The following is a 57,157-nucleotide window of genomic DNA, read 5'->3' as shown; positions in this document are numbered from 1 at the left end:
GCCAGCGAATGCGGCATATCAATCCGCACCCGCCCGCTGGGCTGCTGACGCTGGCGGGAAAACAGCGCGTCCGTTTCCTCAATTTCCGCCAGTAACTGCACGCAGCGCTGGTAGTACAGCATGCCTTCGTCCGTCACCTGCACCTGACGGGTGGTGCGTTGCAACAGACGCACTCCCAGCCGCAGCTCCAGCCGTTTCAGCGTCTGGCTGACGGTGGCGCGTGGCAGCCCCAGTTTTTCCGCCGCCCGGCTGAAGCTTTCAGCTTCCACAATGCGCACAAACACCCGCATAGCCTGAACCTGATCCATCGCCGGCTCCATTGTTTGTATTTTACAAACAGTGTTGCATAAAACCGCGAATTTATCTTTTTGATTCAAACAACCACACTGAAAAGCGCGGTTAACAACACGGAGTAATAAACATGCAACAGCGAAAACTAGGCCCACAGGGGCCAACGGTATCGGCACTGGGCCTCGGCTGCATGGGGATGAGCGATTTCTATTCTCCCGGGCAGGATGAAACCGAAGCCATCGCCACCCTGCATCGAGCGCTGGAACTGGGCGTCACCCTGCTGGACACCGCCGACATGTACGGCCCCCACACCAATGAAATGCTGGTGGGAAAGGCGATCAAAGGCAAGCGGGATCAGGTGTTTCTGGCCACCAAATTCGGCATTCTGCGCGACCCGGCCAACCCGAACCTGCGTGGCGTCTGCGGCCGGCCGGATTATATCCGCCAGGCGGTCGAAGGCAGCCTGAAACGACTGGGCGTCGAGGTCATCGATCTTTATTACCAGCACCGCGTCGATCCGGCGGTGCCGATTGAGGACAGCGTCGGCGCGCTGGGCCTGCTGGTTAAAGCCGGCAAGATTCGTTATATCGGCCTGAGCGAAGCCTCCGCCGCCACGCTGGAGCGCGCGCACCGCGTTCACCCTATCACCGCGCTGCAAAGCGAATACTCATTGTGGACGCGGGATGTGGAAGCGGAGATCCTGCCCGCCTGCCGCCGTCTGGGCATCGGCTTTGTGCCTTACAGCCCGCTGGGACGCGGTTTTCTGACCGGCGCCATCAAACAGCGGGACGCCCTGCCCGCGAACGACTTCCGACGCGCCAACCCGCGCTTCAGCGACGAGAACTTCGCTAAAAACCTGCAACTGGTGGACAAAATTACGCAACTGGCGCAGGAAAAAGCGGTAACGCCATCGCAGTTGGCGCTGGCCTGGGTACTGGCACAGGGCGAGCACATCGTGCCGATTCCCGGCACCAAACGTCGTCGCTATCTGGAGGAAAATGTCGGCACGCTGTCGGTATCCCTGACGCCACGCGAGCTGGATGACATTAACGCCATCTTCCCGCCGGAGGCAGCCGCGGGCGCGCGCTACGGACAGGAAGGCATGGCGACGCTTGATAACGCCTGAGTACAGCATCGCGCCCGGTGAAAACCGGGCGACTCGGTTAACGGTGCTTATTACGGCGCAGTATCGCGCGATAAACGCGGAAACGACCGGTCTGGGCGATAACTTCATGGCTACCGAAGGTTTCATCCAGCAGCGCCGGATACGGCAGAAAGGCGTTGGCGACGATACGCAGTTCGCCTTCGATGTTCAGATGAGAGGCGGCGCCGCGAATCATCACTTCCGCTGCGTGCAGGCTAGTCTGCATGCCATCATGGAACGGCGGGTTGGAGATGATGAGATCAAAACGTCCCTGAATATCCGAGTAGGCGTTGCTGGCGATCACCTGCCCTTCCAGGCCGTTGGCCGCCAGCGTCGACCGGCTCGCTTCCAGCGCGGCGGCGCCGACATCGCTTAGCGTCAGGCGGATTTTCGGCGACAGGCGGGCAAACGATGCCGCCAGCACCCCGGCGCCGCAGGCGAGATCCAGCACCTTACCCTTGCGATGCGGTTCCAGCGTCGAAAGCAGCAACTGGCTGCCGGTGTCCAGACCCTCGCGGCTGAATACGCCCGGCAGCGTGTGTACCGGTACGCCATCCACGTCATACTCCAGCCACCAATCCTCCAGCGCAAATGCGGACGGCGCTTCCAGACGACCGTGGTACAGGCCGCAGCGGCGGGCGCTGTCGATCTTGTTGACGGCGGCGATCGGCTCCAGGATACCTTCGGCGCTGCGGACCCCGCTGCGGTTCTCGCCGACGACGAAAATGTCGCACCCAACCGGCAACAGCGACAACAGATTGGACAGCTGGAACTGCGCTTCCTGTTTGCTTTTCGGCCAGTAGTAAATCAGGGTGTCGCACCCGGCTACGGTTTCAGCCTGTGCCAGCAGCGAGAAGTGCACGTTGTCGCCCAGTACGGGCTGCAACTGCTGCCAGTGATGATACTGCGTAGTGTGCACGGTGACGGCGGCTGCATCAAAATTGGCGGGCAGCGTATCTTGCAGATCGCCGGCAAACAGCACCCGACGGGAAACAAATTCATCACTGTGGCGCAGTATCACTTCACTGGCGGGGGTTAATGCTGACATCAGGTCTAGCTCCTCAATAAACTGAGCGAGGATTATAGTGGTTTGTTGGCGCATGTTCAGCGATTTGTTAGCATAGCGCCGCACAATCGTGCACCGCGATCATCATGATCATCGGGCACCACCATCGCACGCAGAGTGAGTAAGGCATGACATCAAGACGGGACTGGCTGTTGCAGCAACTGGGGATCACCCAGTGGACCTTGCGTCGTCCGTCGGTGCTGAAAGGCGAGATCGCCGTCAGCCTGCCGCCTGACGCCCGGCTGCTGATCATCGCCGATCATCCGCTGCCCGCCAGCGACGACCCGCTATTGCAGGACGTCCTGCGCAGCCTGAATCTCTCCCCGCAGCAGATAGTCGGCCTGACGCCGCGTCAGGCGCAGATGCTGCCGGAACACACCCGCTGCCACAGCTGGTGGCTGGGGCAGCCCGTCACCGATGCGCTGGCGTTGGATGGCGTACAATTGACCAGCCCGGCTCTGGCCGAGCTTTCTCACAACGCCGGGGCGAAACGCGCCCTGTGGCAGCAGATTTGTCACCATGAACATGATTTCCACCCTGACCACGGCTGACCTGCCGCGGGCGTTTGAGATTGAATGCCTCAGCCACGCTTTTCCGTGGAGCGAAAAAACCTTCATCAGCAATCAGGGCGAGCGTTACCTCAACCTGAAACTGTGCCACGACCAGCAGTTAGTGGCGTACGCCATTACTCAGGTAGTGCTGGATGAAGCCACGCTGTTCAACATCGCCGTCGACCCGACATATCAGCGCCACGGCTACGGGCGCCAGTTGCTGGAACACCTGATCGCCGAACTGGAGCACCGCGGCATGCTGACGCTGTGGTTGGAAGTGCGCGCGTCCAACACGCGCGCCATCGCGCTGTATCAGAGCATGGGGTTTAACGAGGTGTCGGTACGGCGGGATTATTACCCGACCGCCGGCGGCCGGGAAGACGCGATCATTATGGCGCTGCCGCTGGGGTAACGGCTCTCCTTATCATCTTGCGGCGGTTTCCTTTTCCGGTGGTTTCCTTCTCGTTGCCGATCATGTGAAATGGCGGACTGACCTCGGGTTTGTCTGCCCGGTCGTTGCTTGCAGGCAAAGGCATACGAATCTGTTCGTGGGCGTAAAAGGAACGTGTAACATAGCAGCGATACTAAGCAAGCATTGTTGCCAATCATTCTGAGGCGATAGCTGCCGCATGGCCTGAGCAAATACGCCCGAACAGTCGCGCATGATAAAACAGGGAATACGATGAAATTCACTGAAGATACCCGCGTTAAAATCCCAACCCTCCTTCATTTAATGAAACTGGGTTACCACTACCTGTCGCTTAAAGAGCAAAGCTGGGATAAAGACACCAACATCTTTCCTGATATTTTTACTTCCGCTATCGCCAGAATTAACCCCACCCTTCCCCCTGACGATATTGCTCGCCTGTTTAAAGACATCAGGCTCCTGCTGGATAACGAAGATTTAGGCCGTGCCTTTTTTGAAAAGCTGACTGACCGCGCCAACATAAAATTGATCGACTTCGAAAATTTTAACAACAACAGCTTTCATGTGGTCACCGAGCTCACCTGCGCTAATGGCGATGAAGAATTCCGCCCCGACATCACGTTATTGATCAATGGAATGCCGTTGGTTTTCATTGAAGTGAAGAAGCCCAATAACCGGGAAGGTATTCTGGCGGAACGGGAACGTATCAGTAAACGCTTTCAGAACCCCAAATTCAGACGCTTCGCCAACATCACCCAGTTCATGATCTTCTCCAATAACATGGAATACGATGACAGCGATCCCGAACCGATTCAGGGGGCTTTCTATGCCAGCAGTTCGTACCATGAACCGGTGTTCAATTACTTCCGTGAAGAAGAAACCTTTGATCTGACCGCGCTGCTAAAACCACTAACGGATGACGCGGAACTGAAAGTACTGAAAGACAATAATCTGGAAGTGATTCGTACCAGCCCTGAATTTCAAACCAATAAAGATTATAACCGGCCGACGAATCGCATCTGTACCTCATTGCTGAGCCGGGAACGGCTGGCGTTTATCCTGCGCTATGCGCTGGTGTATGTCACCGAGTCAGACGGCCTGCACAAACACATCATGCGTTATCCGCAGTTGTTCGCCACCAAGGCGATTGCGCGCAAACTGAATGCCGGTATCAACAAAGGCATTATCTGGCATACGCAGGGCAGCGGGAAAACCGCGCTGGCATACTATAACGTGCGCTTCCTGACGGATTACTTTCAGAAAAAGCAGGTGATCCCGAAGTTTTATTTCATTGTCGACAGGCTGGATTTACTCCAGCAGGCACACCGCGAATTCACCGCCCGTGGGTTAATCGTACATCTTATCAACTCACGCAGCGCTTTCGCCCGCGCGATTAAAACCACGCAGGTGATCCACAATCATCAGGGGAAAGCGGAGATTACCGTCGTCAACATCCAGAAATTTAAAGACGACGCGGATGTCATCGCCACCAAAGATTACGATGTGAACATTCAGCGGGTGTACTTCCTTGATGAAGTCCACCGCAGTTACAACCCGGAAGGCAGCTTTCTTGCCAACTTAAGCCAGTCAGACACCCACGCCATCAAAATCGGCCTGACGGGAACGCCGTTACTGGGAACCGACTACAACTCCCGCGACCTGTTTGGCGATTACATCCACAAATACTATTACAACGCCTCCATCGCAGACGGTTATACCTTGCGACTGATCCGCGAAGAGATCGCCACCAATTACCGCATGGTGCTACAACAGGCGTTGAAAGACGTTGAAGTCAGAATGGGGGATGTGGACCGTAAACGGGTGTATGCCCACGTAAGCTTCGTTAAACCTATGCTGGACTACATCATCACCGATTTTGCCAACAGCCGGGGCGCGCACAATGATAACACCATCGGCGCGATGGTGATCTGCGACAGCGCGGAGCAGGCGAAACAGATGTTTGCCCTGTTTAGCGCGAATAACGTGGGCGATGCGCTACCGCCCGCCACACAGCAAGCGCAAAGCGAGACAGCCTCGCCACACGCCGCTGAACCGCACATCGCCTATGTCGTCGCCGCCCGGGAAAAACGCAACATCAAACGGGCGGCGTTGATCCTGCACGATGTGGGAACGAAGCAGCAACGCAAAGACTGGGTGGATGAGTTCAAGGCGGGGAAAATCGATTTACTGTTTGTTTACAACATGTTGCTAACCGGTTTTGACGCAAAGCGCCTGAAAAAGCTCTATCTGGGGCGAGTCATCCGCAGGCACAACCTGCTCCAGGCGCTGACTCGCGTCAACCGCAGATACAAACATTTCCGCTACGGCTACGTGGTGGATTTTGCCGATATTCGTCAGGAATTCGATGCCACCAATAAAGCCTATTTCGAGGAGCTTCAGTCCGAACTGGGCGACGAAATGGCGCACTATTCCCGGCTGTTCAAATCTCAGGAAGAGATCCGCCAGGAAATCGAACAGATCAAAGATGTGTTGTTCCATTTTGATACCGACAATGCGGAAATCTTTACCGACCAAATTAACCAGATTCAGGACCGGCAAACGATGCTGGCGCTGAAAAACGCCTTAGCCAATGCCAAAAGCCTGTATAACCTGATTCGCCTGCAAGGTAATGTCGAATTTCTTCAGGCGCTGGATTTCAGCAAACTTAACCTGTTGTACCGTGAAGCCAGTCATCATCTTGACCTGCTGAATCTACAGGCGGACCTGGAGCAAGGCACCGATACCACAAACCTGCTGAACCGGGCGCTGGAAGAGGTTATCTTCAGGTTCGTTAAAATCGGCGAAGAAGAACTGGTGCTGGCCGACAAGCTGAAAGACACGCTGCGCCGCACCCGCGAAGCGCTGGCCAGCAATTTTGACCAGCAAGACCCGCAGTTCATCACCCTGAGGGAAGAGCTGGAGCGCCTGTTTAAGAAAAAGAAACTCAGCGAAGTCACCCAGGATGAAATGGTTGCGAATATTGGCACACTCAATAAAATCCATGACCGCATCAAAGAGCTGAACCGCCAGAACACCCTGCTGCGCCAGAAGTACCGGGGCGATGCCAAGTATGCACGCACTCACAAACGCTTGCAGGAGCGCGGCGGCTTCGGCGCGACGGAGCGTAAAATCTTTGAAGCCCTGTCTGACGTCAAGCGCGATGCCGATGAAAGAGTGCTGAACAACAGCCAGATCCTGAACAATGAGAGTTACTTTGAACGACAGATGGTGTCATGTGTGCGTAAGTACTTTGAAGAGCGACACCATATCACACTGACAGCGCAGGCAGCGACTGAGATTAACCGCCTGATTGTTAAAGAGTACCTGAATGAATTTAATACCGGAGCACGTACGTGGTAGAGCTGGAATTTAGAGACACAACCAAAACCCTGATCGATAGCCTGAAAAGCGTTTGCGCCAGCTATGGCCTGGGGAACGACGGTAACGAATTCAAGATTATTACTCAGGCCTTTCTGTACAAATTCCTGAACGACAAATTCGCCTATGAAGCGAAAAAGGTGGATAAAACCCTCGCCGGTGCGGAACGTTGGGAAGAAGTGATAAGCCAGATGGATGAAGAACAACTGGCGCAATTACAACAGAATATAAATGCCAATACCGCGTACCTGAAACCACATCACTTTATTACCCGCCTGTTTAACGAGCAGAACAAAGCGGACTTCGCCAACACCTTTGACGACACCCTGATGGATATCGCCGAAACGAACAACGAGGTGTTCGCGGTAAAAACCGACGGCGGCACCAAAGTGGTGCTGTTTGACCGCCTCAGCCAGTTTATTGCCGACAGTTCAAAGCGTGATGATTTCTGCCGCGCCATTATCAACAACCTGGTGAAGTTCAGTTTCGAGCGCATCTTTACCCAGAAATTTGATTTCTACGCCACCATCTTTGAGTACCTGATCAAAGACTACAACAGCAACGCCGGCGGCAAATACGCCGAATACTACACACCGCACGCGGTGGCGCGCATTATGGCCGCCATTCTGGTGCCGGAGGCACAGCGCGGCACCGTGCGTAACGTCACCTGTTACGACCCGTCCGCCGGTTCCGGCACGCTGCTGATGAACGTGGCGCACGCCATTGGTGAAGACCGTTGCAGCATTTTCACGCAGGATATCTCACAAAAATCCTCCAGCCTGCTGCGCCTGAACCTGATCCTGAATAATCTGGTGCATTCCATCCCGTATGTGATTCAGGGCAACACCATTTTGCACCCGTACCACCAGGACGGGCAGGACCTGAAACGCTTTGACTATATCGTCTCCAACCCGCCGTTTAAGATGGATTTCAGCGATTTTCGCAACGCGCTGGATACCAAAGAAAATCAGCCGCGTTTCTTCGCCGGTATTCCGAACATCCCGAAAGCCGCCAAAGACAAAATGGCGATTTATCAGTTGTTCCTGCAACACATTATTTATTCGCTGAAACCGGGCGGAAAAGCGGCGGTGGTGGTGCCGACCGGGTTTATTACCGCGCAGTCCGGCATTGATAAAGCCATTCGTGAGCATCTGGTGAAAAACAAAATGCTGGCGGGGGTGGTATCGATGCCATCCAATATTTTCGCCACCACCGGCACCAACGTCTCGATTCTGTTTATCGACGCCAGCAATAAAGAAAACGTGGTGCTGATTGATGCCTCCGGCCTGGGGGAAAAGGTCAAAGACGGTAAAAACCAGAAAACGGTGCTGACGCCGGAAGAAGAGCAGCGCATCTGTGAAGTATTCAATAACAAATGGAACGAAGAAGACTTCTCGGTGGTGGTGTCTTACGACGAGATTACCGCGAAGAATTACTCGTTCAGCGCCGGGCAGTATTTTGAGGTCAAGATTGAGTATTCGGATATCACACCGGAGCAGTTTGCCGCCAAAATGAAAGGGTTTAGTGACATGCTGGATGAGTTATTCAACCAGTCACACAAGCTGGAAGCGGAAATTAAACAGCAACTGGCGGGGTTGAAGTATGAAGTATAAACAGTGGCCTAGAATTAAAGTATCTGAATTATGCGAGCTTATTGTTGACTGTGTAAACAAAACAGCACCTAGTGTTGATTATGAGACACCATATAAAATGATCCGCACACCAAATATTAAAAGTGGAAGGATAAACTTAACCGGTTGTCGTTACGTTGAAAAAGAAACATTTAAAAAATGGACGCGACGTGCAACTGTTGATAAAGGTGACGTTTTATTAACCCGAGAAGCTCCAATGGGGGAAGTCGGATATGTCAATTTTACGGACACTGTATTTCTTGGGCAGAGAATCATGCAGTATAGATCTAACCCGGAAAAGTTAGATTCAACTTATTTATTATATGTATTTCTTTCACCTGATTTACAGTATCAATTTCGTAAGCATGATAGTACTGGTTCAATTGTCAGTCATATAAGAGTGCCTGATTGCTTAGAGTTTGAAATAAGTACACCAGCGCTGAGTGAACAAAAAAAGATAGCCAGTGTGCTAAGTAATATTGACAAAAAAATCGATCTCAACAACCGCATCAACGCTGAACTGGAAGCAATGGCGAAAACGCTGTACGACTACTGGTTTGTGCAATTTGATTTCCCGGAAGCTAACGGCAAACCGTATAAAACCTCCGGCGGAAAGATGGAATATAACGCGATGCTGAAGCGGGAAATTCCGGTGGGGTGGCTTGCTTCTAATATTTTATTACTAGCTGAGTTGCTGGGCGGTGGAACTCCAACAAAAGCTAACTCTACTTACTGGAATGGCTCTATACCTTTTTTTACACCAACGGATTCAGGGAAAAATATTTATAGCTTATCCACACAAGATAATATTACTGAAGTAGCTTTGAAGAAGAGTAGCACTCGTCTCTTTAAAAAGAATACCGTGTTTATTACCGCAAGAGGTTCAGTTGGTCGTCTGGCTCTGAATGCTGTACCTATGGCTATGAATCAGTCATGCTATGCACTGAGTGCAAAACAGGAAGTGAGTTTTGTATTTTTGTATTTTCTCACTAAAGAATTGATACATCATCTTGAGGTTAAGGCTACTGGTTCAGTGTTTAACTCAATTGTTTCAAACGATATTGAGCATACTTATTTGGCATTGCCGAATAATATTAAATTAATAGAAAAATACGCAGAAAAAACAGAGCCACTCTTTGAAAAAATCGAATTGCTTACAAAAGAAAATCAGCAACTCGCTGCACTCCGTGACTGGCTCCTCCCTCTGCTGATGAACGGACAAGTCACGGTCAAATAAGCGTTTTTGCGCGGCGTATTCCAGATTCGCGTTGCGCCGTGCTACGGGCCACAAAACCCCTTGCGGCCCTTCACCGATAGCGCTATCTTTTACCCGCACCTGCACAATCAGGTGCCGGGATTGGTCTCCTGAAATACTTCATCGGCGACATAGGACGCGCCAGCGTCTTTTTTTATGTCGTAATGCTTAGCTATGCCGAATTATGGTGGGCTGGGCGGGGGCACCGCAAGGTGCGCCGGTATCCGATGAGGCCGGTAAGACCAACTCCGCTCAGTCCACCACCCGCAAGATTGGTCTCTTCGGTGGTGGTGATTTCTTTACTCACTCATCGGAGACTGCCTTATGGCTACCATCACTACCCAGACTCACCCGTTACTTACCGCTTCCTTCAGCGCCGCCACGGATTTCACCGTGCTCGCCGATTACTGCGAACACCTCGCCGAAAACCTGATGGAAAGCGATGACCCGGCGCTGAAGCTGGCATTCAACACCCGGCTTACCGCCGGGCTGGCGCTGCTGAGGCCGACGCTGAACCAGCCGATTCCGGCGCACCTGACCGAACGCCTCACCACTGATGTCCTTCCCGCCGCCGCTCCCTGCTTTGAACCCGATTCTGATTTGCTTTGCGACTACTGCCTCGCACTTGCGAAGTTGCTGGCAGGCCGGGGGTTATCACTGGAAATGGAACACACGCTGACCGGCTTGCTGGCCGAGCTGGTCTGGTACTTCACCGCCGAGCTAAAAGCCCCGCGCTGGATTCGCACCGCCAGCGGCGTGAAATGCCTTGATGAAGTGGCGTCACGCCTGCACGGTGCCCAAACAGCGTACACAGCGATAAGCTGACCCGGCAGCTATCATAAAAAACGCCCCCGGCGTTAATACCGGAGGCGTTCAGATATCACAGACTTACACTCAGGTTAACGGTGATGTTTCACCAAACACCATCAGCCCTTTTTGGCATCACGCCTCAGCGGCGTCGCCCAGCAATACCGATTCCAGCGCGATTTCGATCATCTCGTTGAAAGTGGTCTGGCGCTCGGCGGCGGTGGTCTGCTCGTGGGTGCGGATATGGTCGGACACGGTGCAAATAGCCAGCGCTTTAGCGCCGAATTCCGCCGCCACGCCGTAGATACCGGCCGCTTCCATTTCCACGCCCAGAATGCCGTATTTTTCCATCACGTCGAACATTTGCGGGTCCGGCGTGTAGAACAAGTCAGCGGAGAACAGGTTGCCGACGCGGGCGTTGATACCGCGCGCTTTGGCGGCATCCACTGCATGGCGCAGCAGGTCGAAGTCGGCAATGGCCGAGAAGTCGTGATCTTTAAAGCGCATCCGGTTCACTTTAGAATCGGTGCAGGCGCCCATGCCGATCACCACGTCGCGCAGTTTCACATCGGCACGCACCGCACCGCAGGAACCGACGCGGATGATTTTCTTCACGCCGTATTCTGTTATCAGCTCTTTGGTGTAAATCGAGCAGGACGGGATGCCCATGCCGTGGCCCATCACGGAGATACGACGGCCTTTGTAAGTCCCGGTGAAGCCCAGCATACCGCGCACATTGTTCACTTCCACCGCGTTTTCCAGAAAGGTTTCCGCGATGTATTTGGCGCGCAACGGGTCACCCGGCATCAGCACCACGTCAGCGAAGTCACCCATTTCTGCATTGATATGTGGCGTAGCCATCCTTTTTCTTCCTTCTTGATATGGCGTCAAACCGCCATTGAATTAAATAATCGCGTTCCTTGTCAGGAACATCACAACATTGACGTGCCGTAATCCATCGGCGACAGCCCGAAGTAGCCGGCCACCGTCTGGCCGATATCGGCAAAGGTGGTGCGGTGGCCACGGTCGCCCGGCGTTACGCCCGGCCCGTAAATCAGCACCGGCACGTGTTCGCGGGTGTGATCGGTGCCGGGCCAGCTCGGGTCGCAACCGTGGTCGGCGGTCAGGATCAGGATATCGTCGCCCTTCACGCGAGCGAGCATCTCCGGCAGGCGGCGGTCAAACAGCTCCAGCGCCGCCGCGTAACCGGGCACATCACGGCGGTGGCCGTAGGAAGAGTCGAAATCGACAAAGTTGGTGAACACGATAGTGTCGTCGCCCGCTTGCTCCATCTCTTTCAGCGTGGCGTCAAACAGCGCGTCAATGCCGGTAGCTTTCACCTTTTTGGTGATGCCGACGTTAGCGTAGATATCGGCGATTTTCCCCACCGACACCACGTTGCCGCCCTTCTCGTCCACCAGCTTTTTCAGCATGGTCGGCGCCGGCGGCTCTACCGCCAGATCGTGACGGTTGCCGGTACGCTGGAACTGGCCGACCTTGTCGCCGACGAACGGACGGGCGATCACCCGGCCAATGTTGTAACCGCCTTCGGTCAGCTCTTCGCGGGCGATTTCACACAGTTGGTACAGTTTCTCCAGCCCGAAGGTTTCTTCGTGACAAGCTATCTGGAATACCGAATCCGCCGAGGTGTAGAAAATCGGTTTGCCGGTTTTCATGTGTTCCTCGCCGAGTTGGTCGAGGATCACCGTGCCGGAGGAATGGCAGTTGCCAAGATAGCCCGGCAGCCCTGCGCGTTCGACCAGCCGGTCCAGCAGCGCCTGCGGGAAACTGTTGTGTTCGTCGAGAAAATAGCCCCAGTCGAACAGCACCGGCACCCCGGCGATTTCCCAGTGGCCGGACGGCGTGTCCTTGCCGGAGGAAATTTCGCTGGCGTACGCGTACGCGCCGATGATATCGGCCTGTTCATCCAGTCCCGGCGGGAACTGCCCGGTGGAACCTTCCGCCGCCTTGCCCAGCCCCAGACGGCTCAGGTTCGGCAGCCGCAGCGGCCCTTGTCGGCCGACATCGGCCTTACCTTTTGCGCAGGCTTGTGCGATATGGCCCAGCGTATCTGAACCTGCGTCGCCAAACCGTTTGGCATCGGCGGCGCTGCCAATCCCGAACGAGTCGAGAACCATAATAAATGCACGTTTCATGTAGTTATCTCCTGCGTCGTGCGTAAGGGCACAGCTTTTACGTAAAGTACCGATTACTTAAAGAACCAATTACGTAAAGTACCAATCACGTAAAGGACCAATCACGTAAAGAACTAATCACGTAAAGAACTAATGCGTGTAAGGCCGGGCGGCGACGGTACGGTTAGATGTCCGCGGCGTCCAGTCGACGATAAATCAGCGGACAAGGCGCAGGCGGTTGATCATCAAGGCGAATCGCCTCACGCAGCGCCTGCGCGGCCTGTTGCCAGTCGGACTCGGTTCTGGCGTGGATTACCGCCAGCGGACGCTGCGCATCCACCCGATCGCCCAGACTGACCATATCGCTCAGCCCGACACTGTGATCAATGATATCACTGGCCTGACGTCGACCACCACCCAACGCCACCACTACCATGCCCAACGCGCGCGCATCCATTGCGCCGACAAAGCCGTCGCGCTCGGCGAACACCGGTTTACTGAGCGTCGCGGGCAACAGATAGCGATCGTACTGTTCGACAAAATCCGTCGGGCCATGCTGGGCCGCCACCATGCGGCCAAAGACCTCCGCCGCCCGGCCGTTATCCAGCACCGCCTGCAATTTTGCTCGCGCCTCGGCGGCATCGCGCGCCAGGTGCCCCGCTAGCAGCATGGATTCGCACAACGCCATCGTCACCTCGAACAGCCGCGGATTGCGTTGCTCGCCGGTCAGAAAGCGCACCGCTTCACGTACTTCCAGCGCATTGCCGGCGCTGGAAGCCAGCACCTGGCTCATGTCGGTCAACAGCGCGCTGGTGCGGCAGCCGGCATTATTAGCTACGCCGACAATCGCCTGCGCCAGTTGCTCCGACTGTTCGTAGGTCGGCATAAACGCGCCGGAGCCGACTTTGACGTCCATCACCAGCGCGTCTAACCCTTCCGCCAGCTTTTTCGCCAGAATCGAGGCGGTGATCAGCGGAATGGAGTCGACGGTGGCGGTGATATCGCGGGTGGCGTAGAAACGCTTGTCCGCCGGCGCCAGCGAGTTGGTTTGCCCGATAATCGCCACCCCAACCTGACGGATGATCTGCCGGAAAGCGTCATCCTCCGGGAAGATATCCAGCCCCGGTATCGATTCCAGCTTGTCCAGCGTACCGCCGGTGTGGCCCAGACCGCGACCGGAAATCATCGGCACATACCCGCCGCAGGCCGCCACCATCGGCCCCAGCATCAGCGACGTGACATCGCCGACGCCGCCGGTCGAGTGCTTATCCACCAGCGGGCCGTTGAGATTCAGCCCGGACCAGTCCAGCACGGTGCCGGAATCGCGCATCGCCAGCGTCAGCGCCACCCGCTCATCCATGTTCATATCGTGAAAGAACACGGTCATCGCCAGCGCGGCGATCTGCCCTTCCGACACGGTGTTATCGCGCACACCGTTAATGAAAAAGCGAATTTCTTCCGCACTGAGCGGATGACCGTCCCGCTTTTTGCGGATAATTTCCTGAATCAGAAACAAGGTGCGTTCTCCTGCATAATCCATGAGCACTGATGTGTCGCGCCCGGCAGGCGCGAACCGCATCAATAGCCGCTGCGCGCCTGCCCGGCGGCGTGGCCCAGCGTGGTCAGCAGGCTACCGAGCAAGCCGGACGCGCCAAAGCGGAAATGGCGGGCATCCGCCCAGCCGTCGCCCATGATAGCGTCGGCAAGTTGCAGGTAATCAGCGGCATCTTCCGCGGTACGCACGCCGCCGGCCGGTTTAAAACCGACGCGCTCGCCCACACCTTTATCGCGGATCACATTCAGCATCACGTCGGCAGAATGCAGCGTGGCATTCACCGCCACCTTGCCGGTGGAGGTTTTGATAAAATCCGCCCCGGCGTCGATAGCAATCTCGCTGGCCTCACGAATCAGCGCGTCGGTTTTCAGCTCACCGGTTTCAATGATCACTTTCAACAGCACGCCGGCTGCCTCACAGGCCGCCTTGCAGGCTTTCACCAGTTCAAAACCAACCTGACGGTTACCGGCCATCAGCGCCCGATAGGGGAACACCACGTCCACGTCGTCGGCGCCATAGGCGATAGCCGCCTTGGTTTCCGCCAGCGCGATATCAATGTCGTCGTTACCGTGCGGGAAATTGGTCACGGTAGCGATGCGGACATCCGGCGTACCCTGCTCGCGCAGCACCTTGCGCGCCAGCGGCACAAAGCGCGGGTAGATACAAATAGCGGCGGTTTTTCCCGCCGGGCTGTTAGCCTGGCGACACAGGGCGATCACCTTCTCATCGGTATCGTCATCATTCAGGGTGGTTAAATCCATCAGTCCCAGCGCGCGTTGCGCTGCTGCAGTTAAATCAGTCATACAAGGCTCCCGCTTATCGGCCACACGGTCGTTTCTCCGGCGAATACGGCTATTTCACCCGGAGATGACAACCTATTTTGTGGTTTTATTCACATAAAAAAGAAATTACACGCACATAAATCACGATATATGTGAATATTATCACAATAAAGTCCAAAGCACCGCGACGGATTGTACCGTGCTATCACGCCAACGCTTATCCCTACTGGCGTGGGGAACACATATACCAGGTGCGCGCTGTTTCTTTGAATTGCGGTTTATCCCCACTGGCACGGGGAATACTCTAAAATTATATATTTGTTTTTTAATGATTTTTATAGCCTGAAAAATTCCATCAACTTTTTCACGTTGTTAAAGAACGCTAATCTACTTATAAATAAAGGTCGTAATTTCCTCCCCCACTCCCATCGATGAATGCCGTCAAACAGGCAGCCTTTATCGGCCTGTCGCCGTAAAATAAGCGCTAAACCACGAAAAGGAGATGGCGTGAAAGACAGTGATACCACATGGTTTTTGTATCTGCTGCGCACCGGCAGTGGGTGGCTTTACACCGGCATCACCACCGATGTAGATAGGCGCCTGGCAGAGCATCAGAGTGGCAAAGGCGCGCGAGCACTGCGCGGAAAAGGACCGTTGACGCTGGCGTATCACTGCGTGGCGGGCGATCGCTCCACCGCGTTGAAGTGGGAATATCGCGTCAAACAGCTGAGTAAAATGCAAAAAGAAAGGCTGGTGCAACACCAGCCTCCGACGCTGACCGATTTTTTGCCGTGCTTTAAAAACGATTGAACGGTTCTGCGTACTCCACCAGACCGCTGGCGCCCTGAAAATGGTTGTCTGCCAGCGGGTAGACCTGAAAATCCGACTCGCAGCCCAACCAGCGACAATACAGCTGCTGTTCCGCCGCCGGGACAAAGCCGAAGCGCGCGTAGTAACGCGGGTTGCCCAGCACGACCACGGCGGTATAACCGAACTCGTTAAGTGCATCCAGCCCTTCGTACACCAGCTTCTCGCCAATACCCTGACGTCGATGGCTTTCATCCACCGCCAACGGCGCCAGCGCCACCCATTGCAGGTCTTCACCGCCTAGCGTCACCGGGCTGAACGCGGCATATCCCACCACGCCGCCGTCGTCGTCGGTAGCGACAATACCCAGCGTCAACTGGCCGTCTTCACGCAGTTGGTGCACCAATTCCGCCTCGGCGCTGGTAGGAAACGCGTGCCGCAGCAAGGTATCGATACCCGGCGCATCAACCGGGATTTCAACACGGATCAGCATGATACCGGCGCGTGCGGACTAGCCTGCTCCGCGCCCTCCTGTAACCCGGCGGCCACAAACCCGGCCAGTTGCAGCAGGGCGACGCGCAGCGGCGCCGGCATGTTTTCCAGCTCGATGGCGTCCATCAGGTTCTTGACGTACAGCCCCAGCTCAGTATCCCCTTCAATGCGCAACCGACGCTGGAAAAACAGCGTGTCCGGATCTTCACGGCGGGCGGCGATCAGGATTAGATCGTTGGCGTCGGCGCTGAAGCTCACATCCGCCAGCTCGTTATGACTGATTTCCAGCCGGTTATCCCGCAACGTGACAAACCACTGCAAACCGATATCGCGGACTTCGATTCGCAACCAGCGCCCGTCAAGAAAATCCAGTTCACCTTCTTCCAATGCCTGGCGGAACTGCCAGCCCAGCAGTTGCTCCAGCACCCGGCGTTGCAGGAAGAAAGGCGTTAACGTTAACGGCTTACTCAGTAAACGTGGCCCTTGACGCACAATCTGCGCCCGTAGTTTTTCCAACACTGGCGTACTCCTCATAAAGCGATGCTGCTTAACCGATATGGTCATTATTCTGCCACAGAACGGGAAACCGGCAGCAGGGGTCTACATCAATAAAAAACGTCGGACGCGTTTTTTAACATCGCGTAGCGACACCCGCAGGGCAAGTCGCTGGAATGTGACGAGTTAAATTTAGCCTGTTCTGCGCCAAATCACGACCGGTAACCGCCAGCAATTCCCCGATATGCTGGTTTAAATCAAAGTTGCTGATAGCCGGGTTCACTAAGATTCCTTTTCATTGCAAACCGGCCCGCTGCGTCAGGCCGTGATGAAAGGACGTAAGAATGGAACTGCTTTGCCCAGCCGGTAATCTGCCGGCACTAAAAGCCGCCATCGACCATGGCGCCGACGCGGTGTACATCGGGCTGAAAGACGATACCAACGCCCGCCACTTCGCCGGCCTCAATTTCAACGACAAAAAACTGCAGGACGCCAGCGACTACGTACATCGCCACCGCCGCAAGCTGCATATCGCCATCAACACCTTCGCCCACCCGGACGGCTATCAGCGCTGGCAGCGGGCGGTGGACACCGCGGTACAGACCGCCGGCGCCGATGCGCTGATTCTGGCGGACCTGGCGATGCTGGAATATGCCGCCGAGCGCTATCCGGCGGTGGAGCGGCACGTGTCGGTGCAGGCATCCGCCACCAACGAGGAAGCCATTCGCTTTTATCAGCGCCACTTCGATGTCGCCCGCATCGTGCTGCCGCGTGTGCTTTCCATTCATCAGGTCAAACAGCTTTCGCGCACCAGCCCGGTACCGCTGGAAGTGTTCGCCTTCGGCAGCCTGTGCATTATGGCGGAAGGGCGCTGTTACCTCTCCTCCTACCTGACCGGCGAGTCGCCCAACACCGTCGGCGCCTGCTCGCCGGCACGTTTCGTGCGCTGGCAGCAGACGGAAAACGGCATGGAATCGCGGCTAAACGATGTGTTGATCGATCGCTATCAGGATCATGAAAACGCCGGCTACCCGACCTTGTGCAAAGGCCGCTATCTGGTGGACGGCCAGCGTTACCACGCGCTGGAGGAGCCCACCAGCCTGAATACGCTGGAACTGCTGCCGGAACTGATGGCGGCCAATATCGCCTCGGTGAAAATCGAAGGTCGTCAGCGCAGCCCGGCGTACGTCAGCCAGGTAACCCAGGTGTGGCGGCAGGCGATCGACCGTTGCAAGGCCGATCCGGCGCATTTTACCCCCACCGCCGAGTGGATGGAGGCGCTGGGCGCCGTCGCCGAAGGTACGCAGACCACGCTGGGCGCCTATCATCGCCAGTGGCAGTAGTCAGGAGATATCGACAACATGAAATATTCACTGGGCGCCCTGCTCTACTATTGGCCCAAAGCCGACATTGAAACGTTTTATCAGGCCGCCGCCGCCAGCAGCGCCGAGATCGTTTATCTGGGTGAAACCGTGTGCAGCAAACGCCGGGGCATGAAAGTCAGCGACTGGCTTGAACTGGCGCGCGAGATCGCGGCCAGCGGCAAACAGGTGGTGATCTCCACGCTGTCGCTGTTGCAGGCGCCTTCCGAGCTGACTGAGCTGAAAAGGTATGTGGAAAACGGCGAATTTCTGCTGGAAGCCAACGATCTGGGCGCGGTCAACATGGCGGCGGAGCGCGGCCTGCCGTTTGTCGCCGGCCATGCGCTCAACTGTTATAACGCCTACACCCTGCGGTTACTGCACAAACAGGGCATGATGCGCTGGTGTATGCCGGTGGAACTGTCGCGGGACTGGCTGCAACATCTGCTCGATCAGTGTGATGAGCTTGGTTTTCGCCGTCAGTTTGAGGTGGAAGTGCTGAGTTATGGTCATCTGCCGCTGGCGTACTCCGCCCGCTGCTTTACCGCCCGCTCGGAAAACCGCCCCAAGGACGAATGCGAAACCTGCTGCATCAATTATCCGCAAGGACGCCAGGTGCTGTCGCAGGAAAACCAACAGGTGTTTGTGCTCAACGGCATCCAGACCCAGAGTGGTTACTGCTATAACCTCGGCAACGATCTGGCCTCAATGGACGGACTGGTGGATATCGTTCGCTTGTCGCCGCAAGGGCTGGATACGCTGGCGATGATCGACCGTTTCCGCGCCAACCAGCACGGCGGACAGCCGCTGACGCTGGAAAATCAGCAGGATTGCAACGGCTACTGGCGACGAGTCGCCGGGCTGGAACTGATCGGTTAAATCAGTTGGGGACGATGCGCACGCATCGTCCGTTGCAAATTGTTAAGATAGCGTAACATCTCATCATTGTTTATTCGGGCCGACGCCGTCAGCCCCTCAACATAATGAGCCACGCTTATGACCGCTACCGTTCCTTTCTCGCTGCTCGATCTGGCCCCGATCCCACAAGGCAACACGGCCCGCGATGCGTTCCGCCATTCTTTGGATCTGGCGCAGCACGCGGAAAAATGGGGGTATCAACGCTACTGGCTGGCGGAACATCACAACATGACCGGTATCGCCAGCGCTGCCACGTCGGTGCTGATCGGTTATATTGCCGGCGGTACGCAGCGTATCAAACTCGGTTCCGGCGGCGTCATGCTACCGAACCATGCTCCGCTGGTGATCGCCGAACAGTTCGGCACGCTCGAATCGCTCTATCCCGGCCGTATTGAGCTGGGTCTGGGGCGCGCGCCAGGCACCGACCAACGCACCATGCAGGCGTTGCGCCGCCATCTGAACGCCGATATCGACGATTTTCCCCACGATGTACAGGAACTTCAGCGCTACTTCGCCCCTGCTCAGCCGGGGCAAGCGGTGCAGGCGGTGCCGGGACAGGGTCTGAACGTCCCGATCTGGCTGCTTGGATCCAGCCTGTACAGCGCCCAGTTGGCTGCATCGATGGGGCTGCCGTTTGCCTTCGCCGCCCATTTCGCGCCGGATATGCTGTTGCAGGCGTTGCAGCGCTACCGGGATAACTTCCAGCCATCCGCCCAGCTTGCACAACCGTATGCCATGGTGTGCGTTAATGTGGTTGCCGCCGACAGCGATCGGGACGCCCGTTTTCTGTTCACCTCGTTGCAGCAGCAGTTTATCAATCTGCGGCGCGGCACGCCGGGGCCGCTGCCTGAGCCGGTAGAATCAATGGAGGCACACTGGTCCGCCGCGGAACAGTTCGCGGTAGAACAGACTTTACGGCTGGCGGTGGTGGGCGACGCGGCCAAAGTGCGTCATGGTCTGCAAACCCTGTTGCGGGAAACCCAGGCGGATGAGTTGATGATTAACGGCCAGATATTCGACCATCAGGCGCGGCTGCGTTCATTTGAGCTGGTGGCGCAACTGCAACCGGAAATCGTGCGGGAATCACGCATTCAGTGACATAAAAACCGTGACATAAAAAAACCAGCCCGAGGGCTGGTTTTTCACATCAACGTCAGACGTTATCAGGCATTGCTGAAACGGCGCGGCGCGCGCTGACCGTCACGGCTGCCACGGCGCTCGCCACCTTCACGACGTTCGCCATTGAACGGACGACCACGGCCATTACCAGCGGGGCGTTCGCTAAACCCACGTGCACCACGGTCGCCACGATCAGCGCCTTCACGACGCTCACGGCGTTCATGCGGCTGTGCGTCACCCATCAGTTGCATATTCATCGGCTTGTTCAGAATACGCGTACGGGTGAAGTGAGACAGCAGGTCGCCCGGCATGCCTTTCGGCAGCTCAATGGTGGAGTGCGAGGCAAACAGTTTGATGTTGCCGATGTAACGGCTGCTGATGTCGCCTTCGTTAGCGATCGCGCCCACGATATGACGCACTTCTACGCCATCGTCACGACCCACTTCGATCCGATACAGATCCATTTCACCAACATCACGACGCTCGCGACGGGCCGGCCGATCATCGCCACGCGGAGCACGATCGTTACGGTCGCCACGATCATTACGGTCACCACGACGCTCAAAGCGCTCATCGCGTTCGCGGAATTCACGACGCGGACGACGTTCAACCACCGGATCCGGCGGCAGAATCAGCGGACGTTCGCCCTGCGCCATTTTCAGCAGCGCGGCAGCCAGCGTTTCGATGTCCAGCTCTTCTTGCTGCGGCTGCAGCTTGCTGAGCAGCGCACGGTACATGTCCAGATCGCTGCTTTCCAGTTGCTGCTGTACTTTGCCGGCAAACTGCGCCAGACGGCGCTGCCCCAGCAGTTCGGCGTTCGGCAGATCCACTTCCGGAATCGTCAGCTTCATGGTGCGTTCGATATTACGCAGCAGGCGACGCTCGCGGTTTTCCACGAACAGCAGCGCACGTCCGGCACGACCGGCACGACCGGTACGACCGATACGGTGTACGTAGGACTCGGAATCCATCGGGATATCGTAGTTCACCACCAGGCTGATACGCTCAACATCCAGACCACGCGCGGCAACGTCGGTCGCGATCAGGATATCCAGACGACCGTCTTTCAGACGTTCCAGCGTTTGTTCACGCAGCGCCTGATTCATGTCGCCGTTCAGCGCGGCGCTGTTGTAACCGCTGCGCTCCAGCGCTTCGGCCACTTCCAGCGTGGCGTTCTTGGTGCGCACGAAAATGATCGCCGCATCAAAATCTTCCGCTTCCAGGAAACGGATCAGCGCTTCATTCTTACGCATGCCGTATACCGTCCAGTAGCTCTGGCTGATATCCGGACGAGTCGTCACGCTGGACTGAATGCGGACTTCCTGCGGATCGTTCATGAAACGACGAGTGATACGACGAATCGCTTCCGGCATGGTGGCGGAGAACAGCGCAGTCTGATGTTCAGCCGGGATCTGCGCCATGATGTTTTCCACATCTTCAATGAAGCCCATGCGCAGCATTTCGTCAGCTTCGTCCAGTACCAGACCGCTCAGGTTGGACAGATCCAGCGTACCGCGTTTCAGGTGGTCCAGCAGACGCCCCGGGGTACCGACCACGATTTGCGGTCCCTGACGCAGCGCGCGCAGTTGCACGTCATAACGCTGGCCGCCGTACAGCGCCACCACGTTGACGCCCTGCATGTGTTTGGAAAATTCGTTACAGGCTTCCGCAACCTGCACCGCCAGTTCGCGGGTCGGTGCCAGCACCAGCAACTGCGGCGCTTTCAGGTCAGCCTTGATATTGTTCAGCAGCGGCAGGGAAAATGCCGCGGTCTTGCCGCTCCCGGTCTGCGCCATACCCAGTACGTCGCGCCCGTTGAGCAGATGAGGAATACATTCCGCCTGAATCGGGGACGGCTTTTCGTACCCCATCTCAGACAGTGCATTCAGAATCGGAGCGGACAGCCCCAGACTAGCAAAAGAGGTTTCAAACTCTGCCATGTAAACTTTGCCTCACTTCAAAATGGCGGCCAGTCTACATAACTTGTCGAGAAAATACTCAATCATTTTCATTGAAAAGTGTGAACCGGCTCAAATTGGATTAAAAAGCGAACAAAAAAGCCTCGCCCGTTAAGGCGATGAAGAAATCGTCATGATTTCAGGCTGAAAGGTGTTCGTCAGCTATTGCTGGTCCGATCCTGATAGGTCGTCTTGCTCTTGGCCTAACTGCGCCAATTCCAACAATGCATAGCGGTGCTCAACAAAATTGTGAACATTGTTAGCAACCGTCAGCTTGAACAACGCCTCGGCGGTGTTCTTGTCCCCCAGACTTAGGTAGTGCTTACCTAAATAGAAGTCAGTTTCACTGAGATGCTCGGCGAGCGAAGTGTTATCCTTAGCTTCTTCCTGCACACGCTGCATCAACACTTTTTCGTTGATGTCGCCCAGGTAGAATTCGACAATCGTCCATCCCCACACACCTTTCTTTGCCCCTTCGTAGCGTTCTTTCAACGCTGATTTGGCCTTCTCGGGATTGATTTCTCTCTCCACCAGATAAAGCCACAGGGAACGGAAAGGATCATTAGGATCGTCGCGATAAAACGCTAGCAGATCATCCTGCGCCAACAGGTAGCGACCGCCGTAGTACAAAGCGATGCCCCGATTCAAACGCGCATAATTGTAAGTTGGATCAAGCTCTAATACAGAATCAAACGCTTCATAGGCAGCATCAAAATTGCCTGCCTGCGTCAAGTAAATGCCGAGATAGTTAAACACTTCCGGCATATCGGGACGGATGGAAAGCGCTTGTGAAAAATCATTTCGCGCCAACGCCCGTAACCCGAGGCTATCATACAGCACTCCGCGCTCATATAACAGCTGTGCTCGCTCATCGGGAGTAATTGCCCGGCTCGCCAGGATCTGCTCCATACGCGCCAGGATGACTTCCTGCTGCAGCGTTGGCTGCAACGGAACCGCCAGCAATGCATCTTTGCGCCAATCCGTGTTGCTGCATCCTGCCAGCATAATTGCTGTCGCAACATAACACCAGCGCAAGAAAGGCTTCATTTCCTACTCCCGAAGACAAACATTGGATGAACATCCTGTCCCCGACTGCTCAGCATAAGGATATCCGTTCCTTATAATACACGCAGCTCCTTCACATCGTAAGGAGCTGCCAATCGATTATCCGCTATTATTCTTCCTCGGAAACCTGAACAGTTTCCTGAGATTGAGAAGTTGCTTCTTTTATGCTCAAACGGATACGACCCTGACGGTCCACTTCCAGTACCTTGACCGGTACTTCCTGGCCCATCTGCAGATAGTCGGTCACTTTCTCAACACGCTTGTCGGCGATCTGAGAAATATGTACCAGACCTTCTTTACCGCCGCCGATGGCCACAAAGGCGCCAAAGTCAACGATGCGGGTCACTTTGCCCTGATAGATACGGCCAACTTCGATTTCAGCGGTGATCTCTTCGATACGACGAATAGCATGTTTCGCTTTTTCGCCGTCGGTCGATGCGATTTTCACCGTACCGTCGTCTTCGATCTCGATGGTGGTGCCGGTTTCTTCGGTCAGCGCACGGATCACCGAACCGCCTTTACCGATCACATCTTTGATCTTGTCGGTGCTGATCTTGATGGTGTGAATACGCGGCGCGAACTCAGAGATATCGCCACGCGGCGTGCTAATGGCCTGTTCCATCACGCCCAGAATGTGCAGACGCGCACCCTTAGCCTGATTCAGCGCCACCTGCATGATTTCGCGGGTGATACCTTCGATTTTGATGTCCATCTGCAGCGCGGTCACGCCTTCACGGCTACCGGCCACTTTGAAATCCATGTCGCCCAGATGGTCTTCGTCACCCAGGATGTCTGACAGCACAACGTAGTTGTCGCCTTCTTTTACCAGGCCCATCGCGATACCGGCAACGGCAGCTTTGATCGGCACGCCGGCATCCATCAGCGCCAGCGACGCACCGCACACGGACGCCATGGAAGAAGAACCGTTGGACTCAGTGATTTCAGATACCACACGTACAGTGTACGGGAAAGCTTCCGGTTTCGGCATCACAGCCAACACACCACGTTTAGCCAGACGACCGTGACCGATTTCACGGCGTTTCGGCGACCCGACCATACCGGTTTCACCCACGGAGTACGGCGGGAAGTTGTAGTGCAGCAGGAAGCGATCGGTACGTTCGCCGATCAGTTCGTCAATAATCTGCGCGTCACGCTCGGTACCCAGCGTTGCGGTAACCAGCGCCTGAGTTTCGCCACGGGTGAACAGTGCGGAACCGTGGGTACGCGGCAGCACGCCGGTACGAACGTCCAGACCACGGATCATGTCTTTTTCACGGCCGTCGATACGCGGTTCACCGCTCAGTACACGGCTACGCACCACATTTTTCTCGATGCTGCCGAGAATATCGCGCAGTTCGTTCTCGTCCAGCGTGTCATCTTCCGCCAGCAGAGCCGCAACCACGTCGGATTTGATGGTATCAACCTGAGCGTAGCGCTCCTGTTTTTCGGTGATGCGATAGGCATCGCCCAGACGGGCTTCAGACAGCGCTTTCACACGGTCGTGCAGTTCGACGTTAATTTCCGGCGCCTGCCAGTTCCACTTCGGCTTGCCGGCTTCCGCCGTCAACGACTTGATGTTTTCGATAACAATCTGCTGCTGGTCGTGGCCGAACACTACCGCGCCCAGCATCTGATCTTCGCTCAGCAGATCCGCTTCGGATTCCACCATCAGCACCGCGCCTTCAGTACCGGCAACCACCAGATCCAGACGGCTAGTTTTCAGCTCTTCGGTAGTCGGGTTCAGCACATACTGGTCGTTGATGTAACCAACGCGAGCCGCGCCAATCGGGCCATTGAACGGAATACCGGACAGGCTCAACGCAGCGGAAGCACCGATCATGGCGACGATATCCGGGTTAACCTGCGGATTAACGGAAACCACGGTGGCGATAACCTGCACTTCATTAACGAAACCATCCGGGAACAGCGGACGAATCGGACGGTCGATCAGACGGGAGGTCAGCGTTTCGCCTTCGCTCGGACGGCCTTCACGACGGAAAAAACTGCCGGGGATACGGCCAGCAGCGTAGGTACGCTCCTGATAGTTAACGGTCAGCGGGAAAAAGTCCTGGCCCGGTTTGGCGTGTTTGGCGCCGACCACGGTTACGAATACCGCGGTGTCATCCATGCTGACCATTACGGCAGCGGTAGCCTGACGAGCCATCATACCGGTTTCCAGTGTCACGGTATGCTGACCGTACTGGAATTTACGAACGATCGGATTCAGCAAAATACTTGTCCTTTACCAGAGGCGCGCGCCATATCCCTGATATGACGCACCAGTTAATACTCGACCCGGTCATTACATCCTCGCGACTAATGACAACCTTCATCCGACCCACAGATAAAGCCTCTCATTAGCCGCGCGAATCGCTGTAATAACGGATCATATTTACAACAGCAATACATTACTCTGTTTTGCTGGCACTTCCTAGAAGAAAGGGGCCCAAAGAGGCCCCTTTCTCCTGAAACTTGTCGAATTAGCGACGCAGACCCAGACGTTCAATCAGGGTGGTGTAGCGTGCCAGATCTTTACGCTTCAGGTAGTCCAGCAGCTTACGACGCTGGGAAACCATACGCAGCAGACCGCGGCGGCTGTGGTGGTCTTTCTTGTGCTCGGCAAAGTGACCCTGCAGATGGTTAATCTGAGCAGTCAGCAGAGCAACCTGAACCTCGGTAGAACCGCTGTCATTGGTGCCACGACCGAATTCCGCAACAATTTTCGCTTTCGCTTCAACGCTTAGAGACATGATTTACTCCAAAATATTATAGATAGAACAGGCGCCGATCTCTAATTCAGCCGCCCAGGATTTAAGCCGCGCCATTTTACTCTCAGCGCCATGTAATCGCAAGGCACTCAGGCATCCGCCGGCACAGGGTATTCCACTACCAGACGACGCGGTGCGACCCGACCTTCATCATCAATTTCCCCCATACCGATAAACCGATGCTCATCACCCTCGGTGATGCGTACCATACCCTCAGCCGGCGTAGCGGCAGCACGCACCGCCTGGCCCAGCTTGAGATAACCCGCCACCACCGGCGACAGATTCACTTCCGGAAACGCCTGCACGGCGGTATCCATCGGCAACAGCAGCACATCCAGCAATTCGCCGATCGGCTGCTCCTGCGCTTCCGCCTGCTCACGCAATGCCTGTAGCTGTTCCAGGGTCACCATCCGCTCGATCGGATAAGTCGCCACCTGCAACCGGCGCAGATAAATCACATGGGCACCGCACCCCAGCTTCTCGCCCAGGTCATCAATAATGGTGCGGATGTAAGTTCCCTTGGAGCAATGAATTTCCAGTTCCAGCTCATCCTCTTCCCAACGGATAAACTGCAATTCATACACCGTGATATCACGTGCTTCACGCGGCACGACCAGCCCCTGACGCGCATATTCGTACAGCGGGCGACCCTGATATTTTAGCGCGGAATACATTGACGGCACCTGTTGGGTCTCGCCACGGAAACTGTCCAGCGCCTGCATCAGCAGGTCATGGGGAAAGGCAACCGGGCGTTCCTGAATCACATTACCGTCGGCATCCGAGGTATCAGTGCGCTGCCCCAAGCGAGCAATCACCCGGTAGCGTTTATCGGCATCCAACAGGTACTGGGAAAACTTGGTCGCTTCCCCCAGACACACCGGCAACATGCCGGTCGCCAGCGGATCCAGCGCGCCGGTATGCCCGGCTTTGTTGGCATTAAAGAGGCGTTTTACCTTCTGCAGCACATCGTTGGACGATGCTCCTTGCGGTTTATCCAGCAGCAAAACGCCGTGGATATCCCGGCCGCGGCGACGAGGACGCGACATTACCCCTCCTGCTCATCATCTGCGGCAGGAGTACGGCGTTCCACATCGCGTTTGACCACTTTGGTCACCAGATTGGACATCCGCATCCCTTCTACCAGGGAATTGTCATAGGAGAAGGTCAGTTCCGGCACCACACGCAGACGCATGGCCTTGCCCAACAGCATACGGATAAAACCGGACGCATCCTGCAACGCCTTCACCCCGGCTTTGACCTGCTCCGGTTCGTTGTCATTCAGAAAGGTCACAAACACTTTGGCGTAAGCCAAATCGCGCGACACTTCCACGCCGGATACCGTCGCCATGCCCACACGCGGATCTTTCACTTCACGCTGAATGATAATGGCGATTTCTTTTTGCATTTCCTGAGCCACACGCTGCGTGCGGCTGAATTCTTTTGCCATGATGAATCCTCAGAGAAAAATCGGGGGGCACTCGGCCCCCCAGCATGAAAACATCAGGTACGTTACTGCACGTATCAGTCGATGGTGCGTTTGATCTCAATGGTTTCAAACACTTCGATCACATCGCCGGTGCGAACGTCATTGTAGTTCTTCACGCCGATACCACATTCCATACCATTACGGACTTCGTTGACGTCGTCTTTGAAGCGGCGCAGAGATTCCAGCTCGCCTTCAAAAATAACCACGTTGTCACGCAGCACGCGAATTGGGTTGTGACGTTTCACCACCCCTTCGGTCACCATACAGCCGGCAATCGCGCCAAACTTCGGTGACTTGAACACATCGCGCACTTCCGCCAAGCCGATAATTTCCTGCTTGTATTCCGGCGCCAGCATACCGCTCATCGCTTGCTTCACTTCGTCAATCAGATCATAGATGACGGAGTAGTAACGCAGATCCAAGCCTTCCGCTTCGACGATACGACGGGCAGAGGCATCCGCACGCACGTTAAAGCCAAGAATGATCGCGTTGGATGCCGCGGCCAGCGTGGCATCGGTTTCGGTGATACCACCCACGCCGGAACCCACGATCTTGACTTTGACTTCGTCGGTGGACAGTTTCTGCAACGAGTCGGAAATCGCTTCCACAGAGCCCTGAACATCGGCTTTCATCACAATGTTCAGCTCGGAAACTTCGCCTTCGGTCATGTTGGCGAACATGTTTTCCAGCTTGGACTTCTGCTGACGCGCCAGCTTCACTTCGCGGAACTTACCCTGACGGTAAAGCGCCACTTCACGCGCTTTCTTCTCGTCACGCACCACTGTCGCTTCGTCACCAGCCGCCGGTACGCCGGACAGACCCAGGATTTCCACCGGAATGGACGGACCCGCTTCGGTAATTTCGCGACCCAGTTCGTCACGCATGGCACGCACGCGGCCATATTCGAAACCGCACAGTACGATGTCGCCCTTGTTCAGGGTACCTTCACGTACCAACACGCTCGCAACCGGGCCACGGCCTTTGTCCAGGAAAGACTCGATCACCACGCCGCTGGCCATGCCGCTGCGAATGGCTTTCAGTTCCAGAACTTCGGCCTGCAGCAAAATGGCTTCCAGCAGTTCATCGATGCCTTCGCCACTTTTAGCGGATACATGTACAAACTGGGATTCACCGCCCCACTCTTCCGGCATGATGCCGTACTGGGACAGTTCGTTCTTGACGCGATCCGGATCGGCTTCCGGTTTGTCGATTTTGTTCACGGCAACCACCACCGGTACCTTGGCGGCCTTGGCATGCTGAACAGCTTCGATGGTCTGAGGCATCACGCCGTCATCAGCGGCCACCACCAGCACCACGATATCCGTAGCCTGGGCGCCACGCGCACGCATGGCGGTAAACGCGGCGTGCCCCGGCGTATCCAGGAAGGTAATCATGCCGTTGTCGGTTTCAACGTGATAGGCACCGATATGCTGGGTAATACCACCAGCCTCGCCAGCTGCTACCTTGGTGGAGCGGATGTAGTCCAGCAGCGAAGTCTTACCGTGGTCAACGTGGCCCATAATGGTTACGACCGGCGCGCGCGATTCGGCGGAGGACAAGCCGGTATCACGGTCGCTCATTACCGCTTCTTCCAGCTCGTTTTCACGGCGCAGGATCACTTTATGACCCATTTCTTCCGCTACCAGCTGCGCGGTTTCCTGATCGATAACCTGGTTGATGGTAGCCATCGCGCCCAGTTTCATCATGGTCTTGATGACCTGAGAACCTTTGACGGCCATCTTGTTCGCCAGCTCGGCCACAGTGATGGTTTCACCAACCACTACATCGCGGTTAACCGCCTGCACCGGCTTGTTGAAGCCCTGTTGCAGGGTACTCGGCTTACGTTTGCCCTTACCGCCGCGCGTCACCGCACGGGCTTCTTCGCGATCGGCTTTCGATTCGGACAGACGGTTGCCTTTCTTCTGTTTGGTAACCTTGCTGCTGCGGCCGCGACCACGGCGATCCCCTTCCACCTGACGATCATTCTCATCTTCCGCTTCACGCGCGTGATGAGAGGTGGTTACGTGGTAATCTGTGTCCTCGGTGCTCTTTTCGCCTTCTTTTTCCCAACGTCCGGCATTTTCTTCTGCCATCCGGCGAGCTTCTTCAGCGATACGACGAGCTTCTTCCTCGACCTTACGACGAGCCGCTTCTTCCGACTTACGCTTGAGTTCAGCCGCTTCCGCTTCGCGACGCGCTTTCTCAGCCTGAGCTGGTTTAGTCATACTATCGTTTTGTTGGTTGCTCACTTTCTCTTTTTCCGCTACGTCACGCTTAGCTTTTTCAGCGGCCTCACGTTTGGCTTGCTCTTCAGCAACAGCGCGCTTTGCCTTCTCTTCTTCCTCACGTTTGGCCTTTTCCTCGGCCTCGCGTTTGGCTTGATCTTCGGCTGCGCGTTGCGCCTGTTCTTCCGCTTCACGCCGTGCCTGCTCTTCCTCTGCCGCAGCCTGCTGCTCGTCATGAGGATCGCGTTTTACATAGGTGCGCTTCTTGCGGACTTCGATCTGCACCGATTTACTCTTACCACCGGTGCTGGGGATATTTAAAGTGCTACGTGTTTTACGCTGCAGTGTCAATTTTCCCGGCGCGCCGCCGCGTTCGCGGTTCAGGTGCGCCAGCAGTGTTTCTTTCTCATTCTGAGTCACAGAGTCCGATGCAGACTTGGTGATTCCCGCATCAGCAAACTGCTGTATCAGGCGGTCAACCGGCGTCTGGATCTCTGCGGCCAGTGATTTTAGGGTTACATCTGTCATGCTGTTCCTTTCCTGCTACAGTTCGTTATTCGTTACTGCCACCAAACCAACAGATATTACGTGCGGCCATAATCAGCTCGCCGGCTTGTGCTTCATCAAGCCCTTCGATATCTGCCAGGTCGTCGACGCCCTGCTCAGCAAGATCTTCCAGCGTGCAAACACCACGGGCGGCCAGTTTAAACGCCAGCTCGCGGGACAGACCAGATAAATTGAGCAAATCTTCCGCTGGCTGACCATTGCCGCGATTTTCTTCATTCGCCAGGGCCAGCGTGGTCAGCGCCGCTTTTGCACGCTCACGCAGAGCTTCGATGGTTTCTTCATCCAGACCATCGATTTCCTGCAGTTCATGAATTGGCACATAAGCCAGCTCTTCCAGCGAAGAGAAGCCTTCTTCAACCAGCGCCGTCGCGAATTCTTCGTCAATATCCAGGTGCTTAGTGAAAATATCGATGGCGGCATGGGCCTCTGCCTGGTGTTTAGCCTGCAGATCTTCAATCGTCATCACGTTCAGTTCCCAGCCACTCAGTTGAGAAGCCAGACGAACGTTCTGACCGTTGCGGCCGATGGCCTGCGCCAGATTGCCGGCTTCAACCGCGATGTCCATAGTGTGCTTGTCTTCATCGACCACAATGGACGCCACATCGGCTGGCGCCATGGCGTTAATAACAAACTGCGCCGGATTATCGTCCCACAGAACGATATCAATACGCTCGCCACCCAGCTCGCTGGATACCGCCTGAACGCGCGCGCCGCGCATCCCTACGCATGCGCCGACCGGATCAATACGTTTATCGTTGGTTTTGACCGCGATCTTGGCGCGAGAACCCGGATCACGGGCAGCGGCTTTGATCTCAATAACTTCTTCGCCGATTTCCGGCACTTCGATACGAAACAGTTCAATCAGCATTTCGGGGCGGGAACGGCTCACAAACAGCTGCGCCCCGCGCGCTTCCGGGCGGACGGCATACAATACGCCGCGGATACGGTCGCCCGGGCGGAAGTTCTCACGCGGCAACATGTCTTCACGGCCAATGACAGCTTCAGCATTGCTGCCCAGATCCAGCGAGATGTTATCGCGGTTAACTTTTTTGACCACACCGGTGACAATCTCGCCTTCCTGTTCACGGAATTGGTCAACGACCATGGCGCGCTCGGCTTCGCGCACTTTCTGCACGATAACCTGCTTGGCAGTCTGAGTAGTGATGCGGTCGAAAGTCACGGACTCGATCTGATCTTCGATGTAACCACCCAGATCAATACTCGGCTCTTCAAACTGTGCAGCTTCCAGAGTGATTTCGCGTGTCGGCTGAGTGACTTCGTTCACCACCTGCCAACGGCGGAAGGTATCGAAATCGCCGGTTTTGCGATCGATACAGACACGAACATCAATCTCCTGCTCGTACTTTTTCTTGGTCGCTGTCGCCAGTGCAGTCTCCAGCGCTTCAAAAATCTTTTCACGCGGCACGGCTTTTTCATTAGAAACCGCTTCAACAACAGCCAGAATCTCTTTATTCATCCTAGTTGCCTCATCCAAACTTTAAAAGTGGGGTACCAGGTTCGCCTTCTGGATATTGCTCAGCGCGAACACTTCATCTTTGCCTTCCACTGTTACGGTGATCATCTCGCCTTCAACGGATTTGATGATGCCCTGCCACTTACGGCGATTCTGCACCGCCATGCGCAGCACCAGGCTAACTTCTTCACCCGCGAAACGCTCGTAATGCGCAGCGGTAAAGAGCGGCCGTTCCAGGCCGGGCGACGACACTTCCAGGTTATAGGCAACGGATATGGGATCCTCAACATCCAGTACCGCACTGACCTGGTGGCTAACATCAGCACAATCATCAACAGTGATGCCATCTTCACTATCAATATAGATTCGCAGTGTCGACTGGCGTCCCCGAATGAACTCAATGCCCACCAGCTCATAGCCCAGGGCTTCAACAGGTGCCGAAATCATCTCTGTTAACTTTTGTTCTAATGTGGACAAGCCCACCCCCAAGACATAAAAAAAGGGCTTAATAGCCCAGTAATTCTGCTGTCAGATAACAAAAAACCCCGATATATCGGGGCTTTGTGCAACTGGACCCTATTTACCGCAAACTGCTGCGGCATAACTACCATCAAGTATTCTTTCAGAATTCACCGTAGATAACGCGCTTGATGCAATACAGTTTATTTGAAAAAAAACTTTTCTGGGAAGTTAAGTGGTTGCGGGGGCCGGATTTGAACCGACGACCTTCGGGTTATGAGCCCGACGAGCTACCAAGCTGCTCCACCCCGCGTCCGAAAACGTGGCAAATACTACGCTGACAACTTCAAAAATGCAAGTTATCTATAGGATTGGTACCGAGGACGGGACTTGAACCCGTAAGCCCAATCGGGCACTACCACCTCAAGGTAGCGTGTCTACCAATTCCACCACCTCGGCATCACAATTGCTTTTTATCATCAGCGGCCTTTAACCTAACCGCCGATGAAACGCCCGCGATTATTTAGGAATATCGCTTGACGGTGCAGCCGGTGCTTTTGACTGCTCGGCTTTTTCGGGCGCAGCTGGCTGACTCAGGCTTTCCCACTCGCTACCTTTCTTGCTGTGGTCGGAACTCATGTTCCCCAGAATCAGGCTGAGAACGAAAAACAGCGTTGCAAACAGCGCCGTCATTCGGGTCATGAAATTACCGGATCCGCTCGAACCAAACAAGGTAGCGGAAGCCCCTGCTCCGAACGACGCTCCCATATCTGCACCTTTACCTTGCTGCAGCATGATAAGACCAACCAGGCCAATCGCCACAATCAGGAAAATTACCAGAAGAGCTTCGTACATAGTCGTACCTGTTGTTTATCCCCACCGCCTGGCGAGGCATCGCTAATTCTTGCGGCTTACCCGCGACCACCCGCATCAGGAGATATAACTCCCCTATAAAGCGGGTCTGAATACTAACTAAAGCATCGGGTGTACGCAAGGGTAATTTGGCGCCAACTCACTGATTGAGGAAAAAAACAGCGACCAAAAGAGAAAGACCGAAAGATGCTGACTAACCAGCTGATTACACCGCATTTCACGCTATCACGCCGTGTGACGGACATTCGCTGCCGGTCACACGGTCGAAACATTGTTATGCCGCTTAACCGGCCGCTTTTACCGCATCGGCAATTCGATTGGCCATCTGCGTAACCGTCGCTTCGTCTTCCCCTTCCACCATTACCCGAATCAAGGGTTCAGTACCAGATTTGCGCAGCAATACCCGGCCGCGACCGGCCAATTGCTCTTCCACCGCTTGAGCGGCCTGTTTCACCGATTCGCTTTCCAGCGGGTCGCCTTCCCCTGAAAAATGCACATTGACCAGTATTTGCGGAAAGAGCTTCATGCCGCTGCACAGATCATGCAGGCTCATATGGTTGCGGACCATGGCTGTCAATACCTGCAAGCCAGCGATAACGCCGTCACCGGTAGTGGTTTTATCCAGCAGGATAACGTGGCCTGAGTTTTCCGCTCCCAGACGCCAGCCTTTTGACTGCATCAACTCCAGCACGTAGCGGTCTCCCACTTTGGCGCGGGCAAACGGGACGCCTAACTGTTTTAGCGCCAGCTCCAGCCCCATGTTGCTCATCAATGTACCGACCGCACCACCGCGCAGTTGCCCCTGACGCAACGCTTCGCGCGCGATAATGTACAGGATCTGATCGCCATCGACTTTGTTGCCCTGATGGTCGACCATAATCAGGCGATCGCCATCACCATCGAACGCCAGGCCGATATCTGCTTTTTCAGCCAGCACTCGCGCCTGCAACTGCGTAACGTCAGTAGCACCGCACTGCTCATTGATGTTCATGCCATCAGGTTCACAACCGATTGCAATCACCCGGGCGCCTAATTCACGCAACACGCTGGGAGCAATGTGGTAGGTGGCGCCATTGGCGCAATCCACCACGATTTTAAGGCCGCTAAGGCTCAATTCACTGGGAAACGTGCCTTTACAAAATTCGATATAGCGCCCTGCTGCATCAACGATACGGTTCGCTTTGCCCAATTCGGCGGATTCGACGCAGGTCAATGGTTTTTCCATTTCCGCCTCGATCGCCTCCTCCACTTCGTCCGGCAACTTGGTGCCATCAATGGAAAAGAACTTGATACCGTTGTCGTAGTAGGGGTTATGCGACGCCGAAATCACGATTCCGGCTTCAGCGCGAAAGGTGCGGGTCAGATAAGCTACCGCCGGGGTTGGCATAGGCCCGGTGAACGATGCGGACAAGCCAGCCGCCGCCAGTCCAGCCTCAAGAGCGGACTCCAGCATGTAACCGGAAATACGGGTATCTTTACCAATAATAATTTTTCTGGAACCGTGACGCGCCAGAACTTTGCCGGCAGCCCATCCCAGCTTCAATACAAAATCAGGCGTAATCGGCAGATCGCCCACCTTGCCCCGAATACCGTCAGTGCCAAAATATTTGCGGCTACTCATAATTGTTGTTATTCCTTCGCTGATAGAGTTGCTTCGACTACACGTATTGCATCCACCGTCGCTTTCACATCATGGACACGGATGATATGGGCACCCTTCATCGCGGCAATAACCGCGCATGCGACACTGCCATGAACCCGTTCAAGCGGCGGAACACCCAGCAATTGCCCAATCATGGTTTTTCTGGACATACCAACCAGCAACGGCAAACCGAAGCGATGTAATTCTTCCAGATGACCCAGCAACCGATAATTATGCTGCAGATTCTTGCCGAAGCCGAACCCCGGATCCAGCAATAACTGGTCGCGCGGAATACCGGCTGTGACACAACGGGCAATATGATGCTCAAAAAACGCCGAAACCTCACCTACCACGTCGTCATAATGCGGCGTATGTTGCATGGTTCTTGGTAATCCCTGCATATGCATCAGGCATATGGGAAGACCTGTTGCCGCCGCCGTTTCCAGCGCCCCCGGCTCTCTAAGTGCACGGATATCGTTGATCAGGTGTGCACCGGCCTGCGCACAGGCGGTAATCACCTCCGGCTTGGAGGTATCCACCGAAATCCAGGTTTCAAAGCGTTGCGCCAACGCTTCCACCACCGGCACAACCCGCTCCAGTTCTTCCTCGGTACTGACTTCATCTGCGCCTGGTCGGGTAGATTCGCCCCCCACATCAATGAAAGTGGCGCCGGCAGAAATCATCTGCTCGGCATGGACCAAGGCAGCGTTCAGCGTATTGTGTTTACCGCCGTCAGAGAAGGAATCCGGGGTTACATTCAAAATCCCCATAATCTGGGGGCAGGAGAGATCCAGCGTCAATCCACGCGCATTCAGTTTCATGTTTTGCTTCTCAAATTCGTCCAGCCAGCATGCCTTCGGAGTAAAAAACCCCGGCAAGCCGGGGTTTGGAGGGAGCAGCGGCCCGCCAGGGGGCCGTCATACCATTACTTGTCGTTCAAAGGCCCGGACATAGTATTGCCCGGTGTCGGCGTATGAGGTTCATCCGCCGGCGTCGGCGCCTTGGGAGCCCCACCATTATCAGACGACGAAGGGTTATTACCCGAAGTCGGTTCTTCCCAGCCGGCTGGCGGACGAACGTCTTTACGCGACATCAGATCATCGATTTGAGGCGCATCGATAGTCTCGTACTTCATCAGCGCATCCTTCATCGAATGCAGGATGTCCATATTGGCCATCAGCAATTCGCGGGCGCGTTGATAGTTACGTTCGATCAGTGCTTTAACTTCCTGATCGATGATACGCGCCGTTTCATCCGACATATGTTTAGCTTTGGCTACAGAGCGGCCGAGGAACACTTCGCCTTCTTCTTCCGCATACAGCAACGGCCCCAGTTTTTCCGAAAAGCCCCATTGCGTCACCATGTTGCGGGCGATGGAGGTCGCCACTTTGATGTCGTTGGAAGCACCGGTAGAAACATGCTCAGACCCGTAGATAATTTCTTCAGCAAGGCGGCCGCCGTACAGCGTAGAGATCTGACTTTCCAGTTTCTGACGGCTGGCGCTAATCGCATCGCCCTCAGGCAGGAAAAAAGTCACACCCAGAGCACGGCCGCGTGGGATGATCGTCACCTTGTGCACCGGATCGTGCTCCGGCACCAGACGGCCGATAATCGCATGACCGGCTTCGTGATAAGCGGTGGACTCTTTCTGCGCTTCGGTCATCACCATAGAGCGGCGTTCTGCCCCCATCATGATTTTGTCCTTGGCCTTCTCGAATTCCACCATCGAAACCACTCGGCGGTTGCCACGCGCCGCAAACAGCGCCGCCTCGTTCACCAGGTTAGCCAAATCCGCGCCGGAAAAGCCCGGCGTACCGCGCGCGATAACGGAAGCATCAATATCCGGCGACAGCGGTACACGACGCATATGGACTTTCAGAATCTGTTCACGGCCACGGACATCCGGCAAACCGACCACCACCTGACGGTCGAAACGACCAGGACGCAGCAGCGCCGGATCCAGCACGTCGGGACGGTTAGTCGCGGCGATAACGATGATGCCTTCATTGCCTTCAAAACCATCCATCTCAACCAGCATCTGGTTCAGCGTCTGCTCACGTTCGTCATGACCGCCGCCCAGACCCGCGCCACGCTGGCGGCCCACGGCGTCGATTTCATCGATAAAGATGATGCAAGGCGCGGCTTTCTTAGCCTGCTCGAACATGTCACGCACGCGAGAAGCGCCGACACCCACAAACATTTCGACGAAGTCAGAACCGGAAATGGTGAAAAACGGCACTTTGGCTTCACCGGCGATGGCTTTCGCCAGCAAGGTTTTACCGGTCCCCGGCGGGCCAACCATCAGCACGCCTTTCGGAATTTTACCGCCCAGTTTCTGGAAGCGGCTCGGCTCACGCAGGTATTCCACCAGCTCGGCAACTTCTTCTTTGGCTTCATCACAGCCCGCCACATCGGCGAACGTGGTTTTAATCTGATCTTCCGTCAGCATCCGTGCCTTGCTTTTACCAAAAGACATGGCACCTTTACCGCCGCCGCCCTGCATCTGGCGCATGAAGAAAATCCAGACACCAATCAGCAGCAGCATCGGGAACCAGGAAATAAAGATCGAAGCCAACAGGCTCGGCTCTTCCGGCGGTTCGCCAACCACTTTCACATTTTTGGTCAGAAGGTTATCCAGCAGTTTAGGATCGTTGACAGGGATGTACGTGGTGTAGCGGCTGCTGTCTTTTTTGACAACATTGATCTCGCGCCCGTTGATACGCGCTTCACGGACCTGATCCTGATTCACTTCAGTCAAAAAGGTTGAATAATCCACCCTACGGCCATTCGACTCGCTGGGCCCAAAGCTCTGGAATACGGACATCAGCACTACCGCGATGACCAACCAGAGAATCAGGTTTTTCGCCATGTCACTCAAGGGATTAACCTCATATTACAACTGTGTTAAAAAATAGCGTCAGGGTACTACAGTTTACGGCCTGTCGCTACAATGTACACCTCACGGGAACGGGCTCGCGAGGCATCTGGCTTACGAATCTTCACCGTCGTAAACAGGGAGCGAATCTCACGCAAATACTCATCGAAGCCCACTCCCTGAAACACTTTCACTACGAAACTGCCACCCGGCGCTAATATATCTCGACACATATCCAGCGCAAGTTCAACCAGATACATGGCGCGGGGAATATCCACCTCCGGAGTACCGCTCATGTTCGGGGCCATGTCGGACATCACCACCTGAACCTTCTCGTCTCCAACCCGCTCCAGCAGGGTCTTGAGCACTAATTCATCACGAAAGTCCCCTTGAAGGAAATCGACTCCAACAATAGGATCCATCGGCAAAAGATCGCACGCGATAATGCGCCCTTTTCCACCGATCTGACTGACAACATACTGGGACCATCCGCCAGGCGCCGCGCCAAGATCCACTACGGTCATGCCGGGTTTGAACAGCCGATCAGTCTGCTGTATCTCATCAAGTTTAAACCAAGCGCGCGAGCGAAGCCCTTTTTTCTGCGCCTGCTGTACGTATTTATCGCTAAAGTGTTCCTGCAACCAGCGACTGGAACTTGCAGAACGCTTTTTGTTAGCCATCGATTTTCCAACTATGATTTTTTCTAACTAGTGTTAATTAAGTGCCTGCGGCGGGCAAAACGTCTCAACGACAGCCAATCTTTATAGCCGGATTGGTGATAATCATGAGATGGCGGTAGAATGACCCGTTTTCAATCCCAACCTAAGCAAAAAAGACAATGAATCTGAGTAACAAACAAAAACAGCACCTGAAAGGCCTGGCTCATCCGTTAAAGCCAGTCGTCATGCTGGGCAACAACGGCCTCACTGAAGGTGTGCTGGCTGAAATCGAGCAGGCTTTGGAACATCACGAACTGATCAAGGTGAAAATCGCCGCTGAGGATCGTGAAACCAAGGGCCTGATTGTCGATGCCATTCTGCGCGAAACCGGCGCCAGCAATGTCCAGGTCATCGGCCACACTCTGGTGCTCTATCGTGCGTCAAAAGAACGCAAGATTGTGTTGCCCCGTTAACATTTTTGGTTCAGGTTACCCTGTTTCCCGGCAAGGTTCCATGACCCGCTGGTGAGAAAAAAGGCCGATATCGGCCTTTTTCCTTTCTTTACAATCGAGTCTGGCACCTTGCCAGTCAATAGGAATCAGAGATATTCCACCTTCAGGATTTCATACTCCACGACCCCACCCGGCGTACTGATCGCCACCACGTCATCCTCTTCTTTGCCTATCAGCCCCCGAGCAATCGGCGAGTTGACGGAAATGAGATTCAGTTTGAAGTCAGCTTCGTCGTCACCCACGATACGGTAGGTCTGCTCTTCCTCGGTATCCACGTTCATTACGGTTACGGTAGCGCCAAAGATCACGCGACCATTCGCCGCCATCTTGGTGACATCAATGACCTGGGCGTTAGACAGTTTGGCTTCAATTTCCTGAATCCGACCTTCACAGAACCCCTGCTGCTCACGAGCGGCATGGTACTCTGCGTTTTCTTTCAAATCGCCGTGCTCACGCGCCTCGGCAATCGCCGCAATAATTTCGGGTCGGCGTACCGACTTCAGGAAGTCCAGCTCTTCGCGTAACTTTTCAGCACCACGCAACGTCATCGGAAATTGTTTCATATCGTCACTTACCTCTAAAAAATCCGTACGGCTCACGTTACCGTCATCCTGACGCGATAAATCACCTGCGACGGAATGTTTCCATGCCAGTGCACCCTGACAATTTAAACAAAAATAGCCTTGCCCGGAACATTCCTTCCAGGCCAGACGCGTTTTTGCATTTTGATACGCATTTTACCCCAGAGTTCCACCAGGGTCATCGTTTACTTTATCCCTTGATGCGCCGTAGTATGACCACCACGTTACCCTGTACTTAATTGAGATTATGCGTTTTTTATCGATTCTGACCGGTTTTGCCTACGCAGTTGCCCTGCAGGCCAACGCCGCCCCCATTGACGAATACACCAAGTATTTGCCCGACGGAGCCAATCTGGCGCTGGTGGTGCAAAAAGTCGGAGCATCTACCCCGACGGTCGATTACCACAGCCAGCAGATGGCGCTGCCCGCCAGTACGCAGAAAGTCATTACCGCGCTGGCCGCGTTGTTACAGTTGGGGCCGGATTACCGTTTCGTCACCACGATGGAAAGCAGCGGCACACTCACCAACGGGGTTTTACGCGGCAATCTGGCGGTGCGTTTCAGCGGCGATCCATCGCTAAAACGGCAGCAATTACGCAACATGGTACAGGAACTGAAGAAACGGGGAATTCGTGAAATCAGCGGTGACATCCTGATCGACACATCTGTGTTCGCCAGTCACGACAAGGCGCCCGGCTGGCCCTGGAACGATATGACCCAGTGTTTCAGCGCCCCACCCGCTGCCGCGATTGTCGACAAAAACTGTTTTTCCATCTCGCTCTATAGCGCCCCCAAAGCTGGCGATAACGCATTCATCCGCGTCGCGTCCTATTATCCAGTACAAATGTTCAGCGAAGTTCGCACCCTGCCGAAAGGGTCGCCGGACGCCCAGTATTGCGAGTTGGATGTGGTGCCGGGTGAACTCAACCGCTTCACCGTTACTGGTTGCCTGACACAACGTGCCGAACCGTTGCCGTTGGCGTTCGCCATACAGGACGGCGCCAGTTACGCCGGCGCGATCGTGAAAGATGAACTGCAACAGGCGGATATCCGCATCGCCGGCAGCCTGCGCCGGCAATCGCTGCCGGGCGCTTCCGGTACCGTACTGGTGCAAACTGAATCGGAGCCGTTGCATGAATTACTGACCACCATGCTGAAAAAATCGGACAACATGATTGCCGATACCGTATTTCGCACCATCGGTCATGAGCGCTTCAAAGTTCCCGGAACCTGGCGCGCCGGCGCTGACGCCGTTCGCCAGATCCTGCGCCAGAAAGCCGGAATCGACCTGGGCAACACGATCATCGTTGACGGTTCGGGCTTGTCCAGACATAACCTGATCGCGCCGGCAACCATGATGCAGGTGCTGCAATATATCGCTCAGCACGATAATGAATTGAATTACATCAAGATGTTGCCACTGGCGGGCTATGACGGGACATTACGCTATCGTGCCGGCCTGCATGAAGCCGGGCTTGATGGCAAAGTCTCAGCCAAAACCGGCGCGCTGCAAGGGGTATACAACCTGGCGGGCTTTATCACCACCGCCAGCGGCCAGCGAATGGCCTTTGTGCAGTATCTTTCCGGCTACGCGGTTCCACCGGAAGATCAGAAAGAACGCCGCATTCCGCTGGTTCGTTTCGAAAGCCGCGTTTACAAAGACATATACCAGAACAATTAGCTGACTGATAAAAAATTCCCTTATCTGCCTGGCAGATAAGGGAAATATACACAACTAACAAGCAAATTTTTCTTTCCGGCCACCGTTCAGATGGCCTTATGGCGATTAATGCTGGTAAATGATTTCAACGCCTTCATCGTCATCTTCATCCCAGTCGTCATCCCACTCCTCTTCAGCTTCCGCCTTGGCGGCTTCCAGCTGTTCGCGGTGGTAATCATCCCACATGAAATCGACTTTCTCAGGCGCCTTGTTCTCTACTTCAGCCAGCGCTTTCGGCTGAGTATTGAGGAAATTCATGACATCCCAGCACAGGGCATTTACCCCTTCCCGGTTGGCCGCGGAAATCAGGTAATATTTACCTTCCCAGCCAAGCGCGACCGCGATCTCTTTAGCGCGTTTTTCCGCTTCGCCTTTCTCCAGCAAATCAACCTTGTTGAACACCAGCCAGCGCGGTTTTTCCGCCAGAGAGGCGCTGTACTGCTGCAATTCATTAACGATCACTTTGGCATTTTCGATCGGATCGGATTCATCGATCGGTGCCAGATCGATCAGGTGCAGCAGCACGCGGCAGCGCTCCAGATGCTTCAGGAAACGGATCCCCAGCCCAGCGCCTTCGGACGCGCCTTCGATAAGCCCAGGGATATCCGCCACCACGAAGCTCTTCTCGCTGTCCATACGCACCACGCCCAGGCTCGGCACCAGCGTGGTAAACGGGTAATCCGCCACCTTTGGCTTGGCGGCCGACACCGCGCGAATAAACGTCGACTTCCCGGCGTTCGGCAGGCCCAGCATGCCGACATCCGCCAGCAGCAACAGTTCCAGCATCAACTCGCGCTCTTCACCCGGCGTACCGTTGGTTTTCTGTCGCGGCGCGCGATTGACGGAGGACTTGAAGCGGGTATTACCCAAGCCGTGCCATCCACCTTTGGCGACCATCAGTTTCTGCTGATTACGGGTCATGTCACCCAGCACTTCGCCCGTGCTTTTATCCAGCACGCGCGTCCCGACGGGGACCTTGATGGTGATGTCTTTGCCGCGTTTGCCGGTGCAGTCACGGCTCTGACCATTCTGACCGCGTTCCGCGCGGAAGCTTTTCTCAAAGCGATAGTCAATCAGGGTATTGAGGTTTTCATCCGCCAACAGATAGACATCACCGCCGTCGCCGCCGTCGCCGCCGTCAGGCCCACCATTGGGAATATATTTTTCACGACGGAAGCTGACACAGCCGTTGCCACCGTCACCCGCCACCACCAGAATGGTGGCTTCATCTACAAACTTCATGAACTGTCTCCGCAAAAAACCAATAGAGAATGACCGACGCGTTTGAATAATTTATTGGTTCTCTTTGGCTCAACGAATAATTGGGTTGATGACAGATAACCGCAGTATGTCACCTGCCACTGAAAAACCGACGCATCAGAACCGTTCCGATAAAAGGGCGCTGATTGTACCTGCTTGGCGAAAGGATTTCACCTGTATTAAAAATAATCAGCCCTGATTCGCTTCGCCACCCTTGCTCAGAGCATTCGTCGACCTAATCAAACCATCGGGCGTTTGTCGCGTTTTAGTGTGAACAGACGATGCCCAATCGCAGAGAACATCGCACCGGTCACCACGACAAAGGCGCCGATATACCCCAGCAGATTGAGTGCCGGCGCCGCAAATACCGCAGGCCAGGCCAATGACAATAAATCCGAAAAAAACAGCGTAAACAACGGCGTCAGAGTAATGATGGTACTCACCTGCGCAGCCTGCCAGCGCGCCATGGCCTCAGCCAGCGCCCCATATCCCACCAGAGTGTTCGCGCCGCAAAACAGCAAGCAGGCCAGTTGCCAGCCTGTCAGTTGGAAAATCACCCCCGGTTTTGCCAGCGGGGTAATAAACAGTACGCAGAGTGTATACAGCAGAAAAAGCAGCTGCTGCGAAGTCAGACGACGCAGTAACACCTTTTGCGCCACGCCATAGGCCACCCATACCGTGGAAGCCGCCACCCCCAGCAATATCCCGAAGGTGTAATCCGTCAGCCGGGTAAAAAGCTCCATCAGACTATTGTTGAAAAACATCAATAATCCGCAAATCAGTACCCCAGCGCCGATAATTTGATTCAGGCGCATCTTTTCCTTGAGGATCACCACGCTGGCAACCATCAATCCCACCGTTGACAATTGTCCGATCACCTGCGATGCCGTAGGACTAAGATATTGCAAAGATGAACTGAACAGCACGAAATTGCCCAGCAACCCGCCAGTGGCGATCAACAACAGAATCCACCAGCGTTGATGATCAAATACCTTCGACGTCGGTAATGCGCCTTTGCTGTATAGGAAAATCCCCAGCCCGACGGATGCGATCAAAAAGCGGTACCAGACGATGGTATAAGGCTCCATCGCTACCAGAACCTGTTTCATCGCGATGGGTAGCGCTCCCCAGCATATGGCGGTGGTCAGCGCCAGACAAAACCCGATGACAGCATTCTGTTTCATCACATCACCTGTTTTTTATCGATTTCTTTGTTGTGCTGCGCAAACGATCGCCACCTCCATAGGAGGTGGTTTAAGGATGAAAATGTAAAAAGCCCTGCAACAAGTTGCAGGGCTTTATTATTCAACCTGATACCGAGAAATTACTCAGCGACGATGCTGATGTATTTACGGTTGTTCGGGCCTTTAACTTCGAATTTGACTTTACCGTCAGACAGAGCAAACAGGGTGTGGTCTTTACCGCAGCCTACGTTGCTGCCCGCGTGGAACTTGGTGCCACGCTGACGAACGATGATGCTGCCAGCCAGAACTGATTCACCGCCGAAGCGTTTTACGCCAAGACGTTTGCTTTCTGAGTCGCGGCCGTTACGAGTAGAACCGCCAGCTTTTTTGTGTGCCATTAATCCGCTCTCCTAAAACTTAAGCGCTGATGCCGGTGATTTTCACGTCAGTGAACCACTGACGGTGGCCAGCCTGCTTACGGTAGTGTTTACGGCGACGAAACTTAACGATTTTAACTTTCTCGCCACGACCGTGAGCAACGACTTCAGCCTTGATTTTGCCGCCGTCGACGAAAGGAACGCCGATTTTGACATCTTCACCATTGGCAACCATCAGAACCTGGTCAAACTCAATAGCTTCACCGGTTGCGATGTCCAGCTTTTCCAAGCGAACGGTCTGGCCTTCGCTTACTCGGTGTTGTTTACCACCACTTTGGAAAACCGCGTACATATAAAACTCCGCTTTCCGCGTGCTTCTTTGAATGATGTGAAGCGCGCTATAAATATTCACAATAGGGCGCGAATTCTACGCAAAAAACCTACTGATGACAAGCGTAGAATCAATCAATGTGAAGAAAAAGGATACAACCCATGAACTGCCGTTTATCTGCGCCGTTTTTCAAGTACAATCAGGCCTAACGTTCCCCTTTTCAGTGCCGACACCATCAGCATTTCACGGCAGAAACAGAAGCAATCAGCTGGCAGAAACAATGAACTTAGAGCAAATCACAGCGTTAAGCGCACAGGATATGGCCGCCGTCAACCAGACCATACTGGATCAGCTCAACTCCGACGTTGTCCTGATCAATCAGTTAGGAAATTATATCATCAGCGGTGGCGGCAAGCGTATCCGGCCTATGATTGCGGTACTCACCGCCAGGGCGCTGAACTACCAGGGTGACAAACACATTACCGTTGCCGCGCTGATTGAATTTATCCACACCGCCACGCTCCTTCACGACGATGTGGTCGACGAATCCGACATGCGTCGTGGAAAAGCTACGGCCAATGCCGCGTTCGGCAATGCCGCCAGCGTGCTGGTAGGCGATTTCATTTATACCCGCGCCTTTCAGATGATGACTAGCCTGGCCTCGCTGCGCGTCATGTCGGTGATGTCCGATGCCGTTAACGTCATCGCGGAAGGCGAAGTGCTCCAGCTCATGAACTGCAACGATCCGGACATTACCGAAGACAGTTACATGCGGGTAATTTACAGCAAAACGGCCCGGCTGTTCGAAGCGGCGGCGCAGGCATCCGCCATTTTGTCGGGCGCCAGCAGCGAGCAGGAACTGGCTTTACAGGACTACGGCCGTTACCTCGGCACCGCTTTCCAGTTGATTGACGATTTGCTCGATTACAGCGCCGACGGCAAAACGCTGGGGAAAAATACCGGCGACGACCTGAATGAAGGTAAGCCCACGTTGCCGTTGCTGCATGCCATGCATCACGGCAACGAAGAGCAGCGCACCATGATCCGTCAGGCGATCGAAGAAGGTAATGGTCGCCATTTGCTGGAACCCGTGCTGGCGGCCATGCAATCCTGCGGCTCTCTGACTTACACCCGACAGAGAGCCGAAGAAGAAGCCGACAAGGCTATTACCGCTATTCAATGCCTGCCTGCCAGTGATTTTCGCACCGCGCTGGAAGGCCTGGCTCATCTCGCAGTACAACGCGATTTTTGAGTCATTCGCCCTTGTTTTTGTACTCCTGCGGCCCGCTTTCCAGGCGGGCCAGCATTCCCATCGCCCCTTCGCGCAGAATATGCCCGATCAGTCGGGTACGCTCTTCCACGGAAAGCTGGTGATAAATCTGTATCCAGGTGGACTCCTGAACCGTTGCCGGTTTCGCGGCGTAGTCGGGCGGTGTTTCCTGCATAAGGCTGGTTTTCACCGCCTCCGGTAAGCTCCAGATGGCATATTCGACGCCTTTACCCTGAACGCCTCTGCGACGCCGTTTCTCCCAGCCATGTTCCTTTGCTCTTTTATTGAGCCCCTGACGAGATTTCGGCAACCCTGCCACGCCTAACAATTCATTGGTGGTAAACCATGCCTTTTCCATCATCATTCTCCCTTTCATTTCTTTCCTGATACGAATACGCAACCAGATGACTAAAACAGCAATTAGGTTTCCATATAATAGACTAATTTTATTCAAACCACTAATGCAATAGTGTTAAAGGTAGCATTACTTACGATCGGGAAAGTTCCACAGAAAGAAATCAGGTGAGGAGAAAGAGAGGGGAAGCCATTCCACAATAGAGAAAATCGGGAATGGCTGAGTCACTTAATCAGAAAAATCTTTTATCAAAGTTGCACTTGCCGTATTGGCAAGACCCAGCTGTTTCAACGTGGAAGACACGCCTTCGCGCATGATATACGCAATCAGTTTTTCCCGTTCCGGAACAGATAGCTGGTGGTAAATCTGGATCCAGACCGACAGCATGTCTGACGGCTTTGCCGAATATTCACCTGACGTTTCCTGCATCAGCAGTGTTTGCTGAACAGACTGAGGCAAGCTATGGATAGAATATTCTACCCCTCGTCCTTGTACACCTTTACGGCGACGCTTTTCCCAACCATCTTCTCGGGCTCGCTTATTCAATCCTTGCCGTGATTTAGGGAGTCCGCCAATACCAACCAATTCGCTGGTCGCAAACCACTCTTTTTTCATGTCCTTTTCATCCCGATAGTGATACTCGTTACCTATTCAGATCCATTTGGAAATTAATTTGGAAATATTAAGGAAATTGGTGCTATATTATTTCCAAATAATGGCTTTTGGTTAGCGAAACCATTCACCATGAGCCGTTAGTTATACCATTAATACGCTGTCGTCTTAATAGCAATAAGGGAAGGATTATGAATTCAAGGAAAAATGACTGGCATCCCGCCGATATTATTGCGGCACTGAGAAAGAAAGGGACAACGCTCGCAGCCGTATCACGAGCCGCCGGGTTGAGTTCTTCCACGCTGGCCAATGCGTTATCTCGCCCATGGCCGAAGGGCGAATGGTTAATAGCTGACGCGCTGGGCATTCATCCATCGGAAATATGGCCCAGCCGTTATTATGATCCTGAAACACAGGAACTACTCGACCGCAAAAAACTGATCCGCCCGCCGTCTGATCCGCAATCCGAATAATGTTTCCGGAAAAAGAAAGGCCGGAGAATATACTCCGGCCTTATTAACGGCATTTGTCACACCAAGGTGATTATTTCTTGTTAACGAACTCTTCGCCCAGCGCGATATCCTGTTTCAGGGTATCCAGCATGCTAACCAGAGACTGCTGTTCAAACGCGCTCAAAGTACCGATGTCTTTACGCTCAGCAACGCCGTTTTTGCCCAGCAACAGCGGTTGGGCAAAGAAACGGGCGTGCTTGCCGTCGCCTTCCACGTAAGCGCACTCGACCACGCCGCTTTCGCCCTGCAGAGCATGAACCAGAGACAGACCAAAGCGTGCTGCGGCCTGGCCCATGGACAGGGTTGCCGACCCGCCGCCGGCTTTCGCTTCCACGACTTCGGTACCTGCATTCTGAATACGTTTGGTCAGATCAGCCGCTTCCTGCTCGGTGAAGCTCACGCCCGGAATCTGTGACAGCAACGGCAGGATGGTAACGCCGGAGTGGCCGCCGATAACCGGTACGTCAATGGCCTGCGGCTGTTTGCCTTTCAGTTCGGCGACAAAAGTACTGGAACGGACAATGTCCAGCGTCGTGACGCCAAACAGTTTGTCTTTGTTATATACGCCGGCCTGCTTCAGCACTTCGGCAGCAATCGCCACCGTGGTATTGACCGGATTGGTGATAATACCGATACAAGCGGTAGGGCAAGTACGGGCAATTTGCGAAACCAGGTTACGCACAATCCCTGCGTTCACGTTAAACAGATCGGAACGATCCATCCCCGGCTTACGGGCCACCCCGGCAGACATCAGTACAATATCCGCGCCTTCCAGAGCAGGGGTAGCATCTTCACCGCTGAAACCTTTGATTTTCACATCGGTGGGAATATGGCTCAGATCGACAGCCACACCCGGCGTAACGGGGGCGATATCATAAAGAGAGAGCTCTGAACCTGAAGGAAGCTGGGTTTTGAGGAGAAGGGCAAGGGCTTGACCAATACCACCAGCGGCTCCGAGAACTGCAACTTTCATCCTAAACTCCTTATTATGTTAAGTAAAATTACCGTGGATGCGTTTAGTTAAAAACGTTTATGCTCGCGAGAGAAGCCAGGCGTCAGACCTGTTTTCAGAGGGCCACTACATAGGTCCGCAGCGAAAAATAGGCACGCAGCGATAACGCACTATGTGATTAATAATAAACTAACAATCTGCCCGATATCTGAAAGGTAATTAAAGTAACAGGCAATTGCGGTGCGCCCCGGCATAAGCCCACGACTGATTAACGGGTGTGTTACATTACACCGACCATCAGCCTCCAAACAACATCATTTTGATAACATTTATTTTACTTTTATGTGATGAAGAGCACGTTTTTTGACACCCTGGTAAAGTATTGCCCCGCCGCACATGAAGTCCGATGTCTCAGGCCAACAATCCGGTTTTATACGCGCTCATATTGCATAAAAATTCATTCAAATGCATAATGGCCGCATGTTCTACTTTTTCCCGGACACGGTGCAGAATGCGTAACTCTACGAAACAAGAAGACTTGGTTAAGGCGTTCAAGGCGCTGTTAAAAGAAGAGAAATTCAGCTCGCAAAGCGAGATTGTGCAAGCGCTGCAGGACGATGGTTTCGAGAACATCAACCAGTCCAAAGTATCCCGCATGTTGACCAAGTTTGGCGCGGTGCGTACCCGCAACGCGAAGATGGAGATGGTTTACTGTCTGCCTGCCGAACTGGGTGTTCCCACCACCACTAGCCCGCTGAAAAACCTGGTGCTGGACGTCGATTACAACGACGCGGTGGTCGTGATTCACACCAGCCCCGGCGCTGCGCAGTTGATCGCCCGCCTGCTGGACTCACTGGGCAAATCGGAAGGAATTCTCGGCACCATCGCCGGCGACGATACCATTTTTACCACGCCAGCCCGGGGCTTCAGTGTCAAACAGTTGTATGAAGCAATACTGGTATTGTTTGAACAGGAACTGTAATGCTTCTCCGCCCCGTCATCCGTTTGAGGTGGAATAGCCAGACCATCACAACGCCGGTAATTCGGCCAGCGGCCAACGCGGCCGAACCGTGATGCCAAGCTCATCCGTCACGCCCTGGGCAAGGCGAACCGCTCCCGCATAAGCAATCATGGCGCCGTTATCGGTACAGAATTCAGGGCGGGCATAGAACACGTCGCCGCCTCGTTTCGCCATGATGTCCGCCAGCCGCTGGCGCAATGTCCGGTTGGCGCTCACGCCGCCAGCCATTACCAGCCGGCTGAACCCGGTCTCGTCAAGCGCTCGCCGGCATTTGATGGCTAGCGTATCCACCACCGCATCTTCGAACGCTCGCGCGATATCCGCCTGCGTTTGCGGATCGCTGCCGTTTTCACGGATAGTATTGGCGGCGAACGTCTTCAGCCCGGAGAAACTAAAATCCAGACCGGGTCGATCAGTCATCGGCCGGGGGAAAACAAAGCGACCGGCATGCCCGCCTTGTGCCATTTTCGACAGCAACGGCCCACCCGGATAATCCAGCCCCAGCAGCTTGGCGGTTTTATCGAACGCCTCGCCGGCCGCATCATCGATAGACTCACCCAGCAAACGGTATTCGCCAATACCGGTAACGCTGATCAACTGGGTATGACCGCCGGACACCAGCAACGCGACAAACGGAAACGCCGGCGGGTTGTCTTCCAGCATCGGCGCCAGCAAGTGCCCTTCCATGTGATGCACCGGTATGGCCGGCACATTCCAGGCGAACGCCAGCGAGCGCCCTACCGTTGCACCGACCAGCAGCGCCCCCACCAGACCCGGGCCGGCCGTATAAGCGACGCCATCGATATCGCCGTGCTGTAGCCCGGCTTCTTCCAGCGCCGCCTGAATCAGTGGCACGGTTTTGCGAACATGATCGCGAGAGGCCAGCTCAGGCACCACGCCGCCATAATCGGCATGCAATTTCACCTGGCTATAAAGCTGATTCGCCAGTAGTCCGGCCTGCGTGTCATAAATCGCGACCCCGGTTTCATCGCAGGATGTTTCAATACCCAATACGCGCATTGCTGTTTTCACTCTCGTTTACATTTACGGCGGCCCGCCACGGCTGCTTGATTCAGGCGGGGCATAGTCTATCATAAGCCAGTCCACAGACGAGCGAACCGGCGCCGCGCGTTTTATGATCGCTGACGCACTTTACAAACGCGCCACAGTTGCAGTAGAATTCCGCACCATTTTGAAAAGGCTGGCACAAGGCCAGCAGCAAACCGAATTTACTAAGGTGAGAGGCACATGCCGGTAATTAAAGTACGTGAAAACGAGCCGTTCGACGTCGCTCTGCGTCGTTTCAAGCGTTCCTGCGAAAAAGCGGGTGTTTTGGCTGAAGTTCGTCGTCGTGAGTTCTATGAAAAACCGACTACCGAACGTAAACGCGCCAAAGCTTCTGCTGTGAAACGTCACGCCAAGAAGCTGGCTCGAGAAAACGCACGCCGCACTCGTCTGTATTAATTTTCTGGAGGTGTATCCTCCACCGCGTGATTAATCCGCAGACTTAGCAGTTGCATACGAAGGCCGTGCTTTCCGAAAGGAATGCGCGGCTTATTGTCGTTTATAAACGTATATAGATAAGGGGCTTATGGCTGGACGTATTCCCCGCGTATTTATTAATGACCTGCTGGCTCGCACCGACATCGTTGACCTGATCGATGCGCGCGTCAAACTGAAAAAGCAGGGCAAGAATTATCACGCGTGTTGCCCGTTCCACCACGAGAAAACCCCTTCGTTCACCGTTAACGGTGACAAGCAGTTCTACCATTGCTTCGGCTGCGGCGCCCACGGCAACGCGATCGATTTCCTGATGAATTATGACCGTCTGGAATTTGTTGAAAGCATTGAAGAACTGGCAGCGATGCACGGCCTGGAAGTCCCTTACGAAGCAGGCACCGGTCCGACCCAGCTCGAACGCCACCAGCGGCAAAGTTTATACGAGCTGATGGAACAATTAAGCGCTTTTTACCAACATACCCTGAACCAACCTGCGGGTACGCCGGCCAGAGAGTATCTGTCCAGACGCGGCCTGAGTGATGAGGTGATCCGGCAATTCGCTATCGGATGTACGCCACCGGGGTGGGACAATGCGTTAAAGCGCTTCGGGCGCAGCAGCGAAAACCGGACCACGTTGACCGACGCCGGCATGCTGGTGACCAACGATAACGGCCGTACTTACGACCGTTTCCGCGATCGGGTGATGTTCCCGATCCGCGACAAGCGTGGGCGGGTTATCGCTTTTGGCGGTCGGGTGATGGGCGACGGTATGCCCAAGTACCTGAACTCGCCGGAAACCGAGATTTTTCACAAAGGCCGACAGCTGTACGGCCTGTACGAAGCGCAACAGAAAAATCCGGAATTGAAGCGACTGTTGGTGGTTGAAGGTTACATGGATGTGGTCGCGTTAGCTCAGTTTGGCATCGATTACGCGGTGGCTTCGCTAGGAACATCAACGACGGCGGACCACATCCAGCTGTTGTTTCGCGCTACCGATCAGGTGGTGTGTTGTTACGATGGCGACCGCGCCGGACGCGACGCCGCCTGGCGCGCGCTGGAAACCGCGCTACCCTATCTGGATGACGGTCGGCAGTTACGCTTTATGTTCCTGCCCGACGGCGAAGACCCGGATACGCTGGTGCGTCAGGAAGGCAAGGCGGCGTTCGAGCAACGCATCGAGCAGGCGATGCCGCTGTCGGCGTTTTTGTTCGACTCGCTACTGCAGCAGGTGGACATGAGCACCCCGGACGGGCGCGCCAAGCTCAGTACGCTGGCTCTACCCCTAATTGGGCAGGTGCCGGGCGAAACGTTGCGATTATACTTACGTCAACAACTTGGCAATAAACTGGGGCTGTTGGACGACAGCCAGCTGGACCGCCTGCTGCCGAAAGCGGCGGAGCAAACATCGTCCTACCAGCCTCCACGGCTAAAAGTCACAACTATGCGTATACTGATAGGACTTTTAGTACAAAATCCGAGGCTGTCCGCCGAGGTGCCGGAACTGGCGCTCAACGGTGTGGAAGAGAACAAGGTTGCAGGGCTGGAACTGTTTCTGGATCTGGTGAAAACCTGCAATGAAAGCCCAGGCATGAACATGGGACTGCTGCTGGAAAAATATCGCGAAAGTAAATATCGCAAGCAGCTTGAAACCCTGGCCTCCTGGGACCATATGATTGAAGAGGAAGAGCTCGAAGAAAAATTCAGGGTCAGCCTGGCCGAGCTCTACGACCAGTTGCTACAGCTGCGGATGGACACGCTAATCGCCCGCGAGAGAACGCATGGGCTGAGTACGAACGAGCGCAAGGAACTGTGGTCGCTGCAACTGGCGCTAACACGAAAAAACTGATTTCCCGCGGCTTAATTGCCGATAAATAGTAGGGTCGAGCCCTACAGCGTGCCGCTACGGGGGCTGCGGCGATAAGAAAAATTCCCCTAATGTTATTGTTAGCGACTTACGCTGACCGACACCAACCCCAATATTCTGAAGTGTGGATACCGTCTTATGGAGCAAAACCCGCAGTCACAGCTCAAGCTACTTGTCACCCGTGGTAAGGAGCAAGGCTACCTGACCTATGCCGAGGTCAATGACCATCTGCCGGAAGATATCATCGACTCCGATCAGATCGAAGACATCATCCAGATGATTAACGACATGGGCATCCAGGTGATGGAAGAAGCGCCGGATGCCGATGATCTGATGCTGGCTGAAAATACCGCCGATGAAGATGCTGCCGAAGCAGCGGCGCAGGTATTGTCCAGCGTTGAATCTGAGATTGGCCGCACGACCGATCCGGTCCGTATGTACATGCGTGAGATGGGTACCGTCGAACTGCTGACCCGTGAAGGGGAAATCGATATCGCCAAGCGAATCGAAGACGGTATCAATCAGGTGCAGTGCTCTGTTGCCGAGTATCCGGAAGCCATCACCTATCTGTTGGATCAATACGATCGCGTCGAAGCGGGAGAAAGCCGCCTGTCCGATCTGATCACCGGCTTTGTTGATCCCAACGCCGAAGAAGATCTGGCGCCGAACACCACGCCCGAAAACGCCGAGCTGGCCGGCGACGGCATGGATGACGACGACGAAAACGAAGAAGACGAAGAAGACGATACCGACGATGACAACAGCATCGACCCGGAGCTGGCGCGTCAGAAATTCACCGAGCTGCGCGATCAGTATGAAGCGACCCGCGTAAGCATCAAGGCGCATGGCCGCAGCCACCCGACCGCTATTGATGAAATCAACAAGCTGTCTGAAGTGTTCAAGCAGTTCCGTCTGGTGCCGAAGCAGTTTGACCTGCTGGTGAACAACATGCGCGCCATGATGGACCGCGTGCGTGCGCAGGAACGCCAGATCATGAAACTGTGCGTTGAACTGTGCAAAATGCCGAAGAAAAACTTCGTGACGCTGTTCACCGGCAATGAAACCAACCGCAAGTGGTTCGATGCCGCGCTTTCCATGGGGAAACCCTGGTGTGAAAAACTGCGCGAAGTGGAAGACGACGTGCATCGCAGCCTGCAGAAATTGCAGCAGATCGAAGAAGAAACCGGCCTGACTATTGAACAAGTCAAAGACATCAACCGTCGTATGTCGATTGGCGAAGCCAAGGCGCGTCGCGCCAAGAAAGAGATGGTGGAAGCGAACCTGCGTCTGGTTATCTCGATCGCCAAGAAATACACCAACCGCGGCCTGCAATTCCTGGATCTGATTCAGGAAGGCAACATCGGCCTGATGAAAGCGGTAGACAAGTTCGAATATCGCCGCGGCTACAAGTTCTCCACCTACGCTACCTGGTGGATTCGTCAGGCGATTACCCGCTCCATCGCGGATCAGGCGCGCACCATCCGTATCCCGGTGCACATGATTGAGACTATCAACAAACTCAATCGTATTTCCCGCCAGATGCTGCAGGAAATGGGCCGCGAGCCGACGCCGGAAGAACTGGCAGAGCGTATGCTGATGCCGGAAGACAAGATCCGCAAGGTACTGAAGATCGCCAAAGAGCCGATCTCTATGGAAACCCCGATCGGTGACGATGAAGATTCGCATCTGGGGGATTTCATCGAAGATACCACGCTGGAGCTGCCGCTGGATTCCGCCACCTCGGAAAGCCTGCGTTCCGCCACCCACGACGTGTTGGCCGGGCTGACCGCACGCGAAGCCAAGGTACTGCGTATGCGTTTCGGTATCGACATGAATACCGACCATACGCTGGAAGAAGTCGGCAAACAGTTCGACGTAACCCGTGAGCGTATTCGTCAGATCGAAGCGAAAGCGCTGCGTAAACTGCGTCACCCGAGCCGCTCTGAAGTATTACGTAGCTTCCTGGACGATTAATAAGATTTTTTATTGAATCAGTGCTGCCAACCCCCGGTCCTGACCGGGGGTTTTTATTTCTCATATCAGTGGAGACTTGCGGCATCACGCCTGACCGACATACTCTGTGTCCCCTGCCCTTACCCACGATTACTGCCCATTCCCACCGCAAATATAATGAATTTTTAATAATAACAATCGGCTAAGTACTGGATACAAAACAACCATATGGCCGCCAGACTATAGACCCCACTAGCCGGATTACCTATAATCAACATCCACTTGGCCCCTTAGCTCAGTGGTTAGAGCAGGCGACTCATAATCGCTTGGTCGTTGGTTCAAACCCAACAGGGGCCACCAAATTTCAGCAGTAAAATCATATGATTAAGCCACCTCTTTAGCGGTGACTTTTTTATTTTTCAGGAGATAGCGTCCCCTTTTTGTCCCCTGAACTGACGATCATGTGGCATATGATTAGGTTTTTGGGTCAAACAGTTTGAGTCAAACAGGATGTGGTCTATGACTTACACATCCCTTCGACGGATAACCGCTATCTCAATTTGACGACCACCTTACCTTTCGCTCGCCCAGTTTCAACATAGGCCAGCGCATCTGCCGTTGCATCAAACGGAAAGACCCGGTCCACCACCGGCCTGATGACGCCTGACGCAATGAGAGCGCTAATGCCATCAAGCTGCTCTCCGCTGGCCCGCATAAAGACAAACGCGTAGCTCACCCCCTTCTGCTTCGCCAGCTTCCTGATACGGCGGCTCAGGAAACGCATCACCTGTTTCAGCCCCCATGACAGCCCCTGTTCTGTCGCAAACTCCGGTGCGGGCGGGCCAGATATAGAGATGAGCTGACCGCCGGGTTTCAACACCCGCAGCGATTTTTCCAGCACATCATTACCCAAACTGTTCAGCACCACATCGTAGCCGTGCAGTACGGTTTCAAAATCCTGCTTCCTGTAGTCAATGACCACATCCGCCCCCAGCGCTTTTACCCATTCAACGTTACTCGTGCCGGTGGTGGTGGCGACGAAAGCGCCGAGATGTTTGGCGAGCTGGATAGCGATGGCGCCCACGCCGCCGGAACCGGCATGAATCAGCACTTTCTGCCCTTTCTTCAACGTTGCGGTTTCAACCAATACTTGCCAGGCCGTCAGGCTGACCAGCGGAAGAGAAGCCGCTTCTTCCATGCTGAGGTTGCCAGGTTTCAGCGCCAGAGAATCCTCTTTGACGGCGATAAATTCGGCAAAGGTGCCGATACGTTCCTGGTCTGGCCGTGCGTACACCTCATCGCCCGGTCTGAATCGCGTTACCTTCGGCCCGACGCGAACGACCACGCCTGCCACATCGTTTCCCAACACCAACGGCAAGCGATATGGCAGAATTAGCCGGAACTCGCCTTTGCTGATTTTTGCATCAAGTAGATTGACGCCGGCAGCATGAACCTGAATCAAGACGTCATCGCCCCGTAGTTCCGGCTCTGGCATCTCGCCAATTCGTCCGCTGCTTCTGCGGCCATAGCGATCGATAATGAACGCCTTCATAATGTGTTGATCTCCAGAATGATTACCTACTAACGGCATGCCCACCCGCGGTTATCGGTATGAATGACGGAAAGAAAAGCCAGTGCGAGTAAGACTTCTAACACGACAGCCGGCAGGATCCCGCGATTGGCGTGCCCTGCAATAAACTCCCCCACCCCAAGCGCTGCAAGTATCATGCAAGTACTCACGACACCCTTCATCAGGGATGAGCGGGCTGGCGATGGCGCTACATTTCTGGCCAGGAAGAACATGACGCCGACTCCGGCATACAGCGCGGCTGAACGCCGACTGACCAGCCCCGCCGAACTGGTGAAATCAACGCCCCAACTGGCCAGCATCAGGTCCGGTACCGACATCCAGGCAACGGCGAGAACGAAGAACAGCAGCGCCGACAAGATAGCCAGAGGACGGAATCTGAATGATAAGACGGTCATACGCTGACTTCCTAAGCATCAAGCTGAAGACTCTTACGAATGCCGGAATCCAGCACACCCGCCGGTGCAAACCGACGCAGCAGGCTCAAGCGGGTCGCCGTTGAACCTGCCGTATAGCGAAGTTTCGGACGTTTCGCGCGGGCGGCTTTTAGCACCACCTCGGCTACCACAACCGGTTCATCTGCGCTCACCATTGCCAACTTCACCACGTTTTCCAGCGCCCGGCGTACCGAGGCGTATTCATCCAGCACCGCATCCGGCGGCACGTTGTTGGACTCGAACTGCGTTTTGGTATAGGCAGGCTCAATGACCGAAACCCGGATACCGCGCGTACGTAGCTCATGATCCAGCGCTTCTGAATAGCCCTCGACCGCATGCTTGCTGGCCGCGTAAAGCGCCACATAAGGCATCGGTACGACGCCAAGAATGGAACCGATGTTGATGATGCGGCCGCCGCCCTGTTGGCGCATGTGGGGCACCACGGCGCGGGTCATGCGGACAACCCCAAGGAAATTAGTGTCGAAGATCGCCTTAGCCTGTTCGATGGAGCTTTCTTCCGCGCCTGCCGGGCTGAGCCCAAAACCGGCGTTATTCACCAGTAGATCGATACGCCCTTCCCGACGCAGCAGTTCGCTGACGGCCGCATCGACCGATTCATCGCTGGTCACATCCAGCGCCAGCAGCTCAAACCGCCGGTGACCAGCCTGAGAGCCTCGTCGGCTGGTGCCGTATACCTTATAGCCGGCCTGAACCAGCCGTTCCGCGGTAGCTTCACCGATGCCCGATGAGGCGCCGGTAACCAGCGCGATGGGTTTATTTGATGTCATAAAATACCTTGTCTATTGGTTCGTCATCAGGCTGTCTGTTGCCTGAGTAAATAAAACCGGCGCGCTGCGGACGCA

At 54.8% G+C, this 57,157-nt stretch carries 56 protein-coding genes and 3 tRNA genes (2 of these 59 running past the window's edge); 21 read left to right on the top strand and 38 right to left on the bottom strand.

The features are described 5' to 3' along the window. A protein-coding gene (locus DDA898_RS03595) for a LysR family transcriptional regulator (protein WP_038910238.1) crosses the window boundary here: on the bottom strand, window positions 1-308 show its 5' end (the start). The gene continues 595 nt to the left of window position 1, outside the view; the window shows 308 of its 903 coding nt (coding positions 1-308); it begins with the start codon at window positions 306-308; its stop codon lies off the left edge, out of view. Between the two features lie 113 nt (window positions 309-421). Between DDA898_RS03595 and DDA898_RS03590 the strand changes: the two genes are divergently transcribed. Then, window positions 422-1,417 carry an aldo/keto reductase gene (locus DDA898_RS03590; protein ID WP_038910237.1) on the top strand — a complete coding sequence of 332 codons (996 nt, stop codon included), beginning with the start codon at window positions 422-424 and terminating at the stop codon, window positions 1,415-1,417. Window positions 1,418-1,454: 37 nt separating this feature from the next. Here DDA898_RS03590 and rsmC read toward each other — a convergent pair whose 3' ends face one another. Then, window positions 1,455-2,483 (bottom strand): 16S rRNA (guanine(1207)-N(2))-methyltransferase RsmC, encoded by a 1,029-nt coding sequence (gene rsmC / locus DDA898_RS03585; RefSeq protein WP_013316345.1) that lies wholly within the window; start codon window positions 2,481-2,483, stop codon window positions 1,455-1,457. A gap of 146 nt (window positions 2,484-2,629) precedes the next feature. Here rsmC and DDA898_RS03580 point away from each other — a divergent pair, with 146 nt between their 5' ends. The 7 genes from DDA898_RS03580 to DDA898_RS03555 all read left to right on the top strand — a co-directional run bounded on the left by DDA898_RS03580 (window position 2,630) and on the right by DDA898_RS03555 (window position 10,568). Further along, window positions 2,630-3,052, top strand: a complete 423-nt coding sequence (locus DDA898_RS03580) for a DNA polymerase III subunit psi (protein WP_038910236.1) — start codon at window positions 2,630-2,632, stop codon at window positions 3,050-3,052. Continuing rightward, the gene (gene rimI / locus DDA898_RS03575; protein WP_038910235.1) at window positions 3,021-3,464 is read left to right on the top strand and encodes a ribosomal protein S18-alanine N-acetyltransferase; all 444 of its coding nucleotides are present in this window, start codon (window positions 3,021-3,023) and stop codon (window positions 3,462-3,464) included. The genes DDA898_RS03580 and rimI overlap by 32 nt, the downstream gene beginning before the upstream one ends. 270 nt (window positions 3,465-3,734) lie before the next feature. Continuing rightward, a complete protein-coding gene (locus DDA898_RS03570) occupies window positions 3,735-6,839 on the top strand; it encodes a type I restriction endonuclease subunit R (protein WP_038910234.1) in 3,105 nt (1,034 codons plus the stop codon). Continuing rightward, window positions 6,833-8,470 (top strand): HsdM family class I SAM-dependent methyltransferase, encoded by a 1,638-nt coding sequence (locus DDA898_RS03565; RefSeq protein WP_038910233.1) that lies wholly within the window; start codon window positions 6,833-6,835, stop codon window positions 8,468-8,470. Before DDA898_RS03570 ends, DDA898_RS03565 begins: the two co-directional genes overlap by 7 nt. Then, the gene (locus DDA898_RS22000) at window positions 8,460-9,725 is read left to right on the top strand and encodes a restriction endonuclease subunit S (RefSeq protein ID WP_038910232.1); all 1,266 of its coding nucleotides are present in this window, start codon (window positions 8,460-8,462) and stop codon (window positions 9,723-9,725) included. The genes DDA898_RS03565 and DDA898_RS22000 overlap by 11 nt, the downstream gene beginning before the upstream one ends. Window positions 9,726-9,927: 202 nt before the next feature. Next, a complete protein-coding gene (locus DDA898_RS23875) occupies window positions 9,928-10,176 on the top strand; it encodes an ash family protein (protein WP_201765880.1) in 249 nt (82 codons plus the stop codon). Further along, entirely contained in the window at window positions 10,068-10,568 is a 501-nt protein-coding gene (locus DDA898_RS03555; RefSeq protein ID WP_050570175.1) for a hypothetical protein, read from the top strand. The genes DDA898_RS23875 and DDA898_RS03555 overlap by 109 nt, the downstream gene beginning before the upstream one ends. 117 nt (window positions 10,569-10,685) lie before the next feature. Here DDA898_RS03555 and deoD read toward each other — a convergent pair whose 3' ends face one another. The 4 genes from deoD to deoC form a co-directional block, all read right to left on the bottom strand. After that, window positions 10,686-11,411 (bottom strand): purine-nucleoside phosphorylase, encoded by a 726-nt coding sequence (deoD, locus tag DDA898_RS03550; RefSeq protein WP_038910231.1) that lies wholly within the window; start codon window positions 11,409-11,411, stop codon window positions 10,686-10,688. Between the two features lie 71 nt (window positions 11,412-11,482). Beyond that, window positions 11,483-12,706, bottom strand: coding sequence for a phosphopentomutase (gene deoB, locus DDA898_RS03545; protein ID WP_038910230.1), 1,224 nt, complete (start codon window positions 12,704-12,706; stop codon window positions 11,483-11,485). A gap of 163 nt (window positions 12,707-12,869) precedes the next feature. After that, complete coding sequence (gene deoA, locus DDA898_RS03540) at window positions 12,870-14,201, bottom strand: thymidine phosphorylase (protein WP_038912414.1); 1,332 nt, start codon at window positions 14,199-14,201, stop codon at window positions 12,870-12,872. A 62-nt stretch (window positions 14,202-14,263) separates the two neighbouring features. Then, a complete protein-coding gene (deoC, locus tag DDA898_RS03535; RefSeq protein WP_038910229.1) occupies window positions 14,264-15,043 on the bottom strand; it encodes a deoxyribose-phosphate aldolase in 780 nt (259 codons plus the stop codon). 486 nt (window positions 15,044-15,529) lie between these two features. Between deoC and DDA898_RS03530 the strand changes: the two genes are divergently transcribed. Then, window positions 15,530-15,832 (top strand): GIY-YIG nuclease family protein, encoded by a 303-nt coding sequence (locus DDA898_RS03530; protein ID WP_038910228.1) that lies wholly within the window; start codon window positions 15,530-15,532, stop codon window positions 15,830-15,832. On the opposite strand, the gene DDA898_RS03525 is transcribed toward DDA898_RS03530, so the two are convergent. Beyond that, complete coding sequence (locus tag DDA898_RS03525) at window positions 15,819-16,322, bottom strand: GNAT family N-acetyltransferase (protein WP_038910227.1); 504 nt, start codon at window positions 16,320-16,322, stop codon at window positions 15,819-15,821. The two genes, DDA898_RS03530 and DDA898_RS03525, sit on opposite strands and share 14 nt — an antisense overlap. Further along, on the bottom strand, window positions 16,316-16,840 hold the full coding sequence (gene ubiT / locus DDA898_RS03520; RefSeq protein ID WP_013316331.1) for a ubiquinone anaerobic biosynthesis accessory factor UbiT: 525 nt from the start codon (window positions 16,838-16,840) through the stop codon (window positions 16,316-16,318). The genes DDA898_RS03525 and ubiT overlap by 7 nt, the downstream gene beginning before the upstream one ends. Window positions 16,841-17,160: 320 nt before the next feature. On the opposite strand from ubiT, the gene ubiU reads away from it, so the two are divergent. From ubiU to DDA898_RS03505, 3 genes are all read left to right on the top strand, one after another. Beyond that, entirely contained in the window at window positions 17,161-18,159 is a 999-nt protein-coding gene (gene ubiU, locus DDA898_RS03515; RefSeq protein WP_038662395.1) for a ubiquinone anaerobic biosynthesis protein UbiU, read from the top strand. Between the two features lie 18 nt (window positions 18,160-18,177). Continuing rightward, window positions 18,178-19,056 carry a U32 family peptidase gene (locus tag DDA898_RS03510; RefSeq protein WP_038910226.1) on the top strand — a complete coding sequence of 293 codons (879 nt, stop codon included), beginning with the start codon at window positions 18,178-18,180 and terminating at the stop codon, window positions 19,054-19,056. 117 nt (window positions 19,057-19,173) lie between these two features. Beyond that, window positions 19,174-20,193: a luciferase-like monooxygenase gene (locus tag DDA898_RS03505; RefSeq protein WP_038910225.1), complete on the top strand. Its 1,020-nt coding sequence runs from the start codon at window positions 19,174-19,176 to the stop codon at window positions 20,191-20,193. Between the two features lie 65 nt (window positions 20,194-20,258). Here the strand turns inward: DDA898_RS03505 and DDA898_RS03500 are convergent, their stop codons facing one another. The 17 genes from DDA898_RS03500 to rlmE form a co-directional block, all read right to left on the bottom strand. Beyond that, entirely contained in the window at window positions 20,259-22,154 is a 1,896-nt protein-coding gene (locus tag DDA898_RS03500; RefSeq protein WP_013316327.1) for a DEAD/DEAH family ATP-dependent RNA helicase, read from the bottom strand. Between the two features lie 12 nt (window positions 22,155-22,166). After that, window positions 22,167-22,226 carry a protein YrbN gene (gene yrbN, locus DDA898_RS23870; RefSeq protein WP_107760761.1) on the bottom strand — a complete coding sequence of 20 codons (60 nt, stop codon included), beginning with the start codon at window positions 22,224-22,226 and terminating at the stop codon, window positions 22,167-22,169. A gap of 108 nt (window positions 22,227-22,334) precedes the next feature. Continuing rightward, window positions 22,335-23,219, bottom strand: a complete 885-nt coding sequence (nlpI, locus tag DDA898_RS03495; protein WP_013316326.1) for a lipoprotein NlpI — start codon at window positions 23,217-23,219, stop codon at window positions 22,335-22,337. A 127-nt stretch (window positions 23,220-23,346) separates the two neighbouring features. Next, complete coding sequence (gene pnp, locus DDA898_RS03490; RefSeq protein ID WP_038900265.1) at window positions 23,347-25,467, bottom strand: polyribonucleotide nucleotidyltransferase; 2,121 nt, start codon at window positions 25,465-25,467, stop codon at window positions 23,347-23,349. A 250-nt stretch (window positions 25,468-25,717) separates the two neighbouring features. After that, a complete protein-coding gene (gene rpsO, locus DDA898_RS03485; protein ID WP_012771120.1) occupies window positions 25,718-25,987 on the bottom strand; it encodes a 30S ribosomal protein S15 in 270 nt (89 codons plus the stop codon). A 107-nt stretch (window positions 25,988-26,094) separates the two neighbouring features. Then, a complete protein-coding gene (gene truB / locus DDA898_RS03480; RefSeq protein ID WP_038910224.1) occupies window positions 26,095-27,051 on the bottom strand; it encodes a tRNA pseudouridine(55) synthase TruB in 957 nt (318 codons plus the stop codon). After that, complete coding sequence (rbfA, locus tag DDA898_RS03475; protein WP_013316323.1) at window positions 27,051-27,452, bottom strand: 30S ribosome-binding factor RbfA; 402 nt, start codon at window positions 27,450-27,452, stop codon at window positions 27,051-27,053. Before rbfA ends, truB begins: the two co-directional genes overlap by 1 nt. 74 nt (window positions 27,453-27,526) lie before the next feature. Beyond that, window positions 27,527-30,244 carry a translation initiation factor IF-2 gene (gene infB / locus DDA898_RS03470; protein WP_038900264.1) on the bottom strand — a complete coding sequence of 906 codons (2,718 nt, stop codon included), beginning with the start codon at window positions 30,242-30,244 and terminating at the stop codon, window positions 27,527-27,529. 25 nt (window positions 30,245-30,269) lie between these two features. Continuing rightward, window positions 30,270-31,760, bottom strand: a complete 1,491-nt coding sequence (nusA, locus tag DDA898_RS03465) for a transcription termination factor NusA (protein ID WP_013316321.1) — start codon at window positions 31,758-31,760, stop codon at window positions 30,270-30,272. Window positions 31,761-31,781: 21 nt separating this feature from the next. Beyond that, window positions 31,782-32,234 carry a ribosome maturation factor RimP gene (gene rimP, locus DDA898_RS03460; protein WP_013316320.1) on the bottom strand — a complete coding sequence of 151 codons (453 nt, stop codon included), beginning with the start codon at window positions 32,232-32,234 and terminating at the stop codon, window positions 31,782-31,784. A 218-nt stretch (window positions 32,235-32,452) separates the two neighbouring features. After that, window positions 32,453-32,529 (bottom strand) — tRNA-Met (locus DDA898_RS03455). Between the two features lie 59 nt (window positions 32,530-32,588). Beyond that, window positions 32,589-32,675 (bottom strand) — tRNA-Leu (locus DDA898_RS03450). A 60-nt stretch (window positions 32,676-32,735) separates the two neighbouring features. Then, window positions 32,736-33,071, bottom strand: coding sequence for a preprotein translocase subunit SecG (gene secG, locus DDA898_RS03445; RefSeq protein WP_013316319.1), 336 nt, complete (start codon window positions 33,069-33,071; stop codon window positions 32,736-32,738). Window positions 33,072-33,372: 301 nt separating this feature from the next. After that, window positions 33,373-34,710: a phosphoglucosamine mutase gene (gene glmM / locus DDA898_RS03440; RefSeq protein WP_013316317.1), complete on the bottom strand. Its 1,338-nt coding sequence runs from the start codon at window positions 34,708-34,710 to the stop codon at window positions 33,373-33,375. Between the two features lie 8 nt (window positions 34,711-34,718). Continuing rightward, window positions 34,719-35,552: a dihydropteroate synthase gene (folP, locus tag DDA898_RS03435; RefSeq protein ID WP_038910222.1), complete on the bottom strand. Its 834-nt coding sequence runs from the start codon at window positions 35,550-35,552 to the stop codon at window positions 34,719-34,721. A 104-nt stretch (window positions 35,553-35,656) separates the two neighbouring features. Then, window positions 35,657-37,609: an ATP-dependent zinc metalloprotease FtsH gene (ftsH, locus tag DDA898_RS03430; protein WP_071604495.1), complete on the bottom strand. Its 1,953-nt coding sequence runs from the start codon at window positions 37,607-37,609 to the stop codon at window positions 35,657-35,659. Window positions 37,610-37,656: 47 nt separating this feature from the next. After that, window positions 37,657-38,286 carry a 23S rRNA (uridine(2552)-2'-O)-methyltransferase RlmE gene (gene rlmE / locus DDA898_RS03425; RefSeq protein WP_013316314.1) on the bottom strand — a complete coding sequence of 210 codons (630 nt, stop codon included), beginning with the start codon at window positions 38,284-38,286 and terminating at the stop codon, window positions 37,657-37,659. A gap of 158 nt (window positions 38,287-38,444) precedes the next feature. On the opposite strand from rlmE, the gene yhbY reads away from it, so the two are divergent. Continuing rightward, window positions 38,445-38,738: a ribosome assembly RNA-binding protein YhbY gene (gene yhbY / locus DDA898_RS03420; protein ID WP_013316313.1), complete on the top strand. Its 294-nt coding sequence runs from the start codon at window positions 38,445-38,447 to the stop codon at window positions 38,736-38,738. Window positions 38,739-38,863: 125 nt separating this feature from the next. On the opposite strand, the gene greA is transcribed toward yhbY, so the two are convergent. Then, the gene (greA, locus tag DDA898_RS03415) at window positions 38,864-39,340 is read right to left on the bottom strand and encodes a transcription elongation factor GreA (RefSeq protein ID WP_013316312.1); all 477 of its coding nucleotides are present in this window, start codon (window positions 39,338-39,340) and stop codon (window positions 38,864-38,866) included. Between the two features lie 265 nt (window positions 39,341-39,605). Here greA and dacB point away from each other — a divergent pair, with 265 nt between their 5' ends. Continuing rightward, window positions 39,606-41,039 (top strand): serine-type D-Ala-D-Ala carboxypeptidase, encoded by a 1,434-nt coding sequence (gene dacB, locus DDA898_RS03410; protein WP_038910220.1) that lies wholly within the window; start codon window positions 39,606-39,608, stop codon window positions 41,037-41,039. Between the two features lie 105 nt (window positions 41,040-41,144). Here the strand turns inward: dacB and cgtA are convergent, their stop codons facing one another. The 4 genes from cgtA to rplU all read right to left on the bottom strand — a co-directional run bounded on the left by cgtA (window position 41,145) and on the right by rplU (window position 44,251). After that, window positions 41,145-42,320 carry an Obg family GTPase CgtA gene (gene cgtA, locus DDA898_RS03405; protein ID WP_038900260.1) on the bottom strand — a complete coding sequence of 392 codons (1,176 nt, stop codon included), beginning with the start codon at window positions 42,318-42,320 and terminating at the stop codon, window positions 41,145-41,147. A gap of 257 nt (window positions 42,321-42,577) precedes the next feature. Then, window positions 42,578-43,522: a DMT family transporter gene (locus tag DDA898_RS03400; RefSeq protein ID WP_013316309.1), complete on the bottom strand. Its 945-nt coding sequence runs from the start codon at window positions 43,520-43,522 to the stop codon at window positions 42,578-42,580. A 140-nt stretch (window positions 43,523-43,662) separates the two neighbouring features. Next, window positions 43,663-43,920 carry a 50S ribosomal protein L27 gene (gene rpmA / locus DDA898_RS03395; RefSeq protein WP_012771136.1) on the bottom strand — a complete coding sequence of 86 codons (258 nt, stop codon included), beginning with the start codon at window positions 43,918-43,920 and terminating at the stop codon, window positions 43,663-43,665. A gap of 19 nt (window positions 43,921-43,939) precedes the next feature. Then, the gene (gene rplU, locus DDA898_RS03390; protein ID WP_013316308.1) at window positions 43,940-44,251 is read right to left on the bottom strand and encodes a 50S ribosomal protein L21; all 312 of its coding nucleotides are present in this window, start codon (window positions 44,249-44,251) and stop codon (window positions 43,940-43,942) included. Between the two features lie 259 nt (window positions 44,252-44,510). Between rplU and ispB the strand changes: the two genes are divergently transcribed. Continuing rightward, complete coding sequence (gene ispB / locus DDA898_RS03385; protein ID WP_013316307.1) at window positions 44,511-45,482, top strand: octaprenyl diphosphate synthase; 972 nt, start codon at window positions 44,511-44,513, stop codon at window positions 45,480-45,482. 1 nt (window position 45,483) lies between these two features. On the opposite strand, the gene DDA898_RS03380 is transcribed toward ispB, so the two are convergent. Both DDA898_RS03380 and DDA898_RS03375 read right to left on the bottom strand, forming a co-directional pair. Further along, entirely contained in the window at window positions 45,484-45,858 is a 375-nt protein-coding gene (locus tag DDA898_RS03380) for a DNA-binding protein (RefSeq protein WP_038912413.1), read from the bottom strand. Window positions 45,859-46,083: 225 nt separating this feature from the next. Then, window positions 46,084-46,470 carry a DNA-binding protein gene (locus DDA898_RS03375; RefSeq protein ID WP_013316305.1) on the bottom strand — a complete coding sequence of 129 codons (387 nt, stop codon included), beginning with the start codon at window positions 46,468-46,470 and terminating at the stop codon, window positions 46,084-46,086. 188 nt (window positions 46,471-46,658) lie between these two features. Here DDA898_RS03375 and DDA898_RS21995 point away from each other — a divergent pair, with 188 nt between their 5' ends. Continuing rightward, window positions 46,659-46,940, top strand: coding sequence for a helix-turn-helix domain-containing protein (locus DDA898_RS21995; RefSeq protein WP_013316304.1), 282 nt, complete (start codon window positions 46,659-46,661; stop codon window positions 46,938-46,940). A 70-nt stretch (window positions 46,941-47,010) separates the two neighbouring features. On the opposite strand, the gene mdh is transcribed toward DDA898_RS21995, so the two are convergent. After that, window positions 47,011-47,952, bottom strand: coding sequence for a malate dehydrogenase (gene mdh, locus DDA898_RS03370; protein ID WP_038910219.1), 942 nt, complete (start codon window positions 47,950-47,952; stop codon window positions 47,011-47,013). Between the two features lie 490 nt (window positions 47,953-48,442). Between mdh and argR the strand changes: the two genes are divergently transcribed. Continuing rightward, window positions 48,443-48,913 (top strand): transcriptional regulator ArgR, encoded by a 471-nt coding sequence (gene argR, locus DDA898_RS03365; protein WP_013316302.1) that lies wholly within the window; start codon window positions 48,443-48,445, stop codon window positions 48,911-48,913. A 45-nt stretch (window positions 48,914-48,958) separates the two neighbouring features. On the opposite strand, the gene tsaD is transcribed toward argR, so the two are convergent. Continuing rightward, window positions 48,959-49,972, bottom strand: a complete 1,014-nt coding sequence (gene tsaD / locus DDA898_RS03360) for a tRNA (adenosine(37)-N6)-threonylcarbamoyltransferase complex transferase subunit TsaD (RefSeq protein WP_013316301.1) — start codon at window positions 49,970-49,972, stop codon at window positions 48,959-48,961. 228 nt (window positions 49,973-50,200) lie between these two features. Here tsaD and rpsU point away from each other — a divergent pair, with 228 nt between their 5' ends. From rpsU to DDA898_RS03340, 4 genes are all read left to right on the top strand, one after another. Continuing rightward, a complete protein-coding gene (rpsU, locus tag DDA898_RS03355; protein ID WP_001144069.1) occupies window positions 50,201-50,416 on the top strand; it encodes a 30S ribosomal protein S21 in 216 nt (71 codons plus the stop codon). Window positions 50,417-50,543: 127 nt separating this feature from the next. Next, on the top strand, window positions 50,544-52,298 hold the full coding sequence (gene dnaG / locus DDA898_RS03350) for a DNA primase (protein WP_013316300.1): 1,755 nt from the start codon (window positions 50,544-50,546) through the stop codon (window positions 52,296-52,298). A gap of 156 nt (window positions 52,299-52,454) precedes the next feature. Next, window positions 52,455-54,290, top strand: a complete 1,836-nt coding sequence (gene rpoD / locus DDA898_RS03345) for an RNA polymerase sigma factor RpoD (RefSeq protein WP_038900258.1) — start codon at window positions 52,455-52,457, stop codon at window positions 54,288-54,290. A gap of 263 nt (window positions 54,291-54,553) precedes the next feature. Next, window positions 54,554-54,629: transfer RNA gene (locus tag DDA898_RS03340), tRNA-Ile, on the top strand. Window positions 54,630-54,819: 190 nt separating this feature from the next. Here the strand turns inward: DDA898_RS03340 and DDA898_RS03335 are convergent. The 4 genes in view from DDA898_RS03335 to DDA898_RS03320 are tightly spaced (at most 29 nt apart) and all read right to left on the bottom strand, a layout consistent with a single transcriptional unit that may run on beyond the window. Continuing rightward, window positions 54,820-55,821 (bottom strand): NADP-dependent oxidoreductase, encoded by a 1,002-nt coding sequence (locus DDA898_RS03335; protein WP_038910218.1) that lies wholly within the window; start codon window positions 55,819-55,821, stop codon window positions 54,820-54,822. Between the two features lie 29 nt (window positions 55,822-55,850). After that, the gene (locus tag DDA898_RS03330) at window positions 55,851-56,255 is read right to left on the bottom strand and encodes a hypothetical protein (protein WP_038910217.1); all 405 of its coding nucleotides are present in this window, start codon (window positions 56,253-56,255) and stop codon (window positions 55,851-55,853) included. Window positions 56,256-56,266: 11 nt separating this feature from the next. Further along, window positions 56,267-57,082, bottom strand: coding sequence for an oxidoreductase (locus DDA898_RS03325; RefSeq protein WP_038910216.1), 816 nt, complete (start codon window positions 57,080-57,082; stop codon window positions 56,267-56,269). A 12-nt stretch (window positions 57,083-57,094) separates the two neighbouring features. Then, window positions 57,095-57,157 carry the final stretch of an SDR family NAD(P)-dependent oxidoreductase gene (locus tag DDA898_RS03320; protein ID WP_038910215.1) on the bottom strand. It continues 801 nt past the right edge of the window, so only the last 63 of its 864 coding nucleotides appear in the window; its start codon lies off the right edge, out of view; it ends in the stop codon at window positions 57,095-57,097.

The sequence above is a fragment of the Dickeya dadantii NCPPB 898 genome (genome assembly GCF_000406145.1).
Taxonomy (GTDB): Bacteria; Pseudomonadota; Gammaproteobacteria; order Enterobacterales; family Enterobacteriaceae; genus Dickeya; species Dickeya dadantii.
This window is presented reverse-complemented; position numbering and strand designations above follow the sequence as displayed.

What these genes read in the sequence shown, in the direction of transcription:
- DDA898_RS03380 (WP_038912413.1), bottom strand. Translation starts at nt 45,858, where the DNA reads ATGGAAAAGGCATGGTTTACCACCAATGAATTGTTAGGCGTGGCAGGG.
- glmM (WP_013316317.1), bottom strand. Translation starts at nt 34,710, where the DNA reads ATGAGTAGCCGCAAATATTTTGGCACTGACGGTATTCGGGGCAAGGTG.
- rbfA (WP_013316323.1), bottom strand. Translation starts at nt 27,452, where the DNA reads ATGGCAAAAGAATTCAGCCGCACGCAGCGTGTGGCTCAGGAAATGCAA.
- rpmA (WP_012771136.1), bottom strand. Translation starts at nt 43,920, where the DNA reads ATGGCACACAAAAAAGCTGGCGGTTCTACTCGTAACGGCCGCGACTCA.
- rpoD (WP_038900258.1), top strand. Translation starts at nt 52,455, where the DNA reads ATGGAGCAAAACCCGCAGTCACAGCTCAAGCTACTTGTCACCCGTGGT.
- tsaD (WP_013316301.1), bottom strand. Translation starts at nt 49,972, where the DNA reads ATGCGCGTATTGGGTATTGAAACATCCTGCGATGAAACCGGGGTCGCG.
- deoB (WP_038910230.1), bottom strand. Translation starts at nt 12,706, where the DNA reads ATGAAACGTGCATTTATTATGGTTCTCGACTCGTTCGGGATTGGCAGC.
- truB (WP_038910224.1), bottom strand. Translation starts at nt 27,051, where the DNA reads ATGTCGCGTCCTCGTCGCCGCGGCCGGGATATCCACGGCGTTTTGCTG.
- rpsU (WP_001144069.1), top strand. Translation starts at nt 50,201, where the DNA reads ATGCCGGTAATTAAAGTACGTGAAAACGAGCCGTTCGACGTCGCTCTG.
- deoC (WP_038910229.1), bottom strand. Translation starts at nt 15,043, where the DNA reads ATGACTGATTTAACTGCAGCAGCGCAACGCGCGCTGGGACTGATGGAT.
- DDA898_RS03500 (WP_013316327.1), bottom strand. Translation starts at nt 22,154, where the DNA reads ATGGCAGAGTTTGAAACCTCTTTTGCTAGTCTGGGGCTGTCCGCTCCG.
- DDA898_RS03555 (WP_050570175.1), top strand. Translation starts at nt 10,068, where the DNA reads ATGGCTACCATCACTACCCAGACTCACCCGTTACTTACCGCTTCCTTC.
- DDA898_RS03335 (WP_038910218.1), bottom strand. Translation starts at nt 55,821, where the DNA reads ATGAAGGCGTTCATTATCGATCGCTATGGCCGCAGAAGCAGCGGACGA.
- DDA898_RS03325 (WP_038910216.1), bottom strand. Translation starts at nt 57,082, where the DNA reads ATGACATCAAATAAACCCATCGCGCTGGTTACCGGCGCCTCATCGGGC.
- DDA898_RS03400 (WP_013316309.1), bottom strand. Translation starts at nt 43,522, where the DNA reads ATGAAACAGAATGCTGTCATCGGGTTTTGTCTGGCGCTGACCACCGCC.
- DDA898_RS03505 (WP_038910225.1), top strand. Translation starts at nt 19,174, where the DNA reads ATGACCGCTACCGTTCCTTTCTCGCTGCTCGATCTGGCCCCGATCCCA.
- nlpI (WP_013316326.1), bottom strand. Translation starts at nt 23,219, where the DNA reads ATGAAGCCTTTCTTGCGCTGGTGTTATGTTGCGACAGCAATTATGCTG.
- rsmC (WP_013316345.1), bottom strand. Translation starts at nt 2,483, where the DNA reads ATGTCAGCATTAACCCCCGCCAGTGAAGTGATACTGCGCCACAGTGAT.
- DDA898_RS03375 (WP_013316305.1), bottom strand. Translation starts at nt 46,470, where the DNA reads ATGAAAAAAGAGTGGTTTGCGACCAGCGAATTGGTTGGTATTGGCGGA.
- DDA898_RS03580 (WP_038910236.1), top strand. Translation starts at nt 2,630, where the DNA reads ATGACATCAAGACGGGACTGGCTGTTGCAGCAACTGGGGATCACCCAG.
- argR (WP_013316302.1), top strand. Translation starts at nt 48,443, where the DNA reads ATGCGTAACTCTACGAAACAAGAAGACTTGGTTAAGGCGTTCAAGGCG.
- rpsO (WP_012771120.1), bottom strand. Translation starts at nt 25,987, where the DNA reads ATGTCTCTAAGCGTTGAAGCGAAAGCGAAAATTGTTGCGGAATTCGGT.
- rlmE (WP_013316314.1), bottom strand. Translation starts at nt 38,286, where the DNA reads ATGGCTAACAAAAAGCGTTCTGCAAGTTCCAGTCGCTGGTTGCAGGAA.
- DDA898_RS03525 (WP_038910227.1), bottom strand. Translation starts at nt 16,322, where the DNA reads ATGCTGATCCGTGTTGAAATCCCGGTTGATGCGCCGGGTATCGATACC.
- folP (WP_038910222.1), bottom strand. Translation starts at nt 35,552, where the DNA reads ATGAAACTGAATGCGCGTGGATTGACGCTGGATCTCTCCTGCCCCCAG.
- DDA898_RS23875 (WP_201765880.1), top strand. Translation starts at nt 9,928, where the DNA reads ATGGTGGGCTGGGCGGGGGCACCGCAAGGTGCGCCGGTATCCGATGAG.
- dnaG (WP_013316300.1), top strand. Translation starts at nt 50,544, where the DNA reads ATGGCTGGACGTATTCCCCGCGTATTTATTAATGACCTGCTGGCTCGC.
- yhbY (WP_013316313.1), top strand. Translation starts at nt 38,445, where the DNA reads ATGAATCTGAGTAACAAACAAAAACAGCACCTGAAAGGCCTGGCTCAT.
- cgtA (WP_038900260.1), bottom strand. Translation starts at nt 42,320, where the DNA reads ATGAAGTTTGTAGATGAAGCCACCATTCTGGTGGTGGCGGGTGACGGT.
- DDA898_RS21995 (WP_013316304.1), top strand. Translation starts at nt 46,659, where the DNA reads ATGAATTCAAGGAAAAATGACTGGCATCCCGCCGATATTATTGCGGCA.
- mdh (WP_038910219.1), bottom strand. Translation starts at nt 47,952, where the DNA reads ATGAAAGTTGCAGTTCTCGGAGCCGCTGGTGGTATTGGTCAAGCCCTT.
- rimI (WP_038910235.1), top strand. Translation starts at nt 3,021, where the DNA reads ATGAACATGATTTCCACCCTGACCACGGCTGACCTGCCGCGGGCGTTT.
- greA (WP_013316312.1), bottom strand. Translation starts at nt 39,340, where the DNA reads ATGAAACAATTTCCGATGACGTTGCGTGGTGCTGAAAAGTTACGCGAA.
- infB (WP_038900264.1), bottom strand. Translation starts at nt 30,244, where the DNA reads ATGACAGATGTAACCCTAAAATCACTGGCCGCAGAGATCCAGACGCCG.
- ispB (WP_013316307.1), top strand. Translation starts at nt 44,511, where the DNA reads ATGAACTTAGAGCAAATCACAGCGTTAAGCGCACAGGATATGGCCGCC.
- deoD (WP_038910231.1), bottom strand. Translation starts at nt 11,411, where the DNA reads ATGGCTACGCCACATATCAATGCAGAAATGGGTGACTTCGCTGACGTG.
- ubiU (WP_038662395.1), top strand. Translation starts at nt 17,161, where the DNA reads ATGGAACTGCTTTGCCCAGCCGGTAATCTGCCGGCACTAAAAGCCGCC.
- DDA898_RS03590 (WP_038910237.1), top strand. Translation starts at nt 422, where the DNA reads ATGCAACAGCGAAAACTAGGCCCACAGGGGCCAACGGTATCGGCACTG.
- secG (WP_013316319.1), bottom strand. Translation starts at nt 33,071, where the DNA reads ATGTACGAAGCTCTTCTGGTAATTTTCCTGATTGTGGCGATTGGCCTG.
- nusA (WP_013316321.1), bottom strand. Translation starts at nt 31,760, where the DNA reads ATGAATAAAGAGATTCTGGCTGTTGTTGAAGCGGTTTCTAATGAAAAA.
- rplU (WP_013316308.1), bottom strand. Translation starts at nt 44,251, where the DNA reads ATGTACGCGGTTTTCCAAAGTGGTGGTAAACAACACCGAGTAAGCGAA.
- DDA898_RS03570 (WP_038910234.1), top strand. Translation starts at nt 3,735, where the DNA reads ATGAAATTCACTGAAGATACCCGCGTTAAAATCCCAACCCTCCTTCAT.
- DDA898_RS03510 (WP_038910226.1), top strand. Translation starts at nt 18,178, where the DNA reads ATGAAATATTCACTGGGCGCCCTGCTCTACTATTGGCCCAAAGCCGAC.
- dacB (WP_038910220.1), top strand. Translation starts at nt 39,606, where the DNA reads ATGCGTTTTTTATCGATTCTGACCGGTTTTGCCTACGCAGTTGCCCTG.
- DDA898_RS22000 (WP_038910232.1), top strand. Translation starts at nt 8,460, where the DNA reads ATGAAGTATAAACAGTGGCCTAGAATTAAAGTATCTGAATTATGCGAG.
- DDA898_RS03330 (WP_038910217.1), bottom strand. Translation starts at nt 56,255, where the DNA reads ATGACCGTCTTATCATTCAGATTCCGTCCTCTGGCTATCTTGTCGGCG.